Genomic DNA, 46,031 nt, shown 5'->3' with positions numbered 1-46,031 from the left:
CAGGTCCGCCATCGCTACCTCCAGGCCGCAAAACGGCCGCCTGGAATCACAAAACGACAAACCCTGCAACGCCTTGGTTCGGTTCACACCCTAGGCCATGCCGGATCGCCGGTGCGCGCAAGACCTGTCGTTTGGCTTGCGCCCATACCGGAACCTCTAGTCGTCCAAATCACGGCCGCGAAGCAGACGTCACGATGGGTGGAGGTCACGGTGCCGGACAGCGCCTCATTGCGCGGGGGCCCGATCCCGATTGATCATCCTCAGGGCACGGGGATGCCGCGCCGCCCGGGTGCGACCGGCCGGGCGGGATCGACCTGCCGTCGGCCGGCTGCCCGAGATCCGAATGCCCGCCCGATCAGGACGTAGAAGAGCGGCGTGACGAAGACCGCCAGCACGGTCGCCGTGACCATGCCGCCGAGCACGCCCGTCCCGATAGCCCGCTGGCTGTTCATGCTGGCCCCGGTCGCGACGGCGAGCGGCACGACGCCGAGAATGAAGGCAAACGAGGTCATCACGATGGGGCGGAAGCGCAGCTGGCACGCCTCCAGCGCCGCCTCCTTCACCGATACGCCGCTCGCCATGAGATCCTTGGCCACCTCGATGATGAGGATCGCGTTCTTCGCGGTCAGGCCGATCACCGTGATCAGGCCGACCTTGAAGTAGACGTCGTTCGGCATGTCGCGCATGAGCATCGCGAAGACCGCACCGACCACGCCGGTCGGTACCACGAGCAGCACGGCCAGGGGGATCGACCAGCTCTCGTAGAGTGCGGCGAGGCAGAGGAAGACACAGACCAGGGCCAGCGCGAGCAGGTAGATGGCCTGGGACCCCGATAGCTTCTCCTGCAGCGACTGCCCGGTCCAGGCGAAGTCGAACCCCGGCGGGAGTTGCCCGGCGAGGCGTTCCATCTCGGCCATCGCGTCGCCACTGGCGTAGCCCGGCGCGGCACTGCCGGAGATCTTGATGCTCGGGTAGCCGTTGAATCCCACGACCTGCGACGGTCCCATCGTCCACTCCACCCGGGCGAAGGATTGCAGCGGCACCATCTGCCCCTTGGCGTTGCGGACGTTCAGGTCGAGCAGGTCCTCCGCCTTCATGCGCCGGGACGCCTCGGCCTGGACGATGACCCGCTGCATGCGTGCCTGGTTCGGGAAGTCGTTGACGTAGGCCGAGCCGAGGCTCGTCGAGAGCGCGTCGTTGATGTCGGCGAAAGTCACGCCGAGCGCATTCGCCTTCTGCCGGTCGAGGATAAGCTCGATCTGCGGTGCGGTCGGCAGGCCCTCGACGTAGACGCCCTGCAGGATCGGGCTCCGGCTCGCCGCCTTCAGCAACTGGTCGCGCGCGGCCGCCAGCGCCGCATGACCCTGCTGGCCCTTGTCCTGGAGGCGGAAGGCGAAGCCGCTGGAATTGCCCAGCGAGTCGATGGCCGGCGGCGACAGCGACATGGCGATGGCGTCGGGCAGGCCGCCGAGGGCGGCGTTGGCGCGGGCCGTGATGGCGTCGGCGCCGTCGTCCGGCCCGCGCTCGCCCCAGGGCTTCAGTCCGACGAAGTTGAGGGCCGCGTTCTGTCCCTGGCCCGAGAAGCCGAATCCGAGAAGTAGCGTCTGGCTGTCGATGCCGGGCTCTTTGGCGAAGTGCTCCTCGATCCGCTTGGCCACGTCGAGGGTGCGGCCGGTGGCCGATTCCGGCGGCGTCTGCGCGTCGACGATGACGTAGCCCTGGTCCTCGATGGGCAGGAAGCTTCCCGGCATGCGCAGGTAGCCCCAACCGAGGGCGGCGACGAGGAGGGCGTAGACGAGCAGCGCCCGCACGGGCCGGCGCAGCACGCTAGCCACACCCGACCGATAGGCTTCCGTGCCGGAGCGGAAGCGGCGGTCGAACCAGCCGAAGAAGCCGCGCTTGTCGTGGCCGTGACCCTTCTCGACGGGCTTCAGCAGCGTGGCGCAGAGGGCGGGTGTCAGGGACAGGGCCAGGAAGGCCGAGAAGGCGATGGAGGTCGCCATGCTCACGGCGAACTGCCGGTAGATGACCCCGACCGAGCCCGGGAAGAAGGCGAGCGGCACGAAGACGGCGATCAGAACCGCGGTGATGCCGACGATGGCGCCGGTGATCTGGCCCATGGCTTTCCGGGTCGCCTCCCGCGGCGGCAGTCCCTCCTCGGCCATGATGCGCTCGACGTTCTCGACCACGACGATGGCGTCGTCGACGAGGATGCCGATGGCCAGCACCATGCCGAACATGGTCAGCACGTTGATCGAGAAACCGGCGACGAGCAGCACGCCGCAGGTGCCGAGCAACGCTACCGGCACGACGATGGTCGGGATGAGCGTGTAGCGGACGTTCTGCAGGAACAGGAACATCACGGCGAAGACGAGCGCCATGGCCTCGGCGAGCGTCACCAGCACCTTCCTGATCGACGCCTCGACAAACGGCGTGGTGTCGTAGGGCACCGTCACCCGCACGTTGGCCGGCAGGGTCCGCTGCAGCTGGGCGAGCTTCGCCCGCACGCCGGTGGCGGCGGCGAGCGCGTTGGCGCCCGGGGCGAGCTGGATGCCGATGCCGGCGGCGGGTCGCCCGTCGAGGCGGGTCTGCATCGCGTAGGACTGGCCGCCGAGTTCGACCTCGGCCACGTCGCGCAGGCGCACGAGCGAGCCGTCGGGGTTGGCGCGCAGCACGATCTCCCCGAACTCGGCGGGCGTGGTGAGTTGCCCCTTCACCAGCACGTTGGCGGCGATGCGCTGGTCCGGCGTCGCCGGCTGCGCGCCAACGATGCCGGAGGCGACCTGCGCGTTCTGCGCGCCGACGGCGGCCGTCACGTCACTTGGCGTCATCCCGAACCCGACAAGCTTGACCGGGTCGATCCAGATCCGCAGCGCCTTCTCGGAGGAGAACAGGGTGGCGCGGCCGACGCCCGGCACCCGCCGCAACTCGCCGAGCAGGCGGCGGGCGGCGATGTCGCCGAGGTCGGTCTCGCTGAGGGAACCGTCCTTGGAGGAGACGGTGACGAACTGGAGGAAGCTGGTGCTGGCCTCCTCGACGGTGACGCCCTGCTGGGTCACCGCCCGGGGCAGGCGCGCCTCAATACGCTTGATCCGGTTCTGCACCGCCACGGTGGCCTTCGACGGGTCCGAGCCCGGCGCGAAGGAGGCCGTGATCTGCGCCATGCCGGAGGTGTCGCTGGTGCTCTCGAAATACATCAGCCCCGGGATGCCGTTGAGCTCCTCCTCGATGATGCGGGTGACGCCGTCGTAGAGCCGCTCGGGCGGGGCGCCCGGGTAGGTCGCGGTCACCTGGATCGTGACCGGGGCCACGTCCGGGTATTGCGAGACCGGCAGGGCGGCAATGGAGATCGCGCCCACCAGCATGATGAAGATGGAGATCGCCCAGGCGAAGATCGGGCGCGCGATGAAGAAGCGGCTCATGTCGGTTCGATCCCGGCGACGTCAGGGCTTGGCGGCGGCGGCGGAGGCCGTCCGGGCTGCCTGCCAAGGCATGGGGTTCACCGCCATGCCGGGCTGCAGCCTCTGAAAGCCCTCGACCACGACGGTGTCCCCGGCCCTGAGGCCCTCCTCGACGATCCAGCCGGTGTCCGTCAGCGCCCCCGCCCTGACGGGGCGCAGGGCGGCCGTCCTGTCCTCACCGACGACGTAGACCTGCGCGACGCCGGCGCTGCTGCGCTGGATGGCCTGGGCCGGGACGATGACCGCGCCCGGCAATTCCCCCTGCGCGACGCGGACGCGGACGTAGGTGCCCGGCAGCAGGGCGACCTTCGGGTTGGGGAAGCTCGCCCGCAGCGAGACCTGCCCGGTGCCGGGGTCGACGCTCACATCCGTGAACAGCAGACGCCCGGCGTCGGGGTGGAGCGAGCCGTCCGGCAGGACCAGGCGTACCTTCGTCTCCCCCTGTCCCGGACCGAGGCCGGCGAGCCGCCCGGCGTCGGCGGCGGAAGCGTTGAAGTCGGCGAAGATCGGGTCGACCTGCTGGATCAGCGCGAGCTTCGTCGCTTCGCCCTGGCCCACGAGGGCGCCCTCCGTGACCATGGCCCGGCCGATGCGGCCGGCGATGGGCGCGCGTACGGTCGCGTAGTCGAGGTCGATCCGGGCCCGGGCGAGTTGCGCCTTCGCGCTCGCGACGTCGGCCTCGGCCTGCCGCAGGGCGGCGGTGGTGATGTCGTGCTGGGCGGTGCTGGCCGCCTGGCGCTCCAGCAGCGTCTCGGTGCGCTCCGATTGCCGCAGTGCTTGCACCCGCGTGGCCTCGGCCCGGTCGAGGGCGGCGGACTTGGCATCGACCTCGGCCCGGTACACGGCGGGGTCGATGCGGAACAGGACGTCGCCCTTCCTGACGAGGCTGCCCTCCTCGAAGGCACGCTCCTGGATGATGCCGGCGACCTGAGCCCTGACCTCGGCGACCCGCGTCGAGGCCAGGCGCCCGGGCAGGTCGAGGGTGCGCGGCACCGTCGCCGCCTCGGCCGTGACGGTCGAGACATCGGGGGGTGGACCCGCGATTCCGGAACCGCCTGCCGCCTGGCCGTCCGCCGCCGGCTTGCAGCCTTGCAGGACGAGGGCGACCGCGAGGGCGAGGGCCGGCATCCGCCGCATGTGTGTGCTCGGAGACATGGAATCCGTCCGTGGGTCGAGTCCGTCAGGCCGCCTTGCGCACGAGGCGCGCGTAGGCGCCGTCGCGGGCGAGCAGGGCTTCGTGCGTCCCGCACTCGACCACCGTCCCCCGGTCGAGCACGACGATCTGGTCGGCGCGGCGCACGGTCGAGAGGCGGTGGGCGATGGTGATGGTCGTACGGGGCTTGGCCGGGCGGGCGAGGGCGTCGACCATCGCCCGTTCCGTCGCCGTATCGAGGGCGCTCGTCGCCTCGTCGAGCAGCAGCACGCGCGGGTCGCGCAGGATCGTCCGGGCCAGCGAGAGGCGCTGCCTCTCGCCGCCCGAGAAGCGGTGACCCCGCTCGCCCACGGCGGTGTCGTACCCGTCGGGGAGCGCCGCGATCAGGTCGTGCAGTTGGGCGATGCGCGCCGCCTCGACCATCTCGGCCACCGTCGCCTCGGGCCGGGCGAACAGCAGGTTCTCCGCGACGCTGGCATGGAGGAGGAACGGGTCCTGCGTCACCACACCGAGGATGTCGGAGAGCGAACGCGCGCTCAGGTCACGCACGTCGACGCCGTCATAGAGCACGGCGCCCGCGTCGACGTCGTAGAGGCGTGCCAGGAGATGGCCGAGGGTCGACTTGCCCGAGCCGGTCGCGCCGACGATGGCGGTGTGCGAGCCGGCAGGGATGTCCACCGTGACGCCGCGGAGCGTGGCGGGTCCCGACCGTTCGTAGGAAAACGTCACGCCGTCGAGGCGCACGTGGCCGGTGACCTGCGCGGGTTCGAGGATGACGGGATCGGGCCGCTCGGTGATCCCGGCCGGCTTGTCGAGGTACTCGAAGATGCGCCCGAACAGCGCCCGCGTCTTCCGGACCTCGACGCCCGTGCGCAGCACCTCCTCCAGCGGGAACAGCATCTGCTCCTGCAGCGCGATCATGGCGACGAGCGTGCCGACCGTCATGGCCGTCCCGGCGTTCATCATCCAGCCGCCGAGGAACAGGGTCAGGGCCGGCAGGGCCTGCAGAACGAGATCGATGACCGACCACTGCCACTGGCCCGCGGTGTGCGAGCGGACCTCCAGGGTCGCCACCTCGCGCGAGGCCCGCGCGAAACGCTGCGCCAGGTGCGGCGTGCGCCCCATCGTGCGGGCGAGGACGATGCCCGAGACCGACAGGGACTCCTGCACCGCCGCGGTCATCTCGGCGATCCGCTCCTGCTGCGCGTAGGTGGTCTCCTCGCGCATCCGACCGACGCGGTTGCTGATCCAGGTCGCCAACGGCAGAACCAGGAACGAGAACAGGGCAAGCCGCCACTCCAGCAAGAGCATGGCGGCCGCGGTCATCGCGACAGCGCTGGCGTTGCGCGTCGCTTCGCCCGCGGTGTGCGTGACCAGCGCCTGGAGGGCGCCGATGTCGCTCGCGATGCGCGCCTGGATGTCCCCGCTCCGGGTCACCGTGAAGAAGCCGAGCGACAGCGACTGGAGGTGGGCGTACACGCGGACCCGGAGGTCGTGCATCAGCGTCTGCCCGACCTTCGCGGTGACGAGGGCTTGGAGCACGCCGATGCCCGCTGCCAGCGCGGCGAGGCCGACGAGGCTCCCCGCGAGCAGCCCGAGCAGGCGCACGTCGCCCCGCGGCAGCGCGACGTCGATGATCTCCCGGAGCAGGAACGGGGCGGCGAGCCCCGCCGCCGTCGCGAGCGCGATCAGCCCGAGGACGAGCGCGATCCGGCCCGCGTAGGGGCGGAACAGGCCGAGGACGCGCCCAGCGGAAACGTGCCGGGCGGCCAGGTCGCCGTATCCCGTCAGGTCATCCGGCCCGTCCGCCCCGTGGGCGGGAGCGAATCCGTGCATCGAAGTCGATCCCATCGCTCAGCCCCTGTCCCCGCCCGAGGCTGGCTTCGGTTCGGCCAGGGTCATCGCGATGAGCCGTGCGCGGAGCGCGCCGAGTTCCGGCACCGGGTCGGTCGGCTTCTCGCGCACGAGGTAGGCGATCCATGCGCCGTCGGCGGCGAGCCGGACGAACTCCAGGTCGGCATCCCCGTCGGTGTCCCGGTGACGGTGCAGGCGTTCCGCGAACCAGTCCGACACCATCCGGCGCAAGGTGGGCTCGGCGAGAATCGAGATGTGTAGGGCAGCCCACTGGCCGCCCTCGGTGATCATCGGGTCGTGCAGGGTGATGTCGACGTAAGCCCGCGTGTACCGCCCGTACGGACGAGGATCCTTCGCCATGGCGGCGTCGATATCTGCGTCGAGCTGCGCGATGAGGTCGGCGACGACGCCCTCGACCAGCGCCTGCTTGCTTGGGAAGTGGTGGAACAGCGCCCCCTTGGTCACGCCGGCGGCGTGGCTGACCGCCTGCACCGTGACGGCGGCCAAGCCCTGTTCCAGCGCGAGCTTGGCGGCGCAATCGAGGAGCGTCCGCCGGACGAGCTCTGGCTGCTTCTTGCGGTTGTAGGCGGTCGCCATGCCCCCTCCTTGACGCACGGCAAATCGGCGCCGCCTCAAAGATACCTACCCAACGGTATCTTTCAAGTCGAGTGCTCCATCGAGTGCTTCCCAAGGCTTACCCACCCTCGGCGAGCGAGCCTGCCGATGTCCGCAATGCGTGACGTGACGAGGAGTTTTTTAAGCCCACCCGACTGCATCCAGCCGGTATCTTCTGGCGTCCAGAAGCCGCCGCGTGGCTCGGATCGGCCATTTTTTGGCGCGTCAGGTTTCCGGCCAAGCTGCGCGGTAGTTGCCGGAACAGATGAGCCAGAGGACGCAGTCAACTGCCTCCTGGGGCTGTGTCGCCTGTCGGTTCTAGCCTGTCGCTCGCTGTTGCAGCAGCAGTCCTCGGGAGGGGGGGACGGGATGCTGACGCAGTTCATCATAGGGATGACACGGCGGCGCTGGCAGGCTGAGCGGCCGTTTGAAGGGCACACCAAGGAAAGCCTATAGCGGAAGCTCAAAAACCCGGCCGTGCGTGTTACCGATAGGGAGCAGGTGCACCAAAAGATCGACGCTTCGCGAGCGGGACCCGATCTCCCCGTAGCGCGTCCTGGTCCGCGCTGCTCTTCGGCGTCCGTGTCCGCTTTCGAAACTAAAACATAATGATCCAAGCGGCCGGGTCGGGTTGGGTCGGGAGCGAGAGGACGGCTTGAGGTGGTTTTCTGCCCGTCCGCTTCCGCTCGAAGATGAGGCGGAAGCGGACGTTCAAGGATTCGGTCGGCCTCTTACGTGCTCGCGACGAGAGGCTCGTCTCAGGCGGCACGCACGGTTGCGAGGAAACGGCTGACCTCGGCGCCGAGATACTCGGATTGCCGCGACAGCTCCGAGGCCGCCGACAGGACCTGCGAGGCCGCCGCCCCCGTCTCCTCCGACGCCTGCGCTACGCCGGCGATGTTGCCCGTCACCTCGTTGGTGCCGGTCGAGGCCTGCGCGACGTTGCGCACGATCTCCTGGGTCGCCGCACCCTGCTCCTCGACGGCGGCGGCGATCGAGGTGGCGACGCCGCTGATCTCGCGGATCCGCCCGGTGATGCCCGCGATCGACGTGACCGCCTGGCCGGTCGAAGCCTGGATCTGGGCGATCTGCCCCGAGATCTCGTGCGTGGCCCTGGCAGTCTGCTCGGCCAGCGCCTTCACCTCGGAGGCGACCACCGCGAAGCCCTTACCCGCAGCCCCGGCCCGCGCCGCCTCGATGGTGGCGTTGAGGGCGAGAAGATTGGTCTGGCCGGCGATGTTCGAGATCAGGCCGACGACGTCGCCGATGCGGGAGACGGCGGCGCTGAGTTCCTGCACGCGCAGGCCGGTCTGATCGGCCTCGCTCACCGCGAGATGGGCGAGGCTGGCCGACCCCTGCACTTGGCGGGCGATCTCCTGCACCGACGAGCCGAGTTCCTCGGCCGCCGCCGCCACCGTGCTGACGTTGGAGGCGGCCTCCTCGGCCGCCGCCGCCACGGTCGTCGACTGGCTGGCGGTCTCGGTGGCCGTGGCGGTCATCGCCTGCGCGGTCGCCTGCAGCTCGGTCGCGGAGGACGACACCGTGCCGATGATCCCGCCGACCGCGGCCTCGAAGCCGTCGGCCATCTGCCGCATGCCGGCCTTGCGCTGCTCTTCGGCGGCCAGGCGCGCCTGCCCGGTCTCCTCTTCGAGCCGGCGCGTGCGGATCAGGTTGTCCTTGAACACCTGAACGGCCGCCGCCATCGCGCCGATCTCGTCGCGGCGCGCGCGGTGGGGCACCGCGCCGCTCGTGTCGCCCGCGGCGAGGATCGTCATCGTGCCGGTCATCGCCTGGATCGGGCGGGACACGCGCAGCAGCACGAAGGCGGTCGCGCCGCAGGCCGCCAGCACGCTCAGCACAATCGAGAGATAAGCCGTCACGGTCGCGGAATCCGTCGCCGCCATGGCGCTGTCCGCATCCGCGCGCGCGCCGCGCTCGTTCAGGGCGACATCCTTGACCAGGGTGTCGCGCGCGGCGTTGTAGAGGTCGATGTTGGCCGGGTCGGCCATGAGCCGGGCACCGTCGGCGCTCTGGCCCGCCTCCGCCAGGCGCGCCGCCTCGCGGCCGACGGTCTGGTAGCGCTCCCAGGTGGCGCCGAACGCGTCGTAGAGAGCCCGCTCCTCGGCGGACGAGATCAGGGGCTCGTAGGTCGTCCGGGCGGCCGCGAGCGCCACGACGGCCTCATCGATCTGCCGCGCGTTCTCGGCCCGCTGCTCGGGGCTGCCGGACAGGGTCAGAGTCCGCAACTGCTTGATGCGCACGTCCGCGGCCGCGGCGCGGATGTTGGTGATCGCCACGACGGAGGGGAGCCAGTTCGTGGCGACGCCCGTGACGTTGGCCCGGATGCCCGAGAGCGTCAGAGTCGTGAGAACGGCTTGGCCGGCGCACAGGAGCGCGAGGAGGCCGAAGGCGGCGAGGAGTGACGCTTTGACTGTCAGGTGAAGGCGCATGATCCGGTCCTGGACGGGGCACCCCGCACGGCCGCCCAGCGCCTGCCGGAGTGGAGGCGGTGACGCGGCCACACGGGCAAGATGGGGGAGCCTGGATCGGCTTCCCGCCCTCACAGGCAGCCCACCAAGCAACCTGCTCTTCGCCGGGAGAGCCTTAATATTTATATTCGAACCGGTTATAGGTTGCTTCTTCGGCGATCAACCAATGGTGATTGACCCCGTCAATGTCCTGCACTCAGATCTTATTAGATCCATCAGAAGTTGTTACCCTTGGAGCCGCGAATCGACGCGCAACCGTCATCCGATCGGCGCTCGTGCGCGTCTAGGGGATGAAGCTGCACCTTAGCGTCGAAGCAGTCGGTCATGTGCCGGCATCAAGCGTCCGCTTGAGGAGTGCCTGACCGGCAGCTTGAATGCCTCCACTGGGCCGGAAGCGGGAGGGCCTCTCAGGATGGGTTCGGGACGATCCGCTCCCCGTTCTGTCTGGGGCGTAAGCGGACGCCCTTCAGACGTGCGCGGTTTATCGCGTCGGCCGAACGGCAGCGCGGGCGGTTGCACGGAAGCGTGCAACCGCGTCACCGACAGACTTGGACCGGCGCGACAGCACCGAGTCTGCCGACAGGATGGCCTGCCGCCGACCTCGTTTCTTCCGACGCCTGCGCGCCGTCAGCGATGGTGTGGAGCGCAGCATCCCTGCCGGGTGAGGCCTGCGCGACGCAAGGCATCAACGGGCAGTCAATGCGGCCGGCATGTCTTCCCTGATCCTCAGCCCGAACCGATTGGCAAAGATGTCAGCCGGCATCGGCTTGCCGAATAGGTAACCCTGCCCCTCTTGGCAGCCCTTCGTCCGCAGGCGCGTGTACTCCGCCTCGGTCTCGATTCCTTCGGCGATCACGTCCAGCTTGAAGCCGTGGCCAAGCTGCAGGATCGCCCGCACGATCGTCATGTCCTGATGCGATGCCAGCTTTCCCGTGACGAATGAGCGGTCGATTTTTAAGCGTGTCAGCGGGAAGCGCTTCAGCAGGCTGAGGGAGGCGTAGCCGGTGCCGTAATCGTCGAAGGCGATGCCGACCCCGACCTCGCGGAGGTTGCGCAGCGCGACGACCAGTTGCGCGTCGTGGCGCAGCACGATGTTCTCTGTAATTTCCAGTTCGAGACCGTCTGCCTGCAGTCCGCTTTCGGCCAGAGCGACTTGAACCGTCTCGGCGAGGTCCCCGCGCTGCACCTGGGCACTGCATAGGTTCACGCCGATCCGGAAGCGTGCGGCGCCCGCTGCGCGCCACGCCACGGCCTGTCGGCAAGCGGTGCGCAGCACCCAGTCACCGACTTGTGCGGCGTAGCGACTCTTGTCCAACACGTCCAGAAACGCCCCGGGCGCGAGGAGGCCGCGCTCGGGATGCTGCCAGCGGATCAGCGCCTCGGCGCCGGTCAATGCTCCGTCCCGCATGCGGACCTGCGGCTGATAGAACAGCACGAATTCGTCATTCTCCACGGCACGGCCGAGCTCGTCCCGCAGCGTACGCGTGCGCTGGGCCCGCTCTCGGAGCATGGGGGCGAACAACCTGTAGCAATGTCGCCCCTCGCTCTTGGCTTGGTACAAAGCAAGATCCGCACAGGAGAGGAGATCGTCGGCATTCTCGCCATGGGCCGGCGCGAGGGCGATGCCGACGCTCGTACCGACCCGGAGGGTCTGCCCCGCGTGCTCGAACGGCTCCGCGACCGCCGTGATGATCGCTTCGGCGACCGCGGCCGCACGCAGAGGATCCCCGATGTCAGGCATGATGAGCACGAACTCGTCACCGCCCAGCCGGGAGACCGTATCGATGGGGCGCACGCAGGCCAGCAAGCGTGCAGCCATCGCCTTGAGGGCGGCGTCGCCCGTGGCATGCCCGTGGCTGTCGTTGATCTCCTTGAAGCCGTCGAGGTCGAACATCATCACGGAGACGGCCCGCATGGCCGTGACGATCTCGGTCAACCGCTCGCGCAGCACGGCCCGGTTGGGCAGTTCGGTCAGGGGATCCAGATGGGCGAGGCGGAACAGGCGCTCCTCGTTGGCGCGCCGCTCGCGAATGTCGCGGATGATCGCGCCGAAAGCGGGTTGTCCCTGCTCCTCCCAGCGCGACAGCGACAGCTCGATCGGGAATTCCGTCCCGTCGCGGTGCCGCGCGGGCAACTCGACGGTCTTGCCGAGGAGACGGGGTTCACCGCCGGCGGCGATCCGGTGCAGACCGCCGTCATGGCCCCTGCGCATGCGCTCGGGCACGACCAGATCGATCGATTGCCCGACCGCCTCGGTGGCGCAGTAGCCGAACAAGCCTTCGGCGGCATCGTTCCAGAAGGTGATATGGCCCGCAGCGTCCGCGCAGACGATGCCGTTCGGCGAGGTGGATGCAATCTGGAGGAAGCGCGCGTGACTTGCCCGCTCGGCAACCTGCAGCCGTCGCAGTTCCATGCGGTCGAGGGCGAGGTCCGCCAGATTCCGCAGGATCGTCTGATCCGCGGCGGAGAAGCCGTGATGTGGCCGCGTATCGACGAGACACAATGTGCCGACGGCGTGGCCCGACGGTGCGACGAGCGGGATCCCGGCGTAGAAGCGAATATATGGCGGTCCAACAACCAGCGGATTGTCGCAAAAGCGTGGGTCGAGGGTGGCATCGAGGACAACGAGAGTGTCGCGCTGCGCGATGGTATGGGAGCAGAACGCGACCTCCCGGTCCGTCTCACACAGGTCAAGGCCGACCTTGGCGTGAAAGATCTGCCGGCTGCGGTCGACCAGTGAAACAAAGGCGGTAGGGACGTCGAACAGGCGGGTGGCCAAGCTGACGATCTGCGTGAAGGCAGGTGCCGGCACCGTATCGACGAGATCATATGCGGCGAGTGCTGCCACGCGGTCGTCTTCTTCGATGAGGACAGGTGGCCTCATAATGGTTTCCGAGTGTGTGTTCGTCTGTTTCTAATTTAAAATTGTTAAAAAAATACCTAAGGTAGGCAGCGCCGCGAGTGTCGCCGACGCTGTAGCGGTCGCAGAATTGCCTCCAGGACTTTTGCATCAATCGGTATAAAGCTTGAATTTTTCAGAAATAGGTCAATTTTGATTCAACAAGCTGGCGAATGATCCAATGCATGTTAGGTCATGACCCCTTCAGTGAATCATTTCGACGATGGCAATCGGCGCTTGCGAGCCGCCGAAACCTCGCTCCACGGTGCATCGGATACCTCCCGAGAGGATAGAATCCGCACGCCGTTTCGTAGCCCTTCCTCCATCAGTCTGCCGGAGTTGTCGGTGGTCTAGCGGGGCGTCTGCTTGCGGAAACGACAGGGAACCGTCGGGGCGGCCGGGTTGGGTCGGACACGGGAGGGCCGCTCAGGGTGATTTCTGCCGGTCCGGTTCTGAGCGCGAAGGCATCGAAGCGGATGTTGCCGCTCGCCCACTAAAAGCCTGCCCCGATGATCAGAAGATCAGATTACGGACAGCCCGATCCCGACTGTGCTCGATCGAGACTGAGGCTGACTTCCGAAATACCAAAGAAGCAACGGAGAGAGTCGACAGGCCTGTTTGACCCAACCCGATCACGGAAATTTGAACCACACTACTTGTAGTAGACTTGGTAAACACCCAAGAGGTCCAAGAATATAGTTTTATAAAGGCTTTATATAAGATTTTGGGGCGATAGGGGCGAAAGAATCTCTACGACCCATACATGAAAGAGAATGACGCAGGCTCGGCCGATTTTTGACCCGCCCGGACGACCCATTCGACCGAGAGGCGCAAACAGCATCCTCGTCGGCGGCTTCATCCTTCTCTGTGGGCTCGGCCCTGCCACCCTGTCGCTCAGCCCGCGGCACGATGAGCCTGTCGCGGTCTTACGCCTCAGCCCTGATGAACTGACGCCTGCGGCGATCGCTGGTGTCGACGTTCGGATTCTGTGGATGTCGCCGCGCGGGCACATCCTGATCCTCAGCTCTGCCCCACCGAATCTTGTGTGGGCGCTCTACCGAGAGGGCGCGACCCTTGTCGTTGCAGCTACCGCGGTGAGCGGCTGCTTGCCCAAGGCCTCTGCGTCATCATCCACGATTGGAACTCACCAGCTATGACGCCTGTCAGTAACCTCGCGGCGCTGCGCCACGCCTTCATGCCTGTGATGCTTGGGGGGCTGGGCCTGCTCTATATCGTGGCCGTCCTCACGGCCTGGGCCACGGACGCCAATCTTGCTGCTGCGGCTGCTTTTGGAGGCGCACTGATCGTCGTTGTCGGACTGGTCGCACGCGTCAATGGCCCAGCGGCGATCACACGCCAGCTCTCTTCCGCTGCAGCCATGTCGCTCGTTGGCTTGGTGGTGTTCGGCACGGCAGGAACGCATCTGCAAATCGACATGCACATGCTGTTCTTCGCTGCTCTCGCCGTCGTGGCCGGCTGGTGTTGCTGGAGCGCCATCCTTGCAGCCACGGGTGTGGTCGCTATCCATCATCTCGCTCTGAACGTGCTCTATCCGGCAGCCGTATTTCCGGACGGCGCTGATTACACCCGCGTCGTCATTCATGCCGTGATCCTTCTTGTCGAGGCCGGCGCGCTCATGCTGGCGGTCAATCAATTGGCGAAGGCGATGACGGCATCCGAGCATGCCACGGCGGAAGCCACGCGCAACGCTGAACTCACCCGGAAACTTGCTGAGGCGCAGGCTGTCGAGAACGAACTCAAGTTGCGCCGGGTGAGCGTGCTGGCCGTGATGATGACGGAGTTCGAGCACAACGTCTCCGCCCTTGTTCAGGGGCTGGCAGGCGCGGCCACCGAAATGGAGGCCACCGCGAACGCTATGGCGGTTACGGCTGCCGAAACCACAGAGCAGACTGTGGCCGCCGCCGGCTCGGCGCTCCAGACGTCGGTCAACGTCCAAACAGTCGCCGCAGCCAGCGAGGAGATGTCCGCGTCCGTGCAGGAGATCGTCCAGCAGGTCGGCCATTCAGCCGGTGTCGCCTATCAGGGCGTCGACAAGGCGAAGCAAACGGACCTTACAGTTCAGAAGCTTACCGTCAGCGCCGAGCGCATCAGCTCAGTCGTGTCGGTAATCTCCAACATCGCGTCGCAGACCAATCTGCTGGCGCTCAACGCCACGATCGAGGCGGCACGCGCTGGCGAGGCTGGGAAAGGCTTCGCCGTCGTCGCCGCGGAGGTAAAGCACTTGGCTGGTCAGACCACGAAGGCAACCGGTGAGATCGGTGAGCAGGTCGCCGAGATTCAAGCCGTGACGCATCAAGCGGTCTTGGACATCCAGGACCTGGAACGCGTCATCGGCGAGATCTCAGACACATCCATTGGGATCGCAGCAGCAATGGAGCAGCAGGGCGCCACGACGCAGGAGATCGCGCGGAATGTGGCTCATGCCGCGCAGGGGACGAGCCTCGTGACGGCGGCCATGACCAACGTGCGCGAGGGTGCAGGCCAGACGAGCGCCGCGGCAACTCAGGTGCTCGGTGCGGCCCGGGAGCTTGCACATCATGCGGAGAACCTGACGCAGGAAGTCTCGCGCTTCCTGGCAGGCGTGAAGGCCGCCTGATCTGCGCTCACTGATGGTGTCCGATGTCTCGCGCTGTTTGTTTCGAGACGACAAGTTGAAGTCGGCTCCCACCCCGAGCCGAAATTGCCGGACGGCCGACGAAGGGCTGCTTACGGGAAGGGCGCATGGCGCTCGATCGGCGACGGGTTTTCGCTCTTGGAGGAACGTGAGCGGGACTTCGGCGCCTTCGCACGCCTGCAGGCACTGGCGGCCACGAAGGATTTCGCGGCGGGGCACGACAGCGAACGCGATGCACGCCTGAAACGCGAAGGCTTCAGCCTGACGGAGCGCGGAACCATCCGGCGGTGCGTCGAGAACGGTTCTCTGCGTGATCTCGGGCGCTCGGACGAGACCGGTCGGCAGCGCATCCACGCCGTGGCTCTGCGGTATGGCGACCAACGCGGGGGAGGGCGCGAACGGCTTCGAGCTCCGGCACACCCCCTGCTCGGCCGACCAGATCTCCGTCGTCCTCCGTCAGGTCGTCCGGAGCCGCCGGAGGATCAGGTCGGGCGGCCGGCCCATGTCGGCAGGCCAGGCCGGTCGCGTCACGAAGACCTGACGCGGCGAACGCCCAGGACAGGAGCAACCCTCTCTTCCATCGACGGCTCGCCTCCGTTCAAGCAATGTTCATTTTCGTCATCGCGGAGCATCGACGCGAACGGATCGTCATTCTGTAGTATGCCTCGGAAATTCAAGTGGTGAAATTCATGGAAATTTGCACCACGGCATCTTCATGACGCGCTCTGAATACCTAAATCGTCGCTGCGGCCACGGAGATGCCGCGGAGGGAAGATTATCATGATGAAGCGTGTCGCTGTGGCCGCTGTGGCGGCGAGTGCCCTTCTGGCCGCCGGTCAGGCGGCCGAGGCGAAGGGCTGCATCAAGGGTGCCATCGTCGGCGGCATCGCCGGCCACTATGCCGGGCACGGCGTCCTCGGCGCCGTCGGTGGCTGCGCCGCCGGCCGCGCTTTGGCCAACCGCCAGGCCGAGCGCCAGCGGGCAGCCCCGTCCGTGAATACCGGCGGCCCGGTGCGCCCCTCCCAGGGCGCCGGCGGCTACGTCAGCTACTGAACCGGAGTCGGCGCCGCGCCAGCGCGGCGCCGCACGGACGCCATCCCGCTCTGCGACACGCAGGCGGCTGGAGCATCGACAAGATGCGTCCTTCTCACGCGCCCGGACCGTCGAAGCCGACAGGGAGGCGCCGGGGGCCGGCACGGAGTGCTCGGCAGCGCCTGTCGATGCCATCCGGCTCTGTCAGGTCGCACAGGTCCGGTTGGTCGCTGTATCGGACCGGCCTGGCGGCGTCATAGCCGTGCCGAACCGAGGTTGACCCGCCGCCCAGACGAACCCGGACAACCCCGCCCACGCGGCGAAACCAATCTTCGCAGCATGGGAGATGACCCAGTCAGTCGCGCTTGCCGGTCTGGCCGGCGTCGACGACGTCCTTGTCCGGGAGCACGAGGACCTGTCCGGGATAGATGAGGTCCGGATCGCGGACTTGGTCCTGGTTGGCGTCGAAGATCAGCGTGTAGCGTTCGCCCTCGCCGTAGGCCCGGCGGCTGATCGTCCAAAGATTGTCGCCGCGCACGATGCGGGCTGTCTCGATCCGGGGGACGTAGACCTCGGCCGAGTCCGCCATGGCCCCGGACGGAACGTCAGCCGCCAAGCTGCCGGTGCCGGTGTGTCGCGCCGGGTCCGCGCGCGCCGCGGCGGCATCTTCGGGGGTCCGTCGTCCCGACGGGGCCGGCACGGCGGTCTGCGGAGCTCCGCCCTGTTGGGTCGCCGCGTATTCCACCCCCTCGTCGTGGCCGGCACCGGGCGCCGTGAACGGCACCTCTGCCCGATCCCGGACCTTGCCCGTCGCGGGATCGACCAGATCGAGCCGGACCCTGTAGTGGCCGGGCTTCACGCCCTGGCCAATGGTGAATGTCACGGTGCCGTCGCGGCCCACCGTTGCCGGGGCGACCGGCGAATCGTTCAGGTAGAGCCGCAGGCTGGCCCCGGAGGCTGCCCGTCCGGTGACGAAGAGCTTGCCTCCGTCCTGGGCATCGATGCTGACGACCTTGGGCGATACCGTCGTCGCGTCGGCGACGGGCTTCTCGGCCGGGCGAGCCCCTCGGGGTCTGGGATCGGTCGGCGACGTCGCCCCGCCTGCTCGGCGCGCGCCGGTCCCGATACCCGTCGTCGGGATGCTGGCATCGGCGCCCGGCTCGTCTCGCCCGGCGATCGGCGCATCCCGACCCGGCACCGTCGTGGGAGCCGGGTTACCCGGGGCCGGGCCATCCGGCCGGGACAGGACCCGAGTCGGCGCGTCGGGCGACGACAGGGCGACGAGGGGTCTGGCATCCCGGGCCGGCGCGACCACCACCGCGACGCGGGTCGATGACCGTTGCGTGTCGCCCTTCGCATCCGTCGCACGCAGCCCGATCTCGCTGCTCCCGGCCGGGAGGGGCGGTGGCGTGAGGGTGAAGTGCCCTCCGGCATCGGCCTGCGCGCGCGCCACGGGTTGGCCATCGACGAGCACCTCGACGGACGCGTTCGGCGCCGCCCGTCCGGCGATCACGGCGTCGCCGTTCGGTTCGACGCGCACGACGTCGAACCCCGGCGCGGCCGATGCCGACGGGCGCGAAGGCGGACGGTTGGCCGGTGGGCCGGGCTCTTCGCGCGTCCGCGCCGACTGGGTCGTCCTCTCGTCCGCTTGGCTCGGCGTGCGGGCGGTCCCGGTGTCGGACGGCGGCAGGGCGGCGAGCGTCTGGCCCGCGCCGTCCGGCGCGCGAGACACGACCCCGACGGTCGCGTCATGGCGCTCGTAGACGAGCCCGGCCAGCCCCGTCAGGAGCAACAGGCACACGAGCCCGATAGCCAGCCCCCGCCTGCCGCCGGTCGTGCGAGGGGCCGGCACGGGAGCCGCAACCGGGACCGGGACCGCAGTCCGTTGCTTGACGCGTGTCCGCGGGCGCCGGCCGAGCAGGGCCACGACCACACCGAGGCCGGCAAGCGCGGCGATGAGCGCCGTGATGAGGATGCGACGCAGGGCGGTGATCATGGCGTGACGGTTCCCCCGCATCGTGCAAGCTGCCGCCTGATGCCGGCCCTGGTCGGCTGCCCGGCCGCCCCATGGGACGACCGGGACGTTCGGGTCCCGCTGTCAGGCGAAGCGGCGGCCGTCCGTCGCGTAGCGGTCGATGGCCGACGGCAGTTCGCGCGACAGGCGCGAAAGGATCTCCGAGCGGCTCAGGCCGGTCTGCTGGGTGAGGTGCTCCAGGGTCAGCGGGCCGATGGCGCGCTCAAGGTCCGGCTCGGCGATGTCGCGGTTGGCGCCCTGATTGACCCAGGACTTCGCCGTCTCGCCGTGGCCGCCCTTGGTGAAGTGCTCGACGAGCTCGGCCAACCCGCTGGCCAGCAGGCCGCCGACCCCGGCCGAGCCGACCCCGCCGAGCACGCGCTCGAGGTTGGAGGGAGCCGCGGACCCGGTCGCCGGGGAGGTCCGCGCCACCGGCGGCACGACCGACCCATGGGCGTCCCGGGCGGGGGTGCCGAGCCACTCCGCGATCTTGTCCCTGTTCTGGTAGCCCGCCACCGCGAGCAGGCCCAGCAGGGCGGTCATCGAGGGGTATCCCTTGCTCATGTCGCGTCCTTTCCGTGATGAATCGGCAGAAATCGCCGGGCTTGGCGGTCAGTAGCCGCGACGTGGCGGCGGCGTGGTCGCCCGGCCGGTGACGCGGCGCGTGACGAAGGCGATCACGCGGGGCAGCAGGAAGGCGGTCAGAAGCTTGCGGATCATCGGGATCTCCAGGTTGGCGCGGTGTCAGCGCGAGGAACGGGCGAGCCAGCCGAGCGCGAAGGCCACGCCGACGAAGGCGAGCAGCGTCGTGGTGCGGTTGGCATCGGCATAGCGGATCGCGCGGCGGCCGTGGGTCTGCACCCGGCGGCGGGCCTCCTGGGCGACATGGCGGCCGTCCTCGATGAGGTCGTCGGCGCGCTCCCAGACCTCGTGAGCGAGGTGACGGCCGTCCTCGGCGAGGTCCTCGGCCCGGTCGCGGGCGCGGCCGTAGGCGTATTGTGCACCGCCGGCCACTTGATTGGCGGCGCCGCGCACTTGGCGGATCGGATCACCGGTCAGGCCGCCGACGGCGGTCTGGGCGCGACCCTGGAGGTGACGGGACGCGCCACGAATCTGGTCGCGGTTCATGGTTCACTCCTCTGCTCATCGGACACGGCTCTCTCGGGCGGCGCCGGCCGTACCGGCGCCGCTGGAGTCGCGATCAGTGCTTGCCGGTGACCTTGTCGGCGAGGTTCTTGGCGCCGTCCTTGACGTCGCCCACGGTCTTCTGCGCCTCGCCCTTCAGCTCCTGCGCCTTACCTTCGGCCACGAGCTTGTCGTTGCCGGTCACGTTGCCGACGCCCTGCTTGACGTTGCCGACGGCCTCGTTGGCCAGACCCTTGAGCTTGTCGGTGGTGCTGCTCATCGTGCGCTCCTGCTTCGCGAGTGAGGCCGGATGCTCCGGCCGGTGAAGACCCCCGCCCGTGGGCGGGGGCCGGTGAAGGGGTTCAGACGCGGCGGGCGTCGTAGGAGGAGAGGAGCGTCGCCGGCTTCGGGGCGCCGAGGCGACCGCCGAAGAAGGCCGCCAGCGCGCCGAGGATCAGGGCGATGGCAGCGTAGAACGCGCCCTGGGTGGCGGCCGACTTGGCCGTCACGGCCGCGGCCTCAGCCTTCTGCTTGGCGGTAGCGACGGCCTGCTCGTACTGCTTCTGGTAGTCGTCGATCTGCGCCTTGGCCTGGTCGGGCGAGATACCCTGGGCCTTGGCCAGCGCATCGGCGGCGCGGTTCTTGGCCTGCTCCTTCTGGGCGGGGTCACCGGTCAGCACGGCGCGCACCGCCGCCACCGCGGCATCACGAGCCGCCTGCGGGTCCTGGCCGGCGGCCTGCTGGCGGACCTTGTCCTCGATGCCGTCCAGCGGGTTCGAGATCTTCGACAGCGACGGCGCCGCCGCCTGGGCCGCCGTCTGCACGGTGCCGCCCACGAGGTTGCCCGCGCCGCCGAGCGCCCCCGAGACGGTGCTCAGCGTGCCGCCGACCAGGCCGCTGGCGGCCGAGGTCAGCAGGTAGAGCACGACCAGCGTCGTCACCGCCCAGGACACGAGACCGTGCAGGGCGGCCGCGCCCGGCAGGGGCTTGCCCGAGAGCCGGCCCGCGATCAGGCCGCCGGCCAGCGAGGCGACGATGCCCGAGGCCACGAACCAGATGCCAGCGCCCATCGAGACGGTGGAGGCCGACGGGTTGTCGGCGGCGGTGGTGCCGACGGAGGCCAGGCCCACCCCGACGCCGACGAGGTTCACGATGACCTGGGTCACCAGGGCGGTGACGGCGCCGGCGAAGATGGCCCCCCAGGACACTTGGTTGAGCAGCACGGCACGCGTGTCGGCCTGCGTGGCTGTCGTGGCGAGGGGGGAAGCGGTCGTCTGGATGGTCACTCTTTCACTCCGGGTCTTGGGTCGTTCGAAGTCGTGGGTCGGCGGCTCAGTCGCGGGTGCCCGAGACGAGCAGGCCGAGACCGAAGCCGACAGCGCCGGCGATCAGCAGGGAGGCGAGGGGGTACTCGGCGACCTGGCCGCTCACACCGCCTTGGCCATGGCGCAGGGCGCGAGCGCCGCGCTCGTAGGCGTCTTCCGCGTAATCGGAGGCGTCGTCGGCGGCGCGGCGCACGGAGCGACGGGCCCGGTCGAAGTGATCCTCGGCGGCGCCCTGCGCGCGGCGCGCCCGATCCTCGACGTCGTCGGAGCCGACGAGGCCGCCCACGGTCTCGCGAATTCGGCCGCCGATATCGCGGGCGGTGTCGGCGACGTGCTCGGCCGCGTCACGCACGGTGTCCTTGGCCTGGCCGTAGAGGTTCTCGGCCTGGCCGGCCGCCTCGCGGGCGCGCCCCTCGACCGAGTCCCGCCGCGAGCCGGTCAGATCGCCCACCGCGCCCTGCACCTTGCCGCCGATTTCCTTGGCGGCGCCCGTGATCCGATCCGTGTCAACCATGTCGTTCTCCTTGCGTGATGGTGGTGTGGGTCGGCGCCTCCGCGTCGGGGCGCCGGTCGAATTCGCGTCAGTCCCCACCCGGCTTGGCGGGCTGGATCCCGACGGACTTGGCGGCGCGGGCCTCGCGCTTCTGCCGTCGCCCCTCGGCCTCGACCCGGATGTCGCCGGTGAGCTTGCCGAGGGCTTCTTTGACCGAGCCCTTGAGGTGCTCGGCGGAAGTGGAACTCCTGTCTTCGGCCATGGGTGCTCCGTCGTGTTCGAGAAAACCCTGCACCGACGATGAGATGATCGTCCCGTCTCCGTGTTCAATGAGCAAATTATACCAGTACGGTAATCATTTTGCTCCAGAGACTTGTATCGGAAATCCGTTTCCTCGACCCCAGACGACCGCCTCCGACCCTTTGCGGACGCCGATCTTGCGGTGGATCGCGGCGTCGTGATTGCGTGAGAGGTTGAGCGTGCGGGCGTTAGCCGCGTTATTCCGGCCCGCGCAGACGAGGTTCAGGATCTGGCGCTCGCGCACCGTCAGGTTGACGGCGGATATCTTCGCCCGACCGACCTCCCGCCTTCGCAGGTTGGCGAGATTCTCGATGGCGCCACGGTCGCTGCGGTCGCGCAGGCAGAACCGGTCCCGGTACGCGTCCATGGTCGGCCCGAGCTCGTTCAGGCTCTCGGCACCCTGCATCGCCGGGGCGGCCGCGTTGGCACACCACGCGCTGGCCCAGTCGGGCTCGACCAGGATCTCGCCCTCACTCAGGCCGGCGATGATGGGCCGGAGTTCATGCCTGTCGACGTCCGCCGTCACCGCTTCCGCACCCCGTCCCGCGCTCACTGCCCCTCCGGCAGCCGGGCACAAACGGGTTGCGCACAAGCAGGTTCCAAAATTTATGTTATTATCCCGGTACGCACGTATCATTGACGCGGGGATCTGCGACTCAAGATTGATGCTCATCGCGCCTGCGGGACCGCCGGATGGTCCTGGGCGCCGCCCTCAAGACGATGGCGAGCCCACTCGCGTGCCCCATGTCGCCGAACAGTTTCGCTCGCCTGCTGTACACGGTGCCGTGATCTCGCCTGCGCGCGACGAACTCCGGCGAGGTCTGCGGAATTACTACTTAGACGTCGCGCTGCCCGATAAGAGATTCCCGTTGGCGGCCTCTTTCCGGCGCCCCTTGGAGGCGCTGGACACGGCCGAGACGCCGTCGGGCCACGGCTTCGCGGCCGAACTTGTCGCGGGGGTGCCGCATCTGCGCCGGTCTGCGCTGTCGCTGAACCGCGACGCCACCGAGAGCGACGGCCTCGTGCAGTACACGTTGCTCAAGGCCCGGGAGCATCGAACCAGCTAGCGGCCTGGCGCTGCCTCGAAGGCGTGGCTTTTCACGATTCTGCGCAACAGGCACCGCGACGACCGGATAAAGTAACGGCGGGAGGTGCCCGACCCGGAGGGTTCGCACGCGGCAGGATTGTCGAGCCTCGCCGACCAGCAGCACCGGCTCACCGTGCAGGACGTCCAGGGGTGCGCGACCGGCTCGAACTGGCCGGGGGAGCTGGCCCTCGTTTTCCGTCTCCAGCGGGGCCGGGATACTCAGGATGAAGGCGCTCGCGTCGGACTTGGCCCTCGCGCCTTCCCGGCCCGCAATCCTCCATCAGGGTCCACGACCCCGAAGCGCAGGTTGACGGCGTCTTTCGTGTCCCTCGGATCGAAGGCGCCCGCGTTGCCACGCGCGACCGCGCAAAGCCATCCGAGCCCGAACACGCGCAAGCCGTGGCCATTGGTCCGCGCCCGACATCCATGGATGTCCGCGCTCGATCCATGTGGATGCAGCCTCGGTCGAACGCAGCTCTCGGAACATCCGTCGATCAGCCGCGCGCGGTCATCACTTCCTCAGCGGCACGCCCTTCGTGGTGAAACGCGGCGCACCCGGATGGCGCATGGGGCGCGGCTGGCCACCCGCCTTGCGCGCACCGGCGCCCGTTCCCGGCGGCTGCGAGAGCGGAACGAGCTGGTCCGGCCTCGGCCCGATGAGATCCGCGCGACCCATCGCCCGCAGCGCCTCGCGCAGCAGGGGCCAGTTCTCGGGATCGTGGTAGCGCAGGAACGCCTTGTGCAGCCGGCGCTGCCGCATACCCTTGATCGCGTCGACCGGCTCGCTGCCGCCGCGCCGCACGCCCTGCAACGGGTTGATCTCGGTGTGATACATGGTCGTGGCGGTGGCCATCGGCGAGGGCAGGAACGTCTGGACCTGATCGGCGCGATAGTCGTTCTTCTTGAGCCAGAGGGCGAGGTGCATCATGTCCTCGTCGGTCGTGCCCGGATGCGCCGCGATGAAATACGGGATCAGGTAGTATTTCTTGCCGGCCTGCTTGGCGGCGGCGTCGAACATCTCCTTGAAGCGGTCATACGTGCCGATGCCCGGCTTCATCATCAGGTCGAGGGGGCCGCGCTCGGTGTGCTCGGGCGCGATCTTGAGACGGCCGCCGACGTGATGGGTCACGAGCTCCTTGACGTATTCGGGGCTCCGGACCGCGAGGTCGTAGCGCACGCCGGAGGCGACCATGACTTTCTTGACGCCCTTCACCTCCCGGACCTTGCGATAGAGCCGGATCAGGTCGTCGTGCGAGGTGTTCAGGTTCGGGCAGATATCGGGAAAGACGCAGGACGGCAGCCGGCACGCCGCCTCGATCTTCGGGTCCTTGCAGGCCATCCGGTACATGTTCGCCGTCGGCCCGCCGACATCCGAGATCACCCCCGTGAAGCCCGGCGTCTTGTCGCGGATCTTCTCGATCTCGCGCAGGATCGAGCCCTCCGAGCGGTTCTGGATGACGCGGCCCTCGTGCTCGGTGATGGAGCAGAAGGTGCAGCCGCCGAAGCAGCCGCGCATGATCGTCACCGAGAACTTGATCATGTCCCAGGCGGGGATTTTCGCGTCCCCGTAGGACGGATGGGGAGCGCGGGCGTAGGGCAGGTCGTAGACCGCATCCATCTCCTCGCTGGAGAGCGGGATCGGCGGCGGGTTCAGCCACAGGTCGCGGTCGCCGTGGCGCTGGACGAGCGGGCGGGCATTGCCGGGATTGGCCTCCCGGTGCAGCACCCGCGAGGCGCGGGCATAGGCCTCCTTGTCGTCCTTGACCTGCTCGTAGGCGGGGAGCCGGATCACGGTCTCGCCGGGGCGACGGGCGGCGGCCTCGTCGGTCGAATCGAGATCGTCGGCGGGCAGCTCGGTGTAATGCGCGGGCACGCGGCGGAACAGGGCGACGCCCCGGACGGCGTCGAGTTCCTGCGGCGCCTCGCCGGCCGCGAGGCGGTTCGCCACCTCGACCACGGCGCGCTCGGCATTGCCGTAGATCAGCAGATCGGCCTTCGCGTCCGCGAGGATCGAGCGGCGCACCTTGTCGGACCAGTAATCGTAGTGGGCGATGCGGCGCAGCGACGCCTCGATGCCGCCGAGCACGATCGGCACGTCCTTGTAGGCCTCGCGGCAGCGCTGCGTGTAGACGATGGTCGAGCGGTCCGGCCGCCGGCCGCCTTCGCCGCCGGCCGTGTAGGCGTCGTCGTGGCGCAGCCGGCGGTCCGCCGTGTAGCGGTTCACCATCGAGTCGAGATTGCCGCCGGTGACGCCGAAGAACAGCTTCGGCTTGCCCAGAACCTTGAACGGTTCGGCCGACTGCCAGTCCGGCTGGGCGATGATGCCGACCTTGAACCCCTGTGCTTCGAGCAGCCGGCCGATGATGGCCATGCCGAAGCTGGGGTGATCCACATAGGCATCGCCCGTCACCAGCACGATGTCGCAGGCGTCCCATCCGAGCGCCGCCATCTCGGCGCGGCTCATCGGCAGGAACGGCGCCGCCTTTCCGGCGGGCGGCGGTTGGCAGACGATGGGTGCCAAGGGTCGGTTGGCGGGCGCGTGGAGTTCCATGGGGTCTATGCATAGGCCGCCGAGGCCGCGAGCTCAACGAACCGCCAGAGGGAAGGCGGCCGTCGCCCCTGCATCAAACGCCAAGAGGCCGCCGGCACCGCCGCGGCCAAGGTCACGCGCCGATCCGGCCATGCGTGGGCGACGACGCCCCTCGCCGAGACCGCGCCTGAAGCGGGACCGGAACCTGGGGCTATCCCGGAAAATGGCGCGATCCCTCCCGACCGTGATGCCCCCTGCCGTCGGCGCGGCTGCGCCCGACACGGGCCAGGGCCGTCGGGGGCGGCGCTCGAACGCCTCCGGCGTGTGGTCATCACCCGGTCGGCTCCGAGGCCCGTCTTGCCCCTCAGGCCTGGCAGGAAGGCCGCTCTCGGGCCGAGCGGATCGCTCAGGGCACGCGCAGGCCTAGCTGCGCCTTGTCCGTGAGCCTTTCGTTGCGGAACGTGAGCGTGAGATTGGCCCCATACGTGCACCGCCCGGGCCAGGAATAGGTCGCGCGCCGGACCCGGCCGATCGTCAGGTGCGAAATGCGACGGCCATCGCAACCCAGGCGTGCCCGCACCTGCCGATAGGTCATGCCTGTCTTGAGGGCCGCGTACCGCGCATGATCGACACGGCAGCCCGCCGCCGCCGCCGTCGAGGCCGATTGCGCGGCCGATGCTTGCAGGAGCGCCAGGGTCAGCCCGAGCGGGAGGATGGCTCGCATGGCGCGGTCAGCCCCGATCGTCCGCATCCCGGACCCCCGTCTTCGTCGCCGGAGGCTTGGACGGGCCGTCGGCCTCCGCGGACCGGATCTCAACCTTGAGGTCCTGCCGCATGTCCTGAAGGTGGTCGGTCACCACCCGCTCGCCGGCCTTGAGCCCGGCCAGGATCGCGGTGTCCTCGCCGAAGCTGTCGCCCGTCGTCACGGGCTTCTGGCGTACGACACCCTGATCGTCGACCACGTAGACGATCTGCTGAGCGAGTCTGGCCGACAACGCGATCGTGGGGACCAGAAGCTTCTCCTCGGTGCCGGTCTTCACCCGGGCACGGATGAACTGACCCGGCAGGAAGCGCTCGTCGGTGTTCGGCAATAGGGCGCGCACGAGGCGACGGGCGGTGCGGGGGTCAAATCGGTTGTCGAGCTGATAGACCTTCGCGTCGCGCATGGGTTTGCCGGCCTCGTCCAGCACCTCCACGGTCACGGGGCCCTTCTGCATCGCCTCGCGCAGCGCCTCGGAATCCTCGGAGGAGAGCGCCATCTGCACGTCGATCGGGTCGAGCTGCACCACCGTGACCAGCTGCGTCTGGTTCTCGATGACGAGGTCGCCGGGGTTGACGATCGACAGGCTCGCCCGCCCGTCGAAGGGGGCGTTCACCACCGCGTAGTCGAGGTTGAGGTTCTGCCGCGCGATCGCGGCCTCGGCCCCCTGGACCTGGGCGGCGGCGGAGGCGGCGTTCGACTGAAGCTGCTGGAGGCGCTGCTCGGAGGCGTAGCCCTTGTCGGCCAGCGTGTCGGTCCGGCTCACCTCGGCCTGCGCGAACTGGAGCTGCGCCTTGGCCTGCGCCTCCTGGGCCTGCGCCTGGGCGAGCGCCACCTGAAACGGACGCGGGTCGATCCGGAAGAGCACCTGCCCCTTCTTCACGTGGCCACCCGGCTCGAAGGGGCGATCGGTGACGTTGCCGGTCACCCGGGCCCGCAGGGCCGCGTCCTGCTGCGCGATGATCGTCCCCGTATAGGTGAAGCTGATCGGCACCGCCTGCGTCCGCGCCGTCGTCACCGTCACGGCGATCGGCGGCTCGGCCTCAGCGGTCTCGGGCGGCCGGTCCGACCAGGGCAGGGCCGCCATCAGCACGGACGGGTCCGGTCGGCCCATCGCGAACCAGCCGCCCGCCGCCAGGACCAGCGCGGCGCCACATCCGAGTAAGCCGTACCGAATCCCCGCCCGCACGCCGCCTGCTCCCCGCTGCGGCGCGCTCGACGCCGAACCGGACAGGGAACACGCCAAACGCGCTCGCGTTGCACGCCCGGTCCTCGCGGCCACCGACCACCGTCGAGGTCCGATGTTCGCCCGCTTCGTCGATCGGCCGGTCCTCGCGGCCGTCATCTCGGTTCTGATCACCCTGATCGGCGCGGTGGCGGGCCTGACCCTGCCGATCGCGCAGTTTCCCGAGATCGCGCCGCCGATCATCAACATCCAGGCGACCTATCCGGGCGCGAGCGCACAGCAGGCCTACGACGCCGTCACGACGCCCCTGGAGCAGGAGATCAACGGCGCCCAGCACCTCCTGTACATCGCCTCGACCAGCAACACGGATGGCAGCGTCAACCTCGACGCGACCTTCGAGATCGGCTCCGATCTCGACGCCGCCGCCGCAGAGGTCCTGACCCGCGCCAACCGGGCCGAGTCGAAGCTCCCGGCCTCGGTGCGCGCGCAGGGCCTGGAGATCCAGAAGAGCTCCCGCCAGCGGCTCGGCAACATCGTGCTCTACGCCGATCCGGGCTCGCCCTACGACGAGCTGTTCCTGGCCAACTGGGCCGAGACGCAGGTGATCAAACCCCTGCGCCGGGTCGACGGCATGGGCCGGATCCAGAACTTCTCCCAGAAGCGCTACGCCATGCGCATCTGGCTCGATCCGGTGAAGATGGAGGCCCTGGCGATCAGCCCCGATGCGGTGATCCGCGCGGTGAGCCAACAGAATGAGCAGATCACCACCGGATCCCTCGGCAAACCGCCGACCGATGGGCAGCCCACCGCCTTCGAGCTGCAGGTCGTGACTCAGGGGCGGCTGAGCCAGCCCCAGGAATTCGCCAACATCCTGCTGCGGGCCAACCCCGACGGCTCCGTGGTCCGGGTCCGAGACGTGGCGCGGGTGGAGTTGGGTTCGGAGCAGTACGGCGTGCGCTCCGGCTTCGACGGGAGGCCCTCGGCGACGCTCGGCCTCTACCAGACGCCCGGCGCCAACGCGGTCCATGTGATGGACGGGGTGAAGGCCACCATGGAAGAGCTGGCCCGGCGGTTCCCGCCCGGGCTCAAGTACAAGATCGCCCTCGACCGCACCGAGTTCGTCCGCGAGGCGATCCGCGAGGTGGTCCACACCCTGTTCGAGGCGCTCCTCCTCGTCGTCATCGTCACCTACCTGTTCCTGCAGAACTGGCGGGCGACGCTGATCCCCTCCATCGCCGTGCCGGTGGCGCTGGTCGGGACCTTCGGCCCGATGGCGCTGCTCGGCTTCTCCTTCAACACCCTGAGCCTGCTCGGCATGGTGCTGGCGGTGGGCCTCGTGGTCGACGACGCGATCATCGTGGTCGAGAACACCGAGCGGCTGATGGACGAGGGGATGGAGCCGCGGCCGGCCGCCCGGGAGGCGGTGAACGAGGTCGCCGGCCCGGTGATCGCCACCACCCTGGTTCTGGCCGCCCTGTTCGTGCCGGTGGCTTTCATCCCGGGCCTGACCGGCCAGCTCTACAACCAGTTCGCCCTGACCATCGCGATCTCGGTGATGATCTCGGCCGTCGTCTCGCTGACCCTGACGCCGGCGCTCTGCGGCCTGATCCTGAGGCACCGGCCGGAGGTGGCGCAGGCCCGGCAGAGCCGGTGGAAGGCGCCGCTGCGCTGGTTCAACCGGACGCTGGAGCGGGCCGCGGGCCTCCTCACCGCGATGATCGGGCGGCTCAGCCGCCATCTGGTGCTCGTCGGTCTCGCCTTCGCGGCCTTCGCGGCGCTCACCGTGCTCCTCGTGATGCAGCGCCCGACCGGCTTCGTCCCGAACGAGGATCAGGGCTACTTCTTCGCCGACGTCGCCCTGCCCAAGGGCGCCGCCGTGGCGCGCACCGACCGCATGGTCGAGCGGCTCGGCAAGAGCCTGCGGGACATGCCGGAGGTCGATCACACGATCGGCGTCGTCGGGCGCAGCATCCTCGCCGACGCGGTGGCGCCGTTCTACGGGTTCCAGATCCCGGTCCTGAAGCCCTGGGGCGAGCGGACGGCCTCGGCCGACGCCATCATCGCCCGCGTGCAGAAGCAGTTCCGGCACGATCCGGACGGGACGGTGCGGGTGGTCAACCCGTCGCCGCTGCCCGGCCTCGGCACGCGCAGCGGCCTGACCCTGGAGATCCAGGACCGCAGCGGCACCGGGGGCCTCAAGCTCGCCGCGGCGGCGCAGCGCTTCATCGACGAAATGGAGAAGAGCCCCAACATCGCCCAGGCGCTCCCGACGACGAGCTACGGCGTCCCGCAGATCCGCCTGGAGATCGACCGGGCCAAGGCCGAGCAGCTCGGCGTGCCCCTCCAGAACCTGTTCGACGCGCTCGGGACCTATGTCGGATCGAGCTTCGTCAACCTCTTCAACCGCTTCGGCTTCGTCTACCAGGTCTACGTGCAGAGCGAGGCCGCGGGCCGGCGCACGATCCAGGATCTGGAGGCCCTGCCGGTCCTGAACAGCCGGGGCGAGCCGGTGCGGATCGGCTCCCTGGTGCGGGCGGAGTTCACCACCGGCCCCACCGCCGTCCTGTCCTACAACACCTACCCGGCCATCGAGGTGGCGATCGAGGTGGCCTCCACCGCGAGTTCCGGCACGGTGCTCAAGGAGGTCGAGGCGCTCGCCAAGAGCCGCCTGCCGGCCGCCTACGCGGTGGAATGGACCGACGTCGCCTATCAGGAGAAGGTCGCGGGCGGCTACGCGCCGCTGATCTTCGGCCTCGGCGTCCTGATGATCTTCCTGCTGCTGGCGGGCCAGTACGAGTCGCTGCGCCTGCCCTTCGTGATCCTGCTCGCGACGCCGATCGCGATCTTCGGCGCCATCGGCTTCCTGGCGGTGCGGGGGCTCGAACTCGACATCTTCGGCCAGATCGGGCTCCTGCTGCTCGTGGGCCTGGCCGCCAAGAACTCGATCCTGCTCGTGTCCTTCGCGGAGGATCTGCGCCGGCAGGGCGAGGACGTGCTGAAGGCGGCCCAGGACGCGGCGCGCCTGCGCATGCGCCCGATCCTCATGACCTCCTTCGCCTTCATCACCGGCTCGATCCCGCTGGCCATCGCCAGCGGCGCCGGGGCGCATGCGCGCGTCTCCATGGGGACCGTGGTGATCGGCGGCCTCGTCGTGGCGACCTTCATCACCCTGTTCATCACGCCGACCTTCTACGTCGCCTTCGAGCGGCTGTTTGGGCGCCGCGATCCGGCCGCGCCCGAGCCGTCCGGGGCCGGAGACGCGGCACTGCCGGCCGAGTAGCGGCGTTGGTCCGTCGCAGGGTCGGTGGCGCGGACATCGGCGCGGACATCGGGATCGGCGGCGGGAGGGGGCCGAAGCGCGCATGAAGACCGTCATGCCGCGCTGGCGGCTGATCCTGTCCCGAACCCTCCGCCAGGCCTGGGTCCGCGCCGCGCTCTACTGCGTCGGGGGCGTCCTGGCGGCCCTGGTGGCGTGGCGCTTCCAGTTTCACGTCGAGGAGAACTTCGCCCTCAGCGTCGGTGCCGACGCCGTCGGCAACGTCCTGGGCATCCTGGCCTCCTCGATGCTGACGGTGACGACCTTCTCGCTGACCGTGCTGGTGAACGCCCTGGGGTCCGCCTCGTCGGGCGTGACGCCGCGCGCCACGATCCTCTGGAGCGAGGACCGGCGGGCACACGACGCGCTCGCCACCTTCCTCGGGGCGTTCCTGTTCTCGGTTGTGGGGATCGTGGCCCTGTCGACCCGCCTCTACGGGCCGGGCGGGCGCCTCGTCATGCTGGGCGCGACGGTGGTGGTCATCGGCCTGATCGTCGTCACCCTCCTGCGTTGGATGCAGCAGCTCACGCGCTTCGGCCGGGTCGGCGAGACGATCCGGCTGGTCGAGCAGGCGGCGGCCCAGGCGCTGCGCTGCCGGCGCGACCAACCGCATCTCGGTGGCATCCCCCCGGATCCGGCGCACCGCCACGCGCGGCCGGTCCTCGCGGATCGGATCGGCTACATCCAGCATGTCGACCTGGCGGTGCTGACGCGGGCCCTCGGCGGCCGCGACGCGATGCTGGACGTGGCCGTGCTCCCCGGCGCCTTCGTCCACGCCGCCACGCCCCTCGCCTTCGTCGACCCGGAGATGGAGACCGCCGCCCTGGCGGCCGTCCGCCGGGCCTTCCTGATCGCCGACGATCGTGCCTGGGAGCAGGATCCGCGCTTCGGCCTGTCCGTTCTCGCGGAGATCGGATCGAAGGCGCTTCCGCCGACGGCCGCCGATTACGGGACCGCGATCGCGGTGATCGGTGCAGGCTTGCGCGTGCTCTCGGAGTGGATACCGGACCCGGACCGGCCGCCGCGCGAACCCGAGCATCCGCGCATCCGGGTCCCGGCCCTGTCGACCGACGACCTGATTGCGGATTTCTTCCATCCGCTGGCCCGTGAGGGCGGCGGGATCGTGCAGGTCGGCGTGCGGCTGCAGAAGGGCCTGGCGGCCCTGCGAAGCATGTCACCGGAGTGCTTCTCCGCCGCAGCCATGCGCGCCTCGATCCTGGTCACGGAGCATGCGGGCTTCGCCCTGCTGGTCCCGTCCGAGAAGGCCGCCGTGGAGGCCCTGACCCTGCGCTGATGCCCAAGCGGGCTCGGCCGTCTCGACCGCCGTTCGCCTCATGCGCGCAGGGTGCCGCCGAGGCGACGCGCCGGAGAAGCCTCGGCGCGGCACCGGTCATCGCCGGTTCGGAACTGCCGATGCGCTGATCCATTGGCTCACCGGACGCGGACCGACCGGCTTTCGAGGATGACTGGATTGATGATCCTGATGCACGCTCTCCCTGTCGGCTCCGCACGGACTGCCATGCGCCGCGCGGCCATGGGGGCCTGCGCGCTGATCGCGCTCTCTGGACCGGTGCTCGCCCAATCGGCGGCGAGCCGGATCGATCAGCCGACGCCGGCGACGCTGCACCCCGGGGTCAGCACCACGCCGGGCAGCCCTTCCCCTGCCGATCGACCGAGCGGCCCTGTCTCACCCCCGAGCGCCCTCTCTTCATCGACGGACGTCATGCGCGGGGGGAGCACCGGGACCGTATCCGGCCGGAACAAGGACGCGCGCACCAACCCGCTCGATCATCTCTCGCCGGAATACAGGCGGTAGATCGAGGGTTCCCTCGGGGGACGTCTCGGGGTCCCGAACGGCACCGGCGGTCGGATGTGCGGTCCATCGTCGGTCGCCGCACGCCGCCGATGACGGCACGGCGTTCTGGACCGGCCCCTCTGTCGGGTTCTCGTTCCGGTGTCTCTCGGCTGACATGCTTTCGCCGCCTCGCTGTGCGACGGGCTGCGCGAGCGGCATCACAGCCTCGCGGGCCGATCGCGCCCGCGGCAGCCCGAGTTCGAGAAGCAACGATGAACACGCAGGTCGAGAAGGCGGGGGGCAGGCCTTCGAAAGGCATCGACCGGAACAAGGTGATCGCGCACTCGCTGCGGCAGTTCGCACGCCTGCCGGGCCTTCCCGACACCAAGAAGGGCGTGCGCTCCTACCAGAGTCACGTCAAAAGCGATCCCTGGCTACCGCTCCTCTTCGTCGTCTGCTTCGTCCTGCCGACCCTGGGCGGCGCGATCTTCTACGGCCTGATCGCCTCCGACCGCTTCGTGACCGAGGCACAGTTCGCGATCCGGCCGACCGTCGGGACGGCCGACAAGGCGACGCCGGACACGGTCGGCACGAATGCCGGCGTGATCAAGGCGACGGTCGCCCAGGAAACGCTCATCGCACAGGAATACATCCACAGCCGGCCGCTGGTCGAAGCCGTCGCGGCGGAGCTTCCGATCCGCGACTGGTTCGGTCGCGACAGCATCGACATGTTCTCGCGGTTCAGCCCGGAAAAGCCGGTCGAGAAGTTCCTGAAGTACTGGAAGCGCCGCGTCGACGTCGACGTCGAGTCGGCGTCCGGCATCATGTCGCTGACAGTCGAGGCCTTCGACCCCGACGAGTCGCTTGCCATCACGAAGGCCGTGATGGCGGATACCGAGCGGATGTTGAACGACCTGAGCATGAGGTCCCGCCAGGACGCGCTGGACGTCAGCGCGCGTGTCCTGAAGCTCGCCGAGGAGCGGGAGGCGCAGGCCAACGCCGCATTGAACGATCTGCGCAACCGCGAGGGCGTGCTCGACGTCGTCAAGTCGAATACCGCCACCATCAAGGCGATGTCGGAGCTGCGGGACTCGCGCACCAAGCTCGCCATCCAGCTCGCCGTGCTTCAGCGGGATCTCGGCCCGCAATCCCGCAGCATCATCGACCTGAAGCAGCAGATTGCCGATCTCGATGCCAACATCGCCAAGGTTCGGCAGCAGCTGGCCGGCACAGCACCGACGGAGAAGCGGCGCCTCTCGGACGCGCTCACGCGGTTCGAAGACCTCGAGCACGAGCGCGAGAACGCCGAGAAATACCACCGCGACGTGCAACTGGCCTATGACCGGGCCCGGATCGTGGCCCAGCAACAGGTCGTGGCCCTCGTGCCGATCGTCGAACCCGTCAAGGCCGGCTCTTCCACGGAGCCGAGACGGATCCTGATGACGAGCCTCGTCACGGCCGGCGCCGCCGTGCTGTTCGCGGCCGCGATGTTCACCCGCCGGATGATCACGAGCTGACGGGGGCCCGGATCGGTTCTCGTCCGTGACGGTGGACGAGCCGATCGCAGCGGAACCTGCCGTGCAGACGGCGGCGGTATCCCGCGTCGCATCGACGAAAAGGCCCGCCGCGGCGAACCGGGCGGGCTGAGGGAGTGCTTGGGAGGAAGCGCAGCTTTACGAGGCTCGTATCTGGCATACCAGCCCTGGGAACGCAGGGCAGGTCTGCGAAATCACGAGGCATTCCTCAGGGGCATTGGCGCCCACTGCCCCGCGGGTGCGCGGCGGCGGGCGACCGTGACATCCCCCAAGCGCCGGCTCCAACGGGCCGGCGGATGCGCGGATCGACTGAGGGGCGGATGTCCCGGGCGGAGCGGCCCCCGCTGCTCCGGCCCATCGGCGCAGGACATCGCCGATCCGGTGTCGATCTCAGGCGGCCACCGCCTGGGCGCGCGTCCGTCCCTCAAGGTCGCGGATCGTCGCGGCGAGAAGGGTCTCCAGCCCGTCGCAGGCCTCTTGCGGCTCGGCGCAGGCCGCGTTCCGGGCGGCATCCTCGATGGCGCGCAACCGCGCGACGAGGGCGCGGGCGCCGATATTCGCACTCATCGACTTGAGGCTGTGGGCCGCCCTGGCGATGGCAGGCTGATCCGAGACAGCGAGGGCCGATCGGAGGGTGGCGAGCGCGACAGGGCCTTGCGCCCGGTACAGATCGAGGACGCGGTCCAGGAAGGCACCGTCTCCGAGGCCGAGGAGCCCGTCCAGCACCTCGGCGTCGAGCAGATCGCCGTCTGGCGATGCTTCGGGTGCTGCTCCGGGTGATGCTCCGGTCGGCAAGGCGGCCCGGGCCTCTTCCGATCCCACCGCAGCCTCCCGTGCCGCGTCCCGGAGGGACGGGACATGCGCCTGCAGGAGATCGGCGAGCTGCCGCAGGGTGAAGGGCTTCAGGAGCGTTCCGTTCATGCCGGCGGCCTCTGCGGCTTCCGCAGCCTCGCCGAGGACGTGGGCCGTGAGCGCGACGATCGGGGTGCGCCGGTCCGTGGCCGCCTCGCGCTGCCGGATCGTCCGGGCGGCCGCGAAGCCATCCAGGACCGGCATGCTGCCATCCATCAGGATCAGATCGAAGTGCTGCGACCCGGCCGCCGCCACGGCCGCGGCCCCGTCCTCGACGGTCACGACATCGGTCACGCCGCAGCGGGCCAGGGCCTCGAGGGCGACCTCGCGGTTGACCGCGCTGTCGTCGGCGACGAGCACCCGCGCGCCGGAGAACTGCGGCAGCAGATCGGTCGCGACGGCGACCGCCGCGGACGCGGTGAAGGGATCGCCCGCGGCCAGCGCCGCCAGGAGGGGCCGCCACTCCGCCTGGATCACGGGCCAGCGCAGCACCGCGTCGGCGAGGCCGGACCGGAGAGCCTGATCGGCCGCATTGTCGCCCGCCCCCGCCAGGACGAGCACGCGCCCGGCCCGATCCGGCCGGCGACCCGCCGCCACGAGGGCGGCCGCGTCGAGGACCCAGTGGGCGGGGGCCGCGCCACGGTCCGCCGCGACCGGCGCGAAGCCGGCCCCGCTCAGACTGGCGGCGAGGGCAACCCGGGTCGCGGGACCGGCGGTGTCCAGCACGATCGCGGCCGGCACCGTGCCGTGGCGCAGGATCGGCCGGGCGGGTTCGGCGACGGTCACGGGAATGCGCGCCGAGAAGGTCGAGCCCGCGCCGACGCGGCTCTCCACCGCCACGGTGCCGCCCATCGCGGCGATGATCTGCTGGGCGATCGAGAGCCCGAGGCCGGTCCCGCCGAAACGGCGGGTCGTGGATTGATCGGCCTGCGAGAAGGCCGAGAAGATCGTGGCCAGCTTGTCCTGGGGGATGCCGATCCCGGTATCGGCGACGGCAATGACGAGGCATCCGTCCCCGGCATCGAGCGCCATCCGGACGGAGACGTGCCCGGCCTCGGTGAACTTCAGCGCGTTCGACACGAAATTGCTCACCACCTGACCCAGGCGGACCGGGTCGCCGAGGATCGCCTGCGGCACCTCCGGCGCGATGTCGGCCGCGAGGTCGAGCCCGGCCGCGCGGGCCCGCTCGGCGAAGAGCGTCACCACGGTATCGGCGATCTCGGCGGGGCACACCGGCACGTGTTCGAGATCGAGCTTGCCCGCCTCGACCTTCGCGAAGTCGAGGATGTCGTTGATGATCGCCAGGAGCGACCGGCCGGACCGGGCGATGACTTCGGCGTAGCGGCGCTGGCGCACCGGCAGGTCGGCACTCGCCAGCAGTTCGGCCATGACCAGGACGCCGTTCATCGGCGTCCGGATCTCGTGGCTCATCGTGGCCAGGAAGGTCGACTTGGCGGCGTTGGCGGCGTCGGCGGCCTGCTTGGCCTCCCTCAGATCGGCTGTCCGCGCCTGGACCTCCGCCTCCAGGTGGGCGCTGTGGGCGGCGAGGCGGTGGTCGCGCTCGTTGACCGCGGAGAGCAGGTCATTGAGGGTGCGCGCCAGCGCGCCGACCTCGTCGTCGCTCTCCACGGGGGCGCGCTGCGTGTAATCGTGGCGCAGGCGGACCGCCTCCATGGTCCGGGTGAGGGCCCCCAGGGGCCGCGTGACGCTGCGCTGCAGGTAGAACGACACGCCGATCCCGATCGCGACGGCCAGCAGGGCCGCCAGGGCGGCGTTCTGGCCGGCGGCCCAGACGTGGTCGCGGATGTCGTCGGTCTCGCCGATCAGGACGACCCGACCGACGGGGCGCCCGTTCTCGAGGATCGGCGCGGTCGCCCGGAGACTCTGGGTGGCGAACAGATGAAGGAGCGAGAGATCCGCCCCGTCCAGGGCTGCGTCCTGCGTCAGCCGCAGGCCGATCCCCTGCTCGGCGAGGACGGACCCGTCCGGTCGCTCGATCGCCCCGTAGACGATGGACGGCACGTTGCCGATCGCCCGGAGGGAGGCGGCGGCCGCGGCCTCGTCGTTGGCGGCCGTGGCCCGGGCGCCCCCGTGGGCGAAGACCTGGGCGACGGCCTCCAGCGCCGCTTGCTTGTCGGCGGCGTAGCGGTCGACCTCGCGCCAGACCGAGAGGGCCGCCGCCAGGACGAGAGCCGCCGTGACGGCGCCGGTCACCGCCAGCGCCAGCCGGCCGGCCAGGGAACGTCTCGGCCTGAGCCACGCGAGATGCACGCTCTTCTCCTTCAGGCGGCCCGGAGGGGCCCGGTCGCGGGACGGGGGCGGCGGAAGAGACGGGATCAGGCGGCGGCGCGGATGCAGGTCCGCGTCACCATCTCCCAGCCCGCCAGGAAGGCCTCCACGCAGCGCGGATCGAAGTGGCGGCCTGCCTGGTCCGCCAGGAAGGCCCGTGCGCGCTCGAGGGGCCAGGCCGCCTTGTAGGGCCGCTCGGTCACCAGGGCGTCGAACACGTCCGCCACCGCCACGATGCGACCGGAGATCGGGATCGCCTCGCCGCGCAGGCGCTTGGGATAGCCGGTTCCGTCCCAGCGCTCGTGGTGGCTCTCGGCGATCTCGGCGGCGAGGCGCACGACGTCGGAGGTGCTGCCCTCCAGGATGCGCCGGCCGCGCTCGGCGTGCTTCTCCATCTCGGCGCGCTCCTCGACCGTGAGCGGCCCCGGCTTGAGCAGGATCGCGTCGGGAACGCCGATCTTGCCGACATCGTGCATGGTGGAGGCGAGCTTCAGGATCCGGATCTCCGCCGGATCGAAGCCGAGATTGGCGGCGATGATGCCCACGTAGCCGGCCACCCGGGCGATGTGATCGCCGGTATCGGTGTCCCGGTGCTCGGCGGCGCGCATCAGCAGGGCGATGATCTCGCGCTCCCGCGCCTCGATGACCGCGACCGCCGCCGCGACCTCGCGGGCGAGCACCGCGGCCCGGTCCTGCTCCTGCCGGTGGGCCGCGCTGATCGTCATCAGGTTGGTGATGCGCGCCTGGATCTCGACGGGATCGCAGGGCTTGCCGAGGAAATCCGTCGCGCCGGCGCGCAGGGCCTGATGGCGCAGGCTGCGCTGGTCGAGACTCGTCACCATGACGATCGGCACGTGCGCGAAGCCCGGGACCGCCCGCGCCGCCGCGATGACGTCGAGGCCGGTCAGGCCGGGCATGTCGTAGTCGGTGACGACGACCCCGATCCTGTCGACATGCGCCCGCAGGAAGTCGAGCGCCGCCCTGGGGCAGGTGAAGGCGACCGGCTCGCAGCCGGCCACGGGCTTGAGCGCCTGCATGACCAGCAGGTTGTTCATCTCGGAATCGTCGATGATCAGTGCGAGCACCGCGTCACTCCCAGACGAATGGCCGGCAGCGGAGGATCGGCATCGTGGCTTCCGCTATTGCGAGAGCAGCAGCTTGCCCGAGAGGGGGCCGACCCCCTTGGGCACCGGCACGCTCGTCGCGTCGTAATTCGCGTTCAGATAGAGATTCGGACCCTCGTAGAGGTTGACCTGCTGGGCCACGATCACCGTGTAGGCCGATTGGTCGGCAACGGGTTTGCTCGCGTCGATCACCACGCGGCCCGCCGGCAGGTAGAGCGTGCCCAACATGGTCCGCGCATTGTCGCTGATGATCCGGTAAGTCCGCATCGGCTTGGTCGCGGCCAGCGGCGGCGGCGTCGGCGCGATCGGGCTCAACAGATCCCCGAGAACGGCCTGGGTGGGGTCGACCGGATCGCTGACCACCCGCTCCTCCATCATCAGCAGGCCGGCCATGGGACCTGTGGTGGGCGCCGACAGACTGACCGTGGTCTTCTTGTCGAAGACGAGGCCGCCCTTGTTGCCGGTGAAGTAGAAGGCGACGTCGATGCCGGTCATGGCGGCATCCTTATCGACGATGAGCGGCCCGTCCTTCATCACATAGGTGCCGGCGCGCAACGCGACGGAGGCGCTCTTGGTGATGTGCAGGCCGCCGCAATAGGTGCCCGGATCGAGGGTCACGCTCTGATCGACGAGATTGCCGCTGGTGTCGCGCTTGCTGTTGGCCGAGGCCGGGATCGCCGTGCAGGCGCCGATCGGCGGTGGCGCCCGGTCCTTCAGCGGATCCTGGATGGGCGGACAGCTCGTCTGCGGCGGCGGGGCAAAATTCGCGCGGGCGCCGTCGAAGCCGCCCGCGGTGCAGATGGTCTGTGCCCGGGCATAGGCGTTGTCCTTGCCGACCATGCCGCGAGGGCTCAGCGAGTTGCTGTAGAGCGAACAGTCCTGGGCCGTGACCTCGGCGCTCTTCTCCAGTTCGAAGGCCCCGTCGGCGAGCGGATCCAGCGTGAGCAGGCACAGGCGCATCTTGCCGACGACGCGCGCCTTCGAGCGCACCGCGACCTTGACCATCGGCACGCCGACGAAGCCGCCGAAGGCGAGCTTGACGGTCTCGTCGACCGTCACGGCGACGCTGGTCCTGTCGTCCGCCACGTCGACCTGGAGCGCATACGGGCTCTCGGTGCGGGGCGCCGCCTGGGCCTGGATCGTGTCGACCACGATACTCTTGGCCGCCGCCGAGGTCGCGACAGCCAGCTTGAGGTAATTGCCCGCCGCCAGAACGCCGGCATCGGCCGCGTTCTGGAGCTGGCTGCGCCGGGAGGCGAGGCGGGCATAGTCGATGCCGCCGCCGGTCAGGCCGAGCAGCACCACGGCGCTCAGACCGAAGGTCAGGGCCACCGAGCCGGACCGGTCCGCCAGGGCGCGCGAGCCGATGCGGAGCGCTCTCCAGAAGGGTAAAATGGGCAGTTCTCCCCGGGCGGGATCGGTGCGGCCATCGCGACGGCACCAACCGCCAACCCGACCTGGCTAGCGCCCAGCTCCTAAGAATCCGTCGCGTTGGAACGCCAAAATGCCGGCGCTGCCCGTCCGGCCACGCTTGGCTGTGAAAATCGTCGGACCCCTTGCAGACAGAAGCCCGCTCGCCCCGGAACACGGGGCCGCGATACAAGCAGAAGAGTATATAATCGAATTATATACAACCCAAGCGCGAAAAGACAGTCCTCCACAGACTCGTCGCCGCCGAACCTCGATAAGGTGGCAAATTCTACTCATGTTTGAACGTTTTCTAAACGAGCCGATCTTACATCTAGCTTCGTCCGGCCGTTGAGCCGGGACGGCAGCAGGCATAGGACCTGCAGAGTTCGTTTGTCATGATGGGCATCTTGCGGCGCGTCGCGACTGTCTGGCGCACACGCGAGCCGGGCGGCCGGGCTGGCACCGACGGATGGATCCGACGGCTGCGCGGCCACCGCGGCGGCGCCTCGGCGGTGGAGTTCGCGCTCCTGGCGGCGCCGTTCCTGGCACTTCTGGGCGTCGTGGCGGAATCCGGCGTCGTCGCCATCGAGCAGCAGACCCTCGATATCGCCGTCGACCGCAGCGTGCGCCAGCTGCGCACGGGCGCCTTTCAGGACGGCGCCGACGGCAGCGATCCAAGCCAGCGCTTGCGCAAGCTCGTCTGTGCCGGCCCGTCGGCGCTGTTCCCCTGCGCCGATCTGCGCCTCGACGTGTCGCGGACGGCTTCGTTCTCGGCATCGCAGCCGGCGGAGCCGTTCGACAAGACCACGAAGACGTGGACGACGGGCTTCGGCACCCGGTTCGAATGCCCGCAGGGCGGCGATACGGTGACGGTCCGGGTCGCCGTGCCGGTGATGCGCCTCTTCCAGATGCTGGACTTCACCGGGCGGATCATGTCCGACAAGTCGCAGCTGCTCGTCACCACCGAGATCTTCCGGGCCGAGGATTACGAGCCCAAACCGTGCTGAGCCTCCGTCCCCGCGCGGGCCTGACCGGCCTGATCGGCAGCCGGGACGGCGTCAGCGCGATCGAGTTCAGCGTGATCGCGCCGATCCTGCTGCTGATCCTGATGGGGTCGATCGAGCTGCCCCGCGCCTTCATGATCGGGAAGCGGCTCGACAACGCGTCGGCCACGATGGCGGATCTGATCGCCCGCGGCAGCTACGCCGACCTGAAACCGGTCTTCGCCGCGACCAGCGCGATCTCCAACCCCTACGACGTGAGCGGCGCGAGCATCGTGCTGACGGCCGCGGGCACCTACAGCGACGGCAGCTCGGCGACGACCAAGGTCTGCTCGAGTGCCGAATCCAATGGGCAGGCCTACGCGGCCGGCACCTCCCTCGGCCCACCGCCCCCGGGGATGACCCGAAACGGCGATCGCTTCGTCGTGTCGGAGGTGACGATGATCTATAATCCGATCTTCCCGGTGCTCTCGAAGCTGACCCGGTGGACCTTCCGATCCAGAAAAGTCTGGCCGGTGCGCGGGGGCGAGATCTACAACGGACAGAGCGAGGTGGTTCTGCCCGGCGGCAAGCCCTGCCCGGCCTGAACGGGCGGACGGTGGCAGGCCCGTCAAGCGGAGGCCAATCCTCCGCGGCAATCCGGTCGGCGATGGAGGATGGCGCCTGCGGCACGCAGGACGGGTTGCGCGGGCACGGCGGCGGTCTTCCAAGCGCGGCGCGGGCGATCCGGCGACGCGGCCGGCGCCACCGGATGGACCCGGTGGCGCCGGATCGCGGCCATCGCCCGCCTCAGCGGGTCGAGACCGCGGTGGCGACGACCCGCCGCGAGGCCGGGCTCGCCGGGACAAGACGCGGCGTCGTGGTCAGCTCCGAGGCCGGACGAACCGCGGCGGTGGGACGCGCCTGCTCACGGTAGAGCGGGGGAGTCAGCGCGATGGTCTCGTCGGCCAGGGCGGTGCCGATCATCGGAACGGCGGCGAGGGCGGCGAGAACGATGGTGCGAACGGTCATGATGCGAAGTCCTCTCGTTGTCCGGGTCGTGCCCGGCTTCGAGGGGGTATTTACGTTGCAGAGCAACATGATCCAAACAGATGCAATCGATAGCGCATATCGATACGATCAATGTTTGCCGTGCCGATCCCGTTCCGAGCGACTAGGCAGGCGGACCTTGCCGCCTGCGCCTCATCGACTGGTCGGCTCGAGGAGACCGCGCTCCGGGAGCCGGCCGATGCATCGCCAAGGTTCGGCCGACCGGAAGGACGGACCGAGTTCATACAATATTAAACCGCACCCCCGAAGGTCGGTCAGCCCATTGAATGTTTGTGAACCCACAGAGACTTAACGCGTAAAAGTTTATCTTTTCGCGCGGAAGGAGACGGCCCGTTGCTGGTTGCTGCCCTGCTCTTCGCGGTGGGCGTATGGGAGGGCTGGCGGTATCGGGCAGCGGTTCTGATAGCCAGCTCGATGCTGGTCAGCATCGGGTGGCTGGGCCTGTGGGCCTTCGTATGGACGCATCTCGACGCCGAGAAGATCCTATTGCTGTTCGCCTATCTCACCGCCCATCAGGCCGGGTATCTCGTCGGCGCCTATCTCGGGGCGGATTTCGGCGAAGATTCTTGACCGAACGGATCGTCGGCCCGCGGGCTGCAATCATCGTGGCGACGTCGACGCCAGGTTGACGCAGCGGCGCAGACAGGCCGGCGGGGTGATCGAAGACGAAGCCGCGATGCGCAACCCGTTCTCCGGGCGGCGCCACCGGCTGCCGGAGCTCAGTGGCCGAGTTCCACCGGGATACTGAGATCGACGATCCCGTCCCCGCTCAGGAGAGCGGGCGGCGGGGCGGAGGTCGGGCTGATCCCCTGCAGGGCGCGGAGCGCGCGCTGATCGAGTTTCGGCGAGCCCGAACTCTGCTCGATCTCCGCGCTCTGCACCGCCCCGTCCGGACCGATCTGGACGTGGACCAGCACGGTTCCGCCGCCCCGAGCCGTACCCGATCCCCTCTGAGCGCGGTCGGCGGCATCGATCCGCGTGACGAGGTCCGAGAGCCAGGCCCGCACCGCGGGTCCTGGAGTCGCCTGCGCTCCGCTCGCCAGAGCCAGACCGAACACAACAGCACCGGACATCAGGACGCGCGGCGACATGGGAAACGGTGGCTCCCTGAGCCCAGGATCGAGGGGCGACCCTACGCCTCGAACGGGCCGCTTGCGACCCCGATCCCGTGTCGCCGTCACGCGACGGCGGCGGTTTTCCGACCTTTCGGGCCGGCGGCGGCCAGCATGACGTCGTCGCTACCGATCTCAAGGCCGGTATAGCCCAGCATCTGCGCGAGTTGCGTCCGGGCCCGCCAGACCCGGCTCTTCACCGTGCCGATCCGGCACCGCATGATCGCGGCGGTCTCCTCGTAGGTCAGGTTCTCGATCGCCACGAGCACGAGCGCTTGCCGCATCGGCGGCGTGAGACGACCGAGGGCCGCCTGGACGTCGCTCAGGTCGAGATGGCCGCCCTGCTCGGGCAGCGAGACCATCCGCTCCGCCTGCGCTCCATCCTCGTCCTGCACCTCGCGCCCGTGCCTCCGGTGCTCGTTGTAGAACGCGTTGCGCATGATCGTGAACAGCCACGCTTCCAGGTTGGTGCCCGGTACGAAGCTGGCGCGCGAGCGCCAAGCCCGCAGAAGCGTGTTCTGCAGCAGGTCGTCGGCACCGACGTGGTTGCGCAGCAGCGAGCGCGCGAAGCGCTGCAGGTTCGGCACCATGCCCAGGAGCGAGGCCTGGAATTCCTTCTCACGGCCGTCTTGCGCCTCGCCGAAGGCACCGTCTAGCAACCTCAGCAGTTCGGCGAAGCGCTCCGCGATCGTCGGCTCAACGGCGTCCTGCGCGTAAGTCGCCGCCAGCAGATGGCCGAGATGAGATTGCACGCTGTCGGGGAGCCGGGGCGCCGGTGGGTCGATTGTATCAGCGTCCAGCAAGACTGCGAGCATGATAGCCGACCACCTGAACAGGATGAAAACATGATTTCGGATATTAATCCCGGAATATGTCACACTCGCCGCAACATAGATCAGCCAATACGAATATACATGGACAGAAACATGCCGGTCGCCGCGGCGGACACGAGAAACGCCCCGGAACGAGGAGGGTTTCGATGGCATTGGACGCGCTGAAAAACGCTACGCCCCGGCGCCGAATCTGCGGCGATGCCGTCCGCGACCGCGCCGCTCCGCATGTCGTCTTCGACACGGGGCCAGGCGCGGCGGGTTGAACACAAGGATCGAACCCATGACCAGACTCTCGGATCTCGAGATGGATCCCGCCTTCCAGGAAGCCGTCAGCGCCTTGCGAGGCGCGGCCAGCACCTTGAGCGGTCGCGCCGTGACGGCCGCTGAGGCCCGCTTTCTCGTCGGCATCGCCCTGACGACCTTTGCGCATGCCGGTGGCCTCGAGGAGCCGAGCCGTGGGCGGCTCGCCCGCTTCGCGGCGCGCAGCGGGCCGGACACGGCCGTCGGGACGCGAACCCGGCACTGAGCCACCGCCGGCCAACGGGAGACGCCCGGACCGCAGATCCGAACGCCGCTCCGGTCTCAGGCATCGCGGCCCGCCGACGCCCGACCCGGATCGGGTCGCCACCACGCGCAAGCTCGCAGTGCCCCCCTCGGTGCCATGCGGGCCGACGATCGGGAGGTGCCCCTCGGGGGCCCGGCCGCCGCCCGGATCCGCCGGATCTCGTCGCGGCCGTGCCGACCGGCCGCGACCCTCGCCGACTGTGCCGCGTGGTCCGCCCCGCGCCCCGACCGATGGACCGCAGGGCGCGGATCCCTCCGAGGAAAACGCCTCGACCGGAGGGCGCGCGGATCGGAGCGTCCGGTCGATCAGCCGATCTGCTGGGACTCGGCGCCGCTGTCGGGGCGCGCCGGGCCGAGCACCGGCTCCTCGCCCATCGGCTGGTTCTGGACGACGCTGAACGTGCCCTTGCCGTCGAGCGACGGGCCCTGCGTCCAGCGGCCGGCCGGCGGCGGCGAACCGTCCGCCGACGTCCCGAAGAAGGCGTAGTTGAACTTCTGGTTCTCCTTCTCCTGCGGGAAGGAGTTCGGGATCGGCAGGGTGCCCGCGTGGCCGCCGAGTTCCTCGATCACCGCCAGCCATTGCTGCTGGTGCATGGTGTCGCGGGCGATGAGGAAGCTCCACATGTCCCGCATGCCGGCGTCGGTCGTGGCGTTGTAGAGCCGCACTGCGAGGACGCGGCCGGTGCTCTCGGCGGCGACGTTGCAGTACATGTCGGCCGCGATGTTGCCGCTGGCGTAGACGTGGCTCATGTCGAAGGGCAGGCCGTCGGAATTGCCCGGGAAGGCGGCCATGCCGGCGGACAGCAATGTCTTGTGCAGCATGCCCTCGGCGATGTGGCGCGGGTTCTCACCGCCCATGATGGCCCCCACGATCGCGTCGGCCGCCCCGGCCTCCTGCACCTTGGTCGGCGCGTTCTCAAGATTCAGCGCGACCGCCGTCGCGAGCATCTCGATATGGCCGAGTTCCTCGGTCGCGGTGGCGAGCAGCATGTCCCGGTACTTCGTGGTCGGAGCACGATTGCCCCAGGCCTGGAAGAAGTACTGCATACAGACCCGGATCTCACCTTCGATTCCGCCGATCGCCTGCTGGAGCATGCGGGCATAGATCGGGTCGGGGCTGTCGACCTTGACCGGATACTGAAGACGCTTGTCGTGATAGTACATGGTATCTGTCCCTCGCGAGAGGCACGGCGTGCTCAAGCCCACCGCACGAGCGGCTGTCGGCTCGGCACCCCCGTGGGAGCATCGAGCCTCTCACCCTGTCCAACCCCGCGTCAGGACGACGGTTCGATTTCTGGATCTATTTATAACGACCAATATTTGGTCAAAGCTATTTTCTTAAGCTCGATCAGGCTATTGGCACGGTCAATCTCGATCATTCCCGCGCCAGAGCATCTCGTATTACATAACGTATGTTAAGGGAGACCAACCCCGGTTCAGGGCGCTTGGCGGGCATCTCCGGCCGGGCACCGTGCAAGCGTCCCCGGTCCGGCGGTCGCGGCCCGTGCGGCCTCACGAGGATGCCGCACCGACGTCCCGGAGTTCAGAGGAGCCCGGCTCGGCGGGCGAGCATGATCGCGAAGGCGAGGCAGGCGGCGAGGCTAACCGCCAGCATGGCGACGTTCGTCCAGAATCGCACCGGCCGGCTGGAGCCTTCGATCCCGCTGGCGCGCAGCCGGACCCACGGCACATACAGGTAGAGGGCGATCAGCGTCAGGATCAGAAACGCGAAGGTGGCGAGCCGGCCGGTGATCAGGGCCGCGCCGGCCAGGACCGCCCAGCCGAAGACGAGGCCCAGCATGGTGAACAGGGCTGTCGAGTTCACGTCCGCACGTCCCCTTCCGCGGATGATGTCGGCAGGGCAGCCGCTGCGATCCTCAGTCTGCGCCGGGACCCGTCGAGGAACCCGCAGCGTCAGCCGAACCGGTGATCAGATCGAGAAGGTTTCTGGTGCTGCGAGAGAGGATTGAACTCTCGCTCTCACGGCACATTACGATACAGAACAACGACTTAGGGTCAGCCAACGTCCGCGTTGTGTGAAAGTTCGGTGTGATTGTCAAGCGCGCGGATCGTGCAGGTGAAGAATCGAGGAGGCCTTAGGGTGTGGACTCGATCAGCACCAGAAGGCGATGACGGCGGCCAGAGCGAGGGCCGAGGCGTAGTTGCGGGCGAGTTTGTCGTAGCGGGTGGCA

At 69.1% G+C, this 46,031-nt stretch carries 35 protein-coding genes and 1 pseudogene; 10 read left to right on the top strand and 26 right to left on the bottom strand.

Going from position 1 to position 46,031, the window contains the following annotated elements:
* Positions 1-260: 260 nt before the first annotated feature.
* From ABIC70_RS26865 to ABIC70_RS26840, 6 genes are all read right to left on the bottom strand, one after another.
* On the bottom strand, positions 261-3,422 hold the full coding sequence (locus ABIC70_RS26865; protein WP_354442086.1) for a multidrug efflux RND transporter permease subunit: 3,162 nt from the start codon (positions 3,420-3,422) through the stop codon (positions 261-263).
* A gap of 21 nt (positions 3,423-3,443) precedes the next feature.
* A complete protein-coding gene (locus tag ABIC70_RS26860) occupies positions 3,444-4,616 on the bottom strand; it encodes an efflux RND transporter periplasmic adaptor subunit (RefSeq protein WP_354442084.1) in 1,173 nt (390 codons plus the stop codon).
* Positions 4,617-4,641: 25 nt separating this feature from the next.
* On the bottom strand, positions 4,642-6,450 hold the full coding sequence (locus ABIC70_RS26855; protein WP_354442082.1) for an ABC transporter ATP-binding protein: 1,809 nt from the start codon (positions 6,448-6,450) through the stop codon (positions 4,642-4,644).
* Between the two features lie 18 nt (positions 6,451-6,468).
* Positions 6,469-7,065 (bottom strand): TetR/AcrR family transcriptional regulator, encoded by a 597-nt coding sequence (locus ABIC70_RS26850; protein WP_043757309.1) that lies wholly within the window; start codon positions 7,063-7,065, stop codon positions 6,469-6,471.
* A 776-nt stretch (positions 7,066-7,841) separates the two neighbouring features.
* The gene (locus ABIC70_RS26845; protein ID WP_354442079.1) at positions 7,842-9,533 is read right to left on the bottom strand and encodes a methyl-accepting chemotaxis protein; all 1,692 of its coding nucleotides are present in this window, start codon (positions 9,531-9,533) and stop codon (positions 7,842-7,844) included.
* 724 nt (positions 9,534-10,257) lie between these two features.
* The gene (locus ABIC70_RS26840) at positions 10,258-12,456 is read right to left on the bottom strand and encodes a putative bifunctional diguanylate cyclase/phosphodiesterase (protein WP_354442077.1); all 2,199 of its coding nucleotides are present in this window, start codon (positions 12,454-12,456) and stop codon (positions 10,258-10,260) included.
* Between the two features lie 1,168 nt (positions 12,457-13,624).
* Between ABIC70_RS26840 and ABIC70_RS26835 the strand changes: the two genes are divergently transcribed.
* Positions 13,625-15,088, top strand: coding sequence for a methyl-accepting chemotaxis protein (locus tag ABIC70_RS26835; RefSeq protein WP_053608518.1), 1,464 nt, complete (start codon positions 13,625-13,627; stop codon positions 15,086-15,088).
* Positions 15,089-15,886: 798 nt separating this feature from the next.
* Positions 15,887-16,159, top strand: coding sequence for a hypothetical protein (locus tag ABIC70_RS26830; RefSeq protein WP_502693488.1), 273 nt, complete (start codon positions 15,887-15,889; stop codon positions 16,157-16,159).
* A gap of 334 nt (positions 16,160-16,493) precedes the next feature.
* Here ABIC70_RS26830 and ABIC70_RS26825 read toward each other — a convergent pair whose 3' ends face one another.
* From ABIC70_RS26825 to ABIC70_RS28420, 9 genes and pseudogenes are all read right to left on the bottom strand, one after another.
* Positions 16,494-18,134: a LysM peptidoglycan-binding domain-containing protein gene (locus tag ABIC70_RS26825; protein ID WP_354442074.1), complete on the bottom strand. Its 1,641-nt coding sequence runs from the start codon at positions 18,132-18,134 to the stop codon at positions 16,494-16,496.
* Between the two features lie 102 nt (positions 18,135-18,236).
* The gene (locus ABIC70_RS26820; RefSeq protein ID WP_043346035.1) at positions 18,237-18,716 is read right to left on the bottom strand and encodes a YidB family protein; all 480 of its coding nucleotides are present in this window, start codon (positions 18,714-18,716) and stop codon (positions 18,237-18,239) included.
* A gap of 180 nt (positions 18,717-18,896) precedes the next feature.
* A complete protein-coding gene (locus tag ABIC70_RS26815; RefSeq protein ID WP_354442072.1) occupies positions 18,897-19,280 on the bottom strand; it encodes a CsbD family protein in 384 nt (127 codons plus the stop codon).
* Positions 19,281-19,353: 73 nt separating this feature from the next.
* Positions 19,354-19,557, bottom strand: a complete 204-nt coding sequence (locus ABIC70_RS26810; RefSeq protein WP_043346039.1) for a CsbD family protein — start codon at positions 19,555-19,557, stop codon at positions 19,354-19,356.
* 82 nt (positions 19,558-19,639) lie between these two features.
* Positions 19,640-20,563, bottom strand: a complete 924-nt coding sequence (locus ABIC70_RS26805; protein ID WP_075380196.1) for a PhnA-like protein — start codon at positions 20,561-20,563, stop codon at positions 19,640-19,642.
* Between the two features lie 46 nt (positions 20,564-20,609).
* Positions 20,610-21,116 (bottom strand): CsbD family protein, encoded by a 507-nt coding sequence (locus tag ABIC70_RS26800; RefSeq protein ID WP_043346042.1) that lies wholly within the window; start codon positions 21,114-21,116, stop codon positions 20,610-20,612.
* 67 nt (positions 21,117-21,183) lie between these two features.
* Positions 21,184-21,357, bottom strand: a complete 174-nt coding sequence (locus ABIC70_RS26795; RefSeq protein WP_081948643.1) for a CsbD family protein — start codon at positions 21,355-21,357, stop codon at positions 21,184-21,186.
* Between the two features lie 93 nt (positions 21,358-21,450).
* Positions 21,451-21,639, bottom strand: a complete 189-nt coding sequence (locus ABIC70_RS28425; RefSeq protein WP_374701288.1) for a LuxR C-terminal-related transcriptional regulator — start codon at positions 21,637-21,639, stop codon at positions 21,451-21,453.
* Between the two features lie 75 nt (positions 21,640-21,714).
* Positions 21,715-21,921 (bottom strand): annotated as a pseudogene (locus ABIC70_RS28420) (helix-turn-helix transcriptional regulator); the annotation flags it as partial.
* Between the two features lie 343 nt (positions 21,922-22,264).
* Between ABIC70_RS28420 and ABIC70_RS26785 the strand changes: the two are divergent.
* Entirely contained in the window at positions 22,265-22,462 is a 198-nt protein-coding gene (locus ABIC70_RS26785) for a hypothetical protein (RefSeq protein ID WP_179696603.1), read from the top strand.
* 531 nt (positions 22,463-22,993) lie between these two features.
* Here ABIC70_RS26785 and ABIC70_RS26780 read toward each other — a convergent pair.
* The 3 genes from ABIC70_RS26780 to ABIC70_RS26770 form a co-directional block, all read right to left on the bottom strand.
* Complete coding sequence (locus ABIC70_RS26780; protein ID WP_502916045.1) at positions 22,994-25,033, bottom strand: YgiQ family radical SAM protein; 2,040 nt, start codon at positions 25,031-25,033, stop codon at positions 22,994-22,996.
* Between the two features lie 385 nt (positions 25,034-25,418).
* Positions 25,419-25,736 carry a hypothetical protein gene (locus ABIC70_RS26775; RefSeq protein ID WP_354442064.1) on the bottom strand — a complete coding sequence of 106 codons (318 nt, stop codon included), beginning with the start codon at positions 25,734-25,736 and terminating at the stop codon, positions 25,419-25,421.
* Positions 25,737-25,743: 7 nt separating this feature from the next.
* Positions 25,744-26,961 carry an efflux RND transporter periplasmic adaptor subunit gene (locus ABIC70_RS26770; RefSeq protein ID WP_343066797.1) on the bottom strand — a complete coding sequence of 406 codons (1,218 nt, stop codon included), beginning with the start codon at positions 26,959-26,961 and terminating at the stop codon, positions 25,744-25,746.
* A 112-nt stretch (positions 26,962-27,073) separates the two neighbouring features.
* On the opposite strand from ABIC70_RS26770, the gene ABIC70_RS26765 reads away from it, so the two are divergent.
* From ABIC70_RS26765 to ABIC70_RS26755, 3 genes are all read left to right on the top strand, one after another.
* Positions 27,074-30,238, top strand: a complete 3,165-nt coding sequence (locus ABIC70_RS26765; RefSeq protein WP_354442062.1) for an efflux RND transporter permease subunit — start codon at positions 27,074-27,076, stop codon at positions 30,236-30,238.
* Between the two features lie 82 nt (positions 30,239-30,320).
* Positions 30,321-31,568: a DUF2254 domain-containing protein gene (locus tag ABIC70_RS26760; protein ID WP_274927336.1), complete on the top strand. Its 1,248-nt coding sequence runs from the start codon at positions 30,321-30,323 to the stop codon at positions 31,566-31,568.
* A gap of 773 nt (positions 31,569-32,341) precedes the next feature.
* Complete coding sequence (locus ABIC70_RS26755) at positions 32,342-33,586, top strand: KpsE/RkpR family capsule polysaccharide export protein (protein ID WP_043381856.1); 1,245 nt, start codon at positions 32,342-32,344, stop codon at positions 33,584-33,586.
* A 408-nt stretch (positions 33,587-33,994) separates the two neighbouring features.
* Here the strand turns inward: ABIC70_RS26755 and ABIC70_RS26750 are convergent, their stop codons facing one another.
* From ABIC70_RS26750 to ABIC70_RS26740, 3 genes are all read right to left on the bottom strand, one after another.
* Positions 33,995-36,727, bottom strand: a complete 2,733-nt coding sequence (locus tag ABIC70_RS26750) for an ATP-binding protein (protein WP_053608510.1) — start codon at positions 36,725-36,727, stop codon at positions 33,995-33,997.
* Positions 36,728-36,792: 65 nt separating this feature from the next.
* Positions 36,793-37,830 (bottom strand): HD-GYP domain-containing protein, encoded by a 1,038-nt coding sequence (locus tag ABIC70_RS26745; protein ID WP_043381861.1) that lies wholly within the window; start codon positions 37,828-37,830, stop codon positions 36,793-36,795.
* A gap of 54 nt (positions 37,831-37,884) precedes the next feature.
* On the bottom strand, positions 37,885-39,195 hold the full coding sequence (locus ABIC70_RS26740) for a TadE/TadG family type IV pilus assembly protein (RefSeq protein ID WP_053608540.1): 1,311 nt from the start codon (positions 39,193-39,195) through the stop codon (positions 37,885-37,887).
* A gap of 479 nt (positions 39,196-39,674) precedes the next feature.
* Here ABIC70_RS26740 and ABIC70_RS26735 point away from each other — a divergent pair, with 479 nt between their 5' ends.
* Both ABIC70_RS26735 and ABIC70_RS26730 read left to right on the top strand, forming a co-directional pair.
* The gene (locus ABIC70_RS26735) at positions 39,675-40,286 is read left to right on the top strand and encodes a TadE/TadG family type IV pilus assembly protein (RefSeq protein ID WP_342141755.1); all 612 of its coding nucleotides are present in this window, start codon (positions 39,675-39,677) and stop codon (positions 40,284-40,286) included.
* Positions 40,280-40,867, top strand: a complete 588-nt coding sequence (locus ABIC70_RS26730; protein ID WP_043353026.1) for a TadE/TadG family type IV pilus assembly protein — start codon at positions 40,280-40,282, stop codon at positions 40,865-40,867. The genes ABIC70_RS26735 and ABIC70_RS26730 overlap by 7 nt, the downstream gene beginning before the upstream one ends.
* 202 nt (positions 40,868-41,069) lie before the next feature.
* Here ABIC70_RS26730 and ABIC70_RS26725 read toward each other — a convergent pair whose 3' ends face one another.
* A complete protein-coding gene (locus ABIC70_RS26725; RefSeq protein ID WP_078946968.1) occupies positions 41,070-41,291 on the bottom strand; it encodes a hypothetical protein in 222 nt (73 codons plus the stop codon).
* 372 nt (positions 41,292-41,663) lie between these two features.
* On the opposite strand from ABIC70_RS26725, the gene ABIC70_RS26720 reads away from it, so the two are divergent.
* On the top strand, positions 41,664-41,900 hold the full coding sequence (locus tag ABIC70_RS26720) for a hypothetical protein (RefSeq protein WP_043353028.1): 237 nt from the start codon (positions 41,664-41,666) through the stop codon (positions 41,898-41,900).
* 149 nt (positions 41,901-42,049) lie between these two features.
* On the opposite strand, the gene ABIC70_RS26715 is transcribed toward ABIC70_RS26720, so the two are convergent.
* Together ABIC70_RS26715 and ABIC70_RS26710 are read right to left on the bottom strand one after the other, a co-directional pair.
* A complete protein-coding gene (locus tag ABIC70_RS26715) occupies positions 42,050-42,421 on the bottom strand; it encodes a cell envelope integrity TolA family protein (RefSeq protein ID WP_043353029.1) in 372 nt (123 codons plus the stop codon).
* A gap of 86 nt (positions 42,422-42,507) precedes the next feature.
* Entirely contained in the window at positions 42,508-43,257 is a 750-nt protein-coding gene (locus ABIC70_RS26710; protein WP_354442057.1) for a sigma-70 family RNA polymerase sigma factor, read from the bottom strand.
* 298 nt (positions 43,258-43,555) lie between these two features.
* Here ABIC70_RS26710 and ABIC70_RS26705 point away from each other — a divergent pair, with 298 nt between their 5' ends.
* Complete coding sequence (locus ABIC70_RS26705; protein WP_075380186.1) at positions 43,556-43,801, top strand: hypothetical protein; 246 nt, start codon at positions 43,556-43,558, stop codon at positions 43,799-43,801.
* Between the two features lie 344 nt (positions 43,802-44,145).
* Here the strand turns inward: ABIC70_RS26705 and ABIC70_RS26700 are convergent, their stop codons facing one another.
* Together ABIC70_RS26700 and ABIC70_RS26695 are read right to left on the bottom strand one after the other, a co-directional pair.
* Positions 44,146-45,003 (bottom strand): manganese catalase family protein, encoded by an 858-nt coding sequence (locus tag ABIC70_RS26700; RefSeq protein WP_354442055.1) that lies wholly within the window; start codon positions 45,001-45,003, stop codon positions 44,146-44,148.
* Positions 45,004-45,382: 379 nt separating this feature from the next.
* Positions 45,383-45,664, bottom strand: a complete 282-nt coding sequence (locus ABIC70_RS26695) for a hypothetical protein (RefSeq protein ID WP_354442053.1) — start codon at positions 45,662-45,664, stop codon at positions 45,383-45,385.
* Between the last annotated feature and the right edge of the window lie 367 nt (positions 45,665-46,031).

Origin of the sequence: Methylobacterium sp. 1973 (genome assembly GCF_040545035.1) — a bacterium.
In the GTDB taxonomy this organism is placed as follows: domain Bacteria; phylum Pseudomonadota; class Alphaproteobacteria; order Rhizobiales; family Beijerinckiaceae; genus Methylobacterium; species Methylobacterium fujisawaense.
Note: the sequence above shows the minus strand (reverse complement) of the source record. Positions and strands in the feature narration are given on the sequence as shown.

Coding starts and splice junctions, on each gene's coding strand:
- ABIC70_RS26860 (WP_354442084.1), bottom strand. CDS start 4,616: ATGTCTCCGAGCACACACATGCGGCGGATGCCGGCCCTCGCCCTCGCG.
- ABIC70_RS26830 (WP_502693488.1), top strand. CDS start 15,887: ATGATGAAGCGTGTCGCTGTGGCCGCTGTGGCGGCGAGTGCCCTTCTG.
- ABIC70_RS26845 (WP_354442079.1), bottom strand. CDS start 9,533: ATGCGCCTTCACCTGACAGTCAAAGCGTCACTCCTCGCCGCCTTCGGC.
- ABIC70_RS26735 (WP_342141755.1), top strand. CDS start 39,675: ATGATGGGCATCTTGCGGCGCGTCGCGACTGTCTGGCGCACACGCGAG.
- ABIC70_RS26815 (WP_354442072.1), bottom strand. CDS start 19,280: ATGAACCGCGACCAGATTCGTGGCGCGTCCCGTCACCTCCAGGGTCGC.
- ABIC70_RS26820 (WP_043346035.1), bottom strand. CDS start 18,716: ATGAGCAAGGGATACCCCTCGATGACCGCCCTGCTGGGCCTGCTCGCG.
- ABIC70_RS26795 (WP_081948643.1), bottom strand. CDS start 21,357: ATGGCCGAAGACAGGAGTTCCACTTCCGCCGAGCACCTCAAGGGCTCG.
- ABIC70_RS26855 (WP_354442082.1), bottom strand. CDS start 6,450: ATGCACGGATTCGCTCCCGCCCACGGGGCGGACGGGCCGGATGACCTG.
- ABIC70_RS26765 (WP_354442062.1), top strand. CDS start 27,074: ATGTTCGCCCGCTTCGTCGATCGGCCGGTCCTCGCGGCCGTCATCTCG.
- ABIC70_RS26775 (WP_354442064.1), bottom strand. CDS start 25,736: ATGCGAGCCATCCTCCCGCTCGGGCTGACCCTGGCGCTCCTGCAAGCA.
- ABIC70_RS26700 (WP_354442055.1), bottom strand. CDS start 45,003: ATGTACTATCACGACAAGCGTCTTCAGTATCCGGTCAAGGTCGACAGC.
- ABIC70_RS26840 (WP_354442077.1), bottom strand. CDS start 12,456: ATGAGGCCACCTGTCCTCATCGAAGAAGACGACCGCGTGGCAGCACTC.
- ABIC70_RS26705 (WP_075380186.1), top strand. CDS start 43,556: ATGACCAGACTCTCGGATCTCGAGATGGATCCCGCCTTCCAGGAAGCC.
- ABIC70_RS26865 (WP_354442086.1), bottom strand. CDS start 3,422: ATGAGCCGCTTCTTCATCGCGCGCCCGATCTTCGCCTGGGCGATCTCC.
- ABIC70_RS26850 (WP_043757309.1), bottom strand. CDS start 7,065: ATGGCGACCGCCTACAACCGCAAGAAGCAGCCAGAGCTCGTCCGGCGG.
- ABIC70_RS26810 (WP_043346039.1), bottom strand. CDS start 19,557: ATGAGCAGCACCACCGACAAGCTCAAGGGTCTGGCCAACGAGGCCGTC.
- ABIC70_RS26760 (WP_274927336.1), top strand. CDS start 30,321: ATGAAGACCGTCATGCCGCGCTGGCGGCTGATCCTGTCCCGAACCCTC.
- ABIC70_RS26825 (WP_354442074.1), bottom strand. CDS start 18,134: ATGATCACCGCCCTGCGTCGCATCCTCATCACGGCGCTCATCGCCGCG.
- ABIC70_RS26755 (WP_043381856.1), top strand. CDS start 32,342: ATGAACACGCAGGTCGAGAAGGCGGGGGGCAGGCCTTCGAAAGGCATC.
- ABIC70_RS26780 (WP_502916045.1), bottom strand. CDS start 25,033: ATGGAACTCCACGCGCCCGCCAACCGACCCTTGGCACCCATCGTCTGC.
- ABIC70_RS26835 (WP_053608518.1), top strand. CDS start 13,625: ATGACGCCTGTCAGTAACCTCGCGGCGCTGCGCCACGCCTTCATGCCT.
- ABIC70_RS26710 (WP_354442057.1), bottom strand. CDS start 43,257: ATGCTCGCAGTCTTGCTGGACGCTGATACAATCGACCCACCGGCGCCC.
- ABIC70_RS26800 (WP_043346042.1), bottom strand. CDS start 21,116: ATGGTTGACACGGATCGGATCACGGGCGCCGCCAAGGAAATCGGCGGC.
- ABIC70_RS26715 (WP_043353029.1), bottom strand. CDS start 42,421: ATGTCGCCGCGCGTCCTGATGTCCGGTGCTGTTGTGTTCGGTCTGGCT.
- ABIC70_RS26725 (WP_078946968.1), bottom strand. CDS start 41,291: ATGACCGTTCGCACCATCGTTCTCGCCGCCCTCGCCGCCGTTCCGATG.